This is a genomic window from Rhodanobacter ginsengisoli, assembly GCF_042657065.1.
Taxonomy (GTDB): domain Bacteria; phylum Pseudomonadota; class Gammaproteobacteria; order Xanthomonadales; family Rhodanobacteraceae; genus Rhodanobacter; species Rhodanobacter ginsengisoli.
Window position 1 is genome coordinate 168,074 of the sequence record NZ_JBHSNF010000005.1, and the last position, 57,671, is coordinate 225,744.

The 57,671-nt window shown below is 67.6% G+C and carries 44 protein-coding genes (2 of these 44 running past the window's edge); 15 read left to right on the forward strand and 29 right to left on the reverse strand.

What is annotated here, in order from left to right; genetic code table 11:
• Positions 1 to 66, forward strand: partial view of a DUF481 domain-containing protein gene (locus ACFPPA_RS18270; protein ID WP_377322540.1) — the final stretch only. It extends 762 nt beyond the left edge of the window; only the last 66 of its 828 coding nucleotides appear in the window; the start codon falls outside the window, past its left edge; it ends in the stop codon at positions 64 to 66.
• Between the two features lie 104 nt (positions 67 to 170).
• On the opposite strand, the gene hemC is transcribed toward ACFPPA_RS18270, so the two are convergent.
• Positions 171 to 1,088, reverse strand: coding sequence for a hydroxymethylbilane synthase (gene hemC / locus ACFPPA_RS18275; RefSeq protein WP_377322542.1), 918 nt, complete (start codon positions 1,086 to 1,088; stop codon positions 171 to 173).
• Between the two features lie 135 nt (positions 1,089 to 1,223).
• Here hemC and ACFPPA_RS18280 point away from each other — a divergent pair, with 135 nt between their 5' ends.
• Positions 1,224 to 1,979, forward strand: a complete 756-nt coding sequence (locus ACFPPA_RS18280) for a Bax inhibitor-1/YccA family protein (protein ID WP_377322544.1) — start codon at positions 1,224 to 1,226, stop codon at positions 1,977 to 1,979.
• 108 nt (positions 1,980 to 2,087) lie between these two features.
• On the opposite strand, the gene ACFPPA_RS18285 is transcribed toward ACFPPA_RS18280, so the two are convergent.
• From ACFPPA_RS18285 to zwf, 11 genes are all read right to left on the reverse strand, one after another.
• A complete protein-coding gene (locus ACFPPA_RS18285) occupies positions 2,088 to 5,162 on the reverse strand; it encodes an efflux RND transporter permease subunit (protein ID WP_377322546.1) in 3,075 nt (1,024 codons plus the stop codon).
• 5 nt (positions 5,163 to 5,167) lie between these two features.
• Positions 5,168 to 6,328, reverse strand: a complete 1,161-nt coding sequence (locus tag ACFPPA_RS18290) for an efflux RND transporter periplasmic adaptor subunit (protein WP_377322547.1) — start codon at positions 6,326 to 6,328, stop codon at positions 5,168 to 5,170.
• A gap of 82 nt (positions 6,329 to 6,410) precedes the next feature.
• Positions 6,411 to 7,886, reverse strand: a complete 1,476-nt coding sequence (locus ACFPPA_RS18295) for an efflux transporter outer membrane subunit (RefSeq protein WP_377322549.1) — start codon at positions 7,884 to 7,886, stop codon at positions 6,411 to 6,413.
• A gap of 221 nt (positions 7,887 to 8,107) precedes the next feature.
• A complete protein-coding gene (gene tkt, locus ACFPPA_RS18300) occupies positions 8,108 to 10,159 on the reverse strand; it encodes a transketolase (protein WP_377322551.1) in 2,052 nt (683 codons plus the stop codon).
• A gap of 116 nt (positions 10,160 to 10,275) precedes the next feature.
• A complete protein-coding gene (locus ACFPPA_RS18305) occupies positions 10,276 to 10,932 on the reverse strand; it encodes a VIT1/CCC1 transporter family protein (protein WP_377322635.1) in 657 nt (218 codons plus the stop codon).
• Between the two features lie 101 nt (positions 10,933 to 11,033).
• Positions 11,034 to 11,576: a cytochrome b gene (locus tag ACFPPA_RS18310; protein WP_377322553.1), complete on the reverse strand. Its 543-nt coding sequence runs from the start codon at positions 11,574 to 11,576 to the stop codon at positions 11,034 to 11,036.
• A 69-nt stretch (positions 11,577 to 11,645) separates the two neighbouring features.
• On the reverse strand, positions 11,646 to 13,298 hold the full coding sequence (gene pgm, locus ACFPPA_RS18315; RefSeq protein WP_377322555.1) for a phosphoglucomutase (alpha-D-glucose-1,6-bisphosphate-dependent): 1,653 nt from the start codon (positions 13,296 to 13,298) through the stop codon (positions 11,646 to 11,648).
• Positions 13,295 to 14,959: a glucose-6-phosphate isomerase gene (gene pgi, locus ACFPPA_RS18320; protein ID WP_377322557.1), complete on the reverse strand. Its 1,665-nt coding sequence runs from the start codon at positions 14,957 to 14,959 to the stop codon at positions 13,295 to 13,297. The genes pgm and pgi overlap by 4 nt, the downstream gene beginning before the upstream one ends.
• Positions 14,956 to 16,059 (reverse strand): transaldolase, encoded by a 1,104-nt coding sequence (tal, locus tag ACFPPA_RS18325; RefSeq protein WP_377322559.1) that lies wholly within the window; start codon positions 16,057 to 16,059, stop codon positions 14,956 to 14,958. The genes pgi and tal overlap by 4 nt, the downstream gene beginning before the upstream one ends.
• Positions 16,060 to 16,107: 48 nt before the next feature.
• A complete protein-coding gene (locus ACFPPA_RS18330; RefSeq protein WP_377322561.1) occupies positions 16,108 to 16,809 on the reverse strand; it encodes an HAD family hydrolase in 702 nt (233 codons plus the stop codon).
• Positions 16,806 to 18,215, reverse strand: coding sequence for a glucose-6-phosphate dehydrogenase (gene zwf, locus ACFPPA_RS18335; protein WP_377322563.1), 1,410 nt, complete (start codon positions 18,213 to 18,215; stop codon positions 16,806 to 16,808). Before zwf ends, ACFPPA_RS18330 begins: the two co-directional genes overlap by 4 nt.
• 156 nt (positions 18,216 to 18,371) lie before the next feature.
• On the opposite strand from zwf, the gene ACFPPA_RS18340 reads away from it, so the two are divergent.
• Positions 18,372 to 19,934 (forward strand): HD-GYP domain-containing protein, encoded by a 1,563-nt coding sequence (locus ACFPPA_RS18340; RefSeq protein WP_377322565.1) that lies wholly within the window; start codon positions 18,372 to 18,374, stop codon positions 19,932 to 19,934.
• Between the two features lie 61 nt (positions 19,935 to 19,995).
• Here the strand turns inward: ACFPPA_RS18340 and ACFPPA_RS18345 are convergent, their stop codons facing one another.
• Positions 19,996 to 28,632, reverse strand: a complete 8,637-nt coding sequence (locus ACFPPA_RS18345; RefSeq protein WP_377322567.1) for a glycoside hydrolase family 94 protein — start codon at positions 28,630 to 28,632, stop codon at positions 19,996 to 19,998.
• 172 nt (positions 28,633 to 28,804) lie between these two features.
• Between ACFPPA_RS18345 and ACFPPA_RS18350 the strand changes: the two genes are divergently transcribed.
• A complete protein-coding gene (locus tag ACFPPA_RS18350) occupies positions 28,805 to 29,278 on the forward strand; it encodes a GNAT family N-acetyltransferase (RefSeq protein WP_377322569.1) in 474 nt (157 codons plus the stop codon).
• Between the two features lie 6 nt (positions 29,279 to 29,284).
• Here ACFPPA_RS18350 and ACFPPA_RS18355 read toward each other — a convergent pair whose 3' ends face one another.
• Together ACFPPA_RS18355 and ACFPPA_RS18360 are read right to left on the reverse strand one after the other, a co-directional pair.
• Positions 29,285 to 31,759, reverse strand: a complete 2,475-nt coding sequence (locus ACFPPA_RS18355) for a sensor domain-containing protein (protein ID WP_377322571.1) — start codon at positions 31,757 to 31,759, stop codon at positions 29,285 to 29,287.
• Between the two features lie 99 nt (positions 31,760 to 31,858).
• On the reverse strand, positions 31,859 to 33,001 hold the full coding sequence (locus tag ACFPPA_RS18360; RefSeq protein ID WP_377322573.1) for a hypothetical protein: 1,143 nt from the start codon (positions 32,999 to 33,001) through the stop codon (positions 31,859 to 31,861).
• A gap of 163 nt (positions 33,002 to 33,164) precedes the next feature.
• On the opposite strand from ACFPPA_RS18360, the gene ACFPPA_RS18365 reads away from it, so the two are divergent.
• A complete protein-coding gene (locus ACFPPA_RS18365) occupies positions 33,165 to 34,451 on the forward strand; it encodes an acetyl-CoA C-acetyltransferase (RefSeq protein WP_377322575.1) in 1,287 nt (428 codons plus the stop codon).
• A 19-nt stretch (positions 34,452 to 34,470) separates the two neighbouring features.
• On the forward strand, positions 34,471 to 35,019 hold the full coding sequence (locus ACFPPA_RS18370) for an energy transducer TonB (protein WP_377322577.1): 549 nt from the start codon (positions 34,471 to 34,473) through the stop codon (positions 35,017 to 35,019).
• A gap of 38 nt (positions 35,020 to 35,057) precedes the next feature.
• On the opposite strand, the gene ACFPPA_RS18375 is transcribed toward ACFPPA_RS18370, so the two are convergent.
• The 4 genes from ACFPPA_RS18375 to ACFPPA_RS18390 all read right to left on the reverse strand — a co-directional run bounded on the left by ACFPPA_RS18375 (position 35,058) and on the right by ACFPPA_RS18390 (position 39,362).
• Complete coding sequence (locus tag ACFPPA_RS18375) at positions 35,058 to 36,932, reverse strand: phospholipase D-like domain-containing protein (RefSeq protein ID WP_377322579.1); 1,875 nt, start codon at positions 36,930 to 36,932, stop codon at positions 35,058 to 35,060.
• Between the two features lie 126 nt (positions 36,933 to 37,058).
• Positions 37,059 to 37,532: a SixA phosphatase family protein gene (locus ACFPPA_RS18380; protein ID WP_377322581.1), complete on the reverse strand. Its 474-nt coding sequence runs from the start codon at positions 37,530 to 37,532 to the stop codon at positions 37,059 to 37,061.
• A gap of 64 nt (positions 37,533 to 37,596) precedes the next feature.
• Positions 37,597 to 38,232: a nucleotide-binding protein gene (locus ACFPPA_RS18385; protein WP_377322583.1), complete on the reverse strand. Its 636-nt coding sequence runs from the start codon at positions 38,230 to 38,232 to the stop codon at positions 37,597 to 37,599.
• Positions 38,233 to 38,330: 98 nt separating this feature from the next.
• Positions 38,331 to 39,362, reverse strand: a complete 1,032-nt coding sequence (locus ACFPPA_RS18390) for a hypothetical protein (RefSeq protein WP_377322585.1) — start codon at positions 39,360 to 39,362, stop codon at positions 38,331 to 38,333.
• Positions 39,363 to 39,510: 148 nt separating this feature from the next.
• On the opposite strand from ACFPPA_RS18390, the gene ACFPPA_RS18395 reads away from it, so the two are divergent.
• A complete protein-coding gene (locus ACFPPA_RS18395; RefSeq protein ID WP_377322587.1) occupies positions 39,511 to 39,705 on the forward strand; it encodes an antitermination protein NusB in 195 nt (64 codons plus the stop codon).
• Positions 39,706 to 39,732: 27 nt separating this feature from the next.
• Here ACFPPA_RS18395 and speE read toward each other — a convergent pair whose 3' ends face one another.
• Positions 39,733 to 40,587 carry a polyamine aminopropyltransferase gene (gene speE, locus ACFPPA_RS18400; protein WP_377322589.1) on the reverse strand — a complete coding sequence of 285 codons (855 nt, stop codon included), beginning with the start codon at positions 40,585 to 40,587 and terminating at the stop codon, positions 39,733 to 39,735.
• A gap of 270 nt (positions 40,588 to 40,857) precedes the next feature.
• Between speE and speA the strand changes: the two genes are divergently transcribed.
• Together speA and ACFPPA_RS18410 are read left to right on the forward strand one after the other, a co-directional pair.
• Positions 40,858 to 42,747, forward strand: a complete 1,890-nt coding sequence (speA, locus tag ACFPPA_RS18405; protein ID WP_377322591.1) for an arginine decarboxylase — start codon at positions 40,858 to 40,860, stop codon at positions 42,745 to 42,747.
• 62 nt (positions 42,748 to 42,809) lie between these two features.
• On the forward strand, positions 42,810 to 43,595 hold the full coding sequence (locus tag ACFPPA_RS18410) for a 3-hydroxybutyrate dehydrogenase (RefSeq protein ID WP_377322593.1): 786 nt from the start codon (positions 42,810 to 42,812) through the stop codon (positions 43,593 to 43,595).
• Between the two features lie 15 nt (positions 43,596 to 43,610).
• Here the strand turns inward: ACFPPA_RS18410 and ACFPPA_RS18415 are convergent, their stop codons facing one another.
• From ACFPPA_RS18415 to radC, 4 genes are all read right to left on the reverse strand, one after another.
• Positions 43,611 to 44,363, reverse strand: a complete 753-nt coding sequence (locus ACFPPA_RS18415) for an SDR family NAD(P)-dependent oxidoreductase (RefSeq protein WP_377322595.1) — start codon at positions 44,361 to 44,363, stop codon at positions 43,611 to 43,613.
• 28 nt (positions 44,364 to 44,391) lie between these two features.
• A complete protein-coding gene (locus ACFPPA_RS18420) occupies positions 44,392 to 45,075 on the reverse strand; it encodes an SPOR domain-containing protein (RefSeq protein WP_377322597.1) in 684 nt (227 codons plus the stop codon).
• Positions 45,075 to 46,763, reverse strand: a complete 1,689-nt coding sequence (gene argS / locus ACFPPA_RS18425; RefSeq protein WP_377322599.1) for an arginine--tRNA ligase — start codon at positions 46,761 to 46,763, stop codon at positions 45,075 to 45,077. The genes ACFPPA_RS18420 and argS overlap by 1 nt, the downstream gene beginning before the upstream one ends.
• 508 nt (positions 46,764 to 47,271) lie before the next feature.
• A complete protein-coding gene (gene radC / locus ACFPPA_RS18430) occupies positions 47,272 to 47,943 on the reverse strand; it encodes a RadC family protein (RefSeq protein WP_377322601.1) in 672 nt (223 codons plus the stop codon).
• 98 nt (positions 47,944 to 48,041) lie between these two features.
• Between radC and coaBC the strand changes: the two genes are divergently transcribed.
• Genes coaBC through ACFPPA_RS18445 form a run of 3 tightly spaced genes read left to right on the forward strand, consistent with a single transcriptional unit; the run spans position 48,042 to position 52,102 of the window.
• On the forward strand, positions 48,042 to 49,247 hold the full coding sequence (gene coaBC, locus ACFPPA_RS18435) for a bifunctional phosphopantothenoylcysteine decarboxylase/phosphopantothenate--cysteine ligase CoaBC (RefSeq protein ID WP_377322603.1): 1,206 nt from the start codon (positions 48,042 to 48,044) through the stop codon (positions 49,245 to 49,247).
• Positions 49,248 to 49,258: 11 nt separating this feature from the next.
• Positions 49,259 to 49,714 carry a dUTP diphosphatase gene (gene dut / locus ACFPPA_RS18440; RefSeq protein WP_377322637.1) on the forward strand — a complete coding sequence of 152 codons (456 nt, stop codon included), beginning with the start codon at positions 49,259 to 49,261 and terminating at the stop codon, positions 49,712 to 49,714.
• Between the two features lie 57 nt (positions 49,715 to 49,771).
• Positions 49,772 to 52,102, forward strand: a complete 2,331-nt coding sequence (locus tag ACFPPA_RS18445; RefSeq protein ID WP_377322605.1) for a phosphomannomutase/phosphoglucomutase — start codon at positions 49,772 to 49,774, stop codon at positions 52,100 to 52,102.
• A gap of 250 nt (positions 52,103 to 52,352) precedes the next feature.
• On the opposite strand, the gene ACFPPA_RS18450 is transcribed toward ACFPPA_RS18445, so the two are convergent.
• The 3 genes from ACFPPA_RS18450 to ACFPPA_RS18460 all read right to left on the reverse strand — a co-directional run bounded on the left by ACFPPA_RS18450 (position 52,353) and on the right by ACFPPA_RS18460 (position 54,297).
• Positions 52,353 to 53,009 (reverse strand): DUF4124 domain-containing protein, encoded by a 657-nt coding sequence (locus tag ACFPPA_RS18450; RefSeq protein WP_377322607.1) that lies wholly within the window; start codon positions 53,007 to 53,009, stop codon positions 52,353 to 52,355.
• A 120-nt stretch (positions 53,010 to 53,129) separates the two neighbouring features.
• Positions 53,130 to 53,777 carry an orotate phosphoribosyltransferase gene (gene pyrE / locus ACFPPA_RS18455; RefSeq protein WP_377322609.1) on the reverse strand — a complete coding sequence of 216 codons (648 nt, stop codon included), beginning with the start codon at positions 53,775 to 53,777 and terminating at the stop codon, positions 53,130 to 53,132.
• Between the two features lie 25 nt (positions 53,778 to 53,802).
• A complete protein-coding gene (locus ACFPPA_RS18460) occupies positions 53,803 to 54,297 on the reverse strand; it encodes a GNAT family N-acetyltransferase (protein WP_377322611.1) in 495 nt (164 codons plus the stop codon).
• Positions 54,298 to 54,366: 69 nt separating this feature from the next.
• On the opposite strand from ACFPPA_RS18460, the gene ACFPPA_RS18465 reads away from it, so the two are divergent.
• Both ACFPPA_RS18465 and ACFPPA_RS18470 read left to right on the forward strand, forming a co-directional pair.
• Positions 54,367 to 55,134, forward strand: coding sequence for an exodeoxyribonuclease III (locus ACFPPA_RS18465; RefSeq protein WP_377322613.1), 768 nt, complete (start codon positions 54,367 to 54,369; stop codon positions 55,132 to 55,134).
• 37 nt (positions 55,135 to 55,171) lie between these two features.
• On the forward strand, positions 55,172 to 56,377 hold the full coding sequence (locus ACFPPA_RS18470; RefSeq protein ID WP_377322615.1) for an AmpG family muropeptide MFS transporter: 1,206 nt from the start codon (positions 55,172 to 55,174) through the stop codon (positions 56,375 to 56,377).
• A gap of 155 nt (positions 56,378 to 56,532) precedes the next feature.
• Here the strand turns inward: ACFPPA_RS18470 and ACFPPA_RS18475 are convergent, their stop codons facing one another.
• Positions 56,533 to 56,754, reverse strand: a complete 222-nt coding sequence (locus ACFPPA_RS18475) for a hypothetical protein (RefSeq protein WP_377322617.1) — start codon at positions 56,752 to 56,754, stop codon at positions 56,533 to 56,535.
• Between ACFPPA_RS18475 and ACFPPA_RS18480 the strand changes: the two genes are divergently transcribed.
• On the forward strand, positions 56,747 to 57,241 hold the full coding sequence (locus ACFPPA_RS18480; RefSeq protein WP_377322618.1) for a hypothetical protein: 495 nt from the start codon (positions 56,747 to 56,749) through the stop codon (positions 57,239 to 57,241). The two genes, ACFPPA_RS18475 and ACFPPA_RS18480, sit on opposite strands and share 8 nt — an antisense overlap.
• Here ACFPPA_RS18480 and ACFPPA_RS18485 read toward each other — a convergent pair.
• A protein-coding gene (locus tag ACFPPA_RS18485) for an anhydro-N-acetylmuramic acid kinase (protein WP_377322620.1) crosses the window boundary here: on the reverse strand, positions 57,187 to 57,671 show its end. It continues 670 nt past the right edge of the window; the window shows 485 of its 1,155 coding nt (coding positions 671-1,155); the start codon falls outside the window, past its right edge; the stop codon is at positions 57,187 to 57,189. The genes ACFPPA_RS18480 and ACFPPA_RS18485 overlap by 55 nt on opposite strands.

Here is a 57,671-nt window from a genome sequence, read left to right on the forward strand (position 1 = left end):
GACGTGCTGGCGGGCACCCGGAAGACCGACACGCTGACCACGACCAATCTGGTCTACAGCTTCTGAGCCGGGCGCTCATGCCCGAGCGAAACGGCCCCGTCGCGTCAGCGGCGGGGCCGTTTTTCAGATGGCACTCGAGGCTCGAGCCCGCAGACGGCCGCCGGTTTCCGTCAAAATCCGAGTAATTCGCCCGCACCCTGCGCCAGCAGCGCCGCCGCGACCTGCCGGCCCAGTGCCAGGGCCTGGTCGGTATCGCTGCTGGCGTGTGCATGCAGCAACCGGCCGTTGGCCACGTCGCCGACCATGCCGCGCAGGTGCAGGCCGTGCTCGCCCAGCACGCACCAGGCGCCGACCGGCACCGTGCAGCTGCCGCCGAGCGCCTGGTTCATGGCGCGCTCGGCGCTGACCATGAGCCGCGTATCGGCATCGTCCAGCGCGGCCAGCAGGGCCGCGACGCCCGGCTGGTCGTCGCGCGCCTCGATCGCGATCGCCGCCTGGCCCGGTGCGGGCAGCCAGTCCGGGGCGGCCAGCCGGGCGCGGATGCGCGAGGCCAGGCCCAGCCGTTCCAGTCCCGCACAGGCCAGCACGATCGCGTCATAGCCGCCGGCATCGAGTTTGCCCAGGCGGGTGCCGACGTTGCCGCGCAGGTCGAGCAGTTGCAGATCCGGTCGCCAGGCGCGCAATTGCGCCTGCCGCCGCAGCGAGGAGGTGCCGACCCGCGCACCCAGCGGCAGCGCCGCCAGATCGGCATGGTCGTTGCTCACGAAGGCATCGGCCGCGTCGGCCCGCGGCAGGATCGCCGGCAGCGTGAAACCGGGCTCGAGTTGCACCGGCACGTCCTTCAGCGAATGCACGGCCAGATCGGCACGGCCTTCCAGCATCGCCACCTCGAGTTCCTTCAGGAACAGGCCCTTGCCGCCGATCGAGGCCAGCGGCTGGTCGAGAATCTCGTCGCCGCGGGTGCTCATCGGCACCAGTTCCACCGTCAATCCCGGATGCGCCGCACGCAGCAGGGCCGCCACATGCTCAGCCTGCCATAACGCGAGCGCGCTCTTGCGGGTGGCGATACGCAGGGTGGAAGGGTTCATCGGAACTCCGCGACATTCGGCAAGGTCGTATTGTCGCGTAGTTTGCGCACGTCAGCGCAGCGGCGTATCGGCGCAGGCCGGCGGCCACCTCGCCGCCGGCAAGGTACGATGACCGGCATCTCACGGGAGTACATCATGCAAAGCGGCAACCCGGCACTCAACAAGAACACCTTCCTCGACGCCGCCAGCGGTGCGCTCGCATCGCACGGCGACGAGGTGATGACCCTCAACGGCACGGTCAACAAGACCGGCCTGCTGCTGGTCCTGGTCCTGATCGGCGCGACATACAGCTGGAGCCAGTTCGCCGGTCCGGCGAGCCTGCCGGCAATGTTGCCGCTGATGCTCGGCGGCGCCATCGGCGGGCTGATCCTCGCCCTCATCACCGTCTTCAAGAAAACCTGGGCCCCGGTCACCGCACCGCTGTACGCGCTGGTGGAGGGCGTCTTCATCGGTGCGATCTCGGCGATGTTCGAGATGCGCTACCCCGGCATCGTGATGCAGGCGGTCGGCCTCACATTCGGCGTGGCGGCCGCCCTGCTGCTGGCCTATCGCAGCGGGCTGATCCGCGCCACCGAGAAATTCAAGCTGGGCGTGGTCGCCGCTACCGGCGGCGTGTTCCTGCTGTACATGGCCAACATGGTGATGGGTTTCTTCGGCCACTCGATGGGCTTCATCAACGGCAGCAGCGGCCTGGGCATCGCCTTCAGCGCGGTGGTGGTGGTGATCGCCGCGCTCAACCTGATCCTCGATTTCGACATGATCGAATCCGGCGTCAACGTCCGCGCGCCGAAGTACATGGAGTGGTACGGCGCGTTCGCGCTGGTGGTCACCCTGGTCTGGCTGTACCTGGAACTGCTGCGCCTGCTGTCGAAGCTGCAGTCGCGCAACTAGGCTGCCGCGCCCCTGCGGGCGCTCCTGGCACAGATACACAAAAGGCGCGGTCACCCGCGCCTTTTGTGTGTCTTGCGGACCCTCGATGCCGCCTGGGCGGCAGGGCCATCAGGCCTCCGGGAGCGGGTCCTCGTGCAGCAGCTTCTGCTCGTCCGAGCGCGCCTCGCCGTGATGATCGGTGGACAGCAACAGGTAGAACGCGGGCACCACGAACAGGGTGAAGATGGTGCCGATCGCCAGGCCGGTGGAAATCACCAGGCCCATGTTGAAGCGGCCCGCCGCGCCGGCGCCGGAGGCGATCACCAGCGGCAGCACGCCCAGCACCATCGCCGCCGTGGTCATCAGGATCGGCCGCAGGCGCACCGCCGCGGCGTGTTCGATCGCCTCGCGCTTGCTCATGCCGGCCAGTTGCGACTGGTTGGCGAATTGCACGATCAGGATGCCGTGCTTGCTGATCAGGCCCATCAGGGTCACCAGGCCCACCTCGGTGTAGATGTTGAGGCTGGTGAACAGGTTGACGAAGATCAGCGCGCCGAACAGCGCCAGCGGCACCGAGACCAGGATCACGATCGGATCGCGCAGGCTGTTGAACTGCGCGGCCAGCGCCAGGAACACGATGATCACGGCGAACAGCAAGGTGGCGGCGAAACCGCCGGACTCCTGCGTGAACTGGCGCGACTGGCCGGCGTAGTCGACGTTGTAGCCGGTCGGCGCGACCTGATGCACCAGATCGCGCAGGTAGGCGAGCGCCTCACCCTGCGACAGGCCGGATACGCCGGAGATCGTCGCCGAGTTGAGCTGCTGGAAGCGGTTCAGCGAGCGCGGCACGACCTGGTTGGTGATCTTCGCCACCGTCGCGGCCGGGATCACCGAGCCGTCGGGCACGCGGATGTAGTAGTCCAGCACCTGCTTCGGGTTGAGCCGGTCGACCTGCAGCACCTGCGGGATCACCCGGTAGGAGCGGCCGGAGATCGAGAAGTAGTTGACGTAGCCGCCGCCCAGCGCCGAACCGAGTGCGGACCCGACATCCTGCTGGGTCAGTCCCAGCGTGGTGATCATGTCGCGATCGAGGCTGACCGTGCTCTGCGGCTTGTCCACCTTGAGGTCGGAGTCGATGAAGTAGAACTTGCCGCTGGCCTGCGCCTTCTGCAGCACCTGCGACGCCACCTCGTTGAGGTTCTGGAACGGCTCGGTGGTGGTGATCACCACCTGGATCGGCAGGCCCGAGGCACCCGGCAGCGGCGGGAACTGGAACGCCGCCACTCGTCCGCCGGCGATGCCGTTCCACTTCTGCTGCAGCACCTGCTGCAGTTCGTGGGCGCTGCGGTGGCGCTGATCCCACGGCTTGAACAGCACGCCGCCGATGCCCTGGTTGACGGTGGGTACGCCGGTCAGCTGGAACATCTGCTGGTATTCCGGCAAGTCCCTGGAGAGGTCGAACATCTCCGTCGCGTAGACGTTCATCTGCTGCGCGGTCGCGTTCGGTGCTCCCACGATCTGGCCGACCACGATGCCCTGGTCCTCTTCCGGGGCCAGTTCGGATTTCGAGGTCATGCCCAGCGCGAAGGTCGCCAGCAGCAGCAGCCCGGCCATCACGATGACCACCGACGAGGTCGACAGCGTGTTGTGCAGCATCCGCTGGTAGCCGCGGTGCAGGCGATCGAACTGGCGGTCGATGAACTGCACGAAGCGGCCGCTTTCCTGCTCGCTGCGGAAGAACTTCGCGGCCATCATCGGCGACAGGGTCAGGGCGATCACCGCCGACACGGTCACCGCGCCGGCCAGGGTGAACGCGAACTCGGTGAACAACGCACCGGTGAGGCCCTTCTGGAAACCGATCGGCACGTAGACCGCGATCAGCACCACGGTCATCGCCAGGATCGGCCCGCCCAACTCGCGCGCGGCCAGCAGGGCGGCCTGCAGCGGGGTCTTGCCCTCCTCCTTCATGTGCCGGTCGACGTTCTCGACCACGATGATCGCGTCGTCCACCACCAGGCCGATCGCCAGCACCAGCGCCAGCAGGGTCAGCAGGTTGATCGAATAGCCCAGCGCCAGCATCACGAAGAAGGTGCCGATCAGCGACAGCGGCATCGCGATCACCGGGATGATCACCGCACGCAGGCTGCCCAGGAACAGGAAGATCACCAGCGTGACGATCAGCAACGCCTCGGCCAGGGTCTTGACCACCTCGGTGATCGAGCTGTTCACGAACTCGGTGCCGTCGTAGACGATTTTCCCGGTCAGCCCGCTGGGCAGCTGGGCCTGGATGTCGGGGAACGCTGCGCGCACACGCTTGGCCACGTCGAGCACGTTCGCGTCGGGCGCGACCTTGATGCCGATGAACACCGAGCGCTTGCCGCTGAAGGCCACGTTGAAGTCATAGTTCTCCGAGCCCAGCGACACGGTGGCCACGTCCTGCAGGCGCACGATCGCCCCGTTGACCTGCTTGATCGCCAGCTGCTTGAACTCCTCCACCGAGTGCAGGTTGCTGTCGGCGGTCAGGTCGACGGTCACCGCCTGGCCCTTGCTGGAGCCGACCGCGGCCAGGTAGTTGTTCGAGGCCAGCGCCGCGTTCACGTCACTGGCGGTGATGCCGTGCGCCGCCATCCTGGCCGGGTCGAGCCAGGCGCGCAGGGCGAACTGGCGTGCACCCAGCAGCTCGGCGGTCTGCACGCCGTCGATCGAATCGAGCTTGGGCTTGACCACCCGCGCGAGGTAGTCGGTGATGTTGTTGCTGGGCAGCACATCGCTGTAGAAGCCCATGTACATCGCGTCGATCGTCTCGCCGGTCTGCACGTTCAGCACCGGCTGCTGCGCCTGCGGCGGCAGCTGGTTCTTCACCGAATTCACCTGGGTGGTGATCTCGGTGAGCGCGCGGTTGGCGTCGTAGTTCAGGCGCAGGGTGGCAGTGATGGTGGACTCGCCCTGCACGCTGCTGGAAGACAGGTAGTCGATGCCCTGCGCCTGCGAGATCGCCTGCTCCAGCGGCTGGGTGATGAAGCCGGCCATGGTCTGCGCATCGGCGCCGTAGTAGGCGGTGCTGACGGTGACCGTGGCGTTCTCGGTCTTCGGGTACTGGCGCACCGTCAGGCTGCTGACCGCACGCACACCGAGCACCAGGATCAGCAGACTGACGACGATCGCCAGCACCGGCTTTTTGATGAACAGGTCGGTGAAATTCATGGCGATCAGTGTTCCTGCGGCGCGGGGTTCGCGCTGTCGGCCGGCTGCACGCGGTTGTCGATCACGATCGGCGCGTCGTTCTTCAGCTTGATCTGGCCGCTGGTGACGACCACGGTACCGGCCTTGATGCCCTTCACGATCTCCACCTGGTCACCGCGGGTCTCACCCAGGGTGACAAAGGTCTGCTTCACCGTGGCGGGCAGCGGCCGGCCCTTGTCGTCCTTGCCCTTGGACGGCTGCACCACGTACACGGTGTCGCCGTAGGGGTTGTAGACGATCGCCGCCTGCGGCAGGGTCAGCTGGCGCTGCTCGTGGCCGACGTCGACGCTGACCTTGGCGAACATGCCCGGGGTCAGCGCCTTGTCGTGGTTCGGCACGGTGGCTTCCACCTGCACGTTGCGGGTGCCCAGATCGACCTTGGGGTTGATGGCGCTGAGCTTGCCGCTGAAGCGGCGGCCCGCATACGCGTCCAGCTTCAGATTCACCGTCTGGCCCACCTGCAACCGGCCCAGTTCGCTCTGCGGCACGTAGAAATCGACCAGCAGGGGATCGAGCTGCTGCACCGTCACGACCATCGCGCCGGCGCTGAGGTAGTCGCCGGGACTGGTGGTGATGATGCCGGCGCGGCCGGTAAACGGTGCGCGCAGCTGCTTCTTCGCGACCACCACTTTCTGCTGCGCCACCGCGGCCTGCTTGCCCTTGAGGTCGGCGGCGGCGGTGTCGTAGTCGGCCTTGCTGATCGCCTGCGCGGCGAGCTGCTTGCGCGCCCGCTCGAAGGTGAGCTGCGACAGCTGCGCCGCGGCCTCGAGCTGGTGCAGCTGGGCCACGTCGTCGCCATCGCGCATCTGCAGCAACACCTGGCCCTGCTTCACGTCCTGGCCGGATTTCAGGTTGACCGCGGTGACCAAGCCGGCGACATCCATCGCCAGGTCGGCGCCGTTCGCCGCACGCAGCGTGCCGACGGCACTCAGTGCCGGCTGCCAGGGCCGTTCGCGGGCGGTGGTGGTGCTGACCGTGGACGGCGCCGGCTGGGGCATGCTGTGGATCATGCGCATCACCAGCAGTACCTTGATGCCGACGATCAGGGCGATCAGCAGCAGTACCCCGCCGATCATCCAGAGCATGCGCTTGGTGGTGCCGGGCTTCTTGTCGACGCGCGTGGTCATGCGCGATCTCCTTGGGTTATGGCGATCATCCACGATCGCGAAAGTCAAAAAGCGGACATCCCGTCCGCACTCATGGATGGAGCTAAGGCTTCTGGCTGGCCACCGAGGTGTCACTGCGCCAGCCGCCACCGAGGGCGGCATACAGCGCAGCGGTATCGGCCAGCCGGGCGGCGCGTGCCTGGATCAGGCTGATGCGCGCCTGCTGGTAGCTGCGCTGGGCGTCGAGCAGGTTGAGATAGCCGGTGGCGCCCAGCCGGTATTGCTGGCGGGTCAGGTCCAGTTGCTGCGACGCCGCGCTTTCGGCGATGGCCTGCGCGGCCAGCCCCTGCGCATCGTATTGCAGCGCCTGCAGCGCATCGGCGACGTTCTGGAACGCGACCAGCACGGTCTGCTGCCAGTCCGCCACGGCCTTGTCCAGGCCAGCCTGGGCGGCGCGCTTGCGGTGCAACAGCTCGCCGCCGTGGAACAGCGGCTGGGTCAGGCCCAAGCCCAGTGACCAGGCGCCGGTGCCGGCGGAAAACAGGTCGCCCGCGCGCAGCGCCTGCGAGCCGGCGCTGCCGGAAAGGGTGATCTGCGGCAGCATCGCCGCGGTGGCCACGCCGACCCCGGCCGACGCTGCATGCAGTTGCGCCGAGGCCGCGCGGATATCCGGGCGCTGATCGACCAGGGTCGAGGGCAGGCTCACCGGGATGTCCTGCGGCAGGCTGATCGCATCCAGGGTCAGCGGCGACAATTCCAGTTGCGCCGGTGTGGTGCCCAGATAGGTCGCCAGCTGATTGCGAGTGGCGGCGAGCTGGGCGCGCAGCGGCGGCAGGGTGGCCTCGGTGATCGCCAGCTGGGTGCGCACGGCCAATGTGTCGGACAGCGATTTCGAGCCGATCTGCTGCTGCTGCCGGGCGATCCGCAGACTCTCGCGCTGGAAGCCGAGGATCTCCTCGGTCGCGCGCAGCTGCTCGCGCAACGAGGCCTCCTGCAGCGAGGCGGTTACCACGTTGGCGGCCAGGGTCAGATAGGTGGTGTCGAGTTGGGCGCGCTGATAGTCGGCCTGCGCCAGTTGCGCCTCGATGCCGCGGCGCACGCCGCCGAACAGATCCAGCGTATAGCCCACGCTGACCGAGGCGTTGTAGATGGTGAACGGGCCGAGTCCGCCGGGAGCGCCGGATTGCGCTGCCGACTGCTTCTCGCGGGTGGCGCCGGCGGCGGCGTCCAGTGACGGGAACAGGCCGCCGCGAGTCGCATTGGCGTTTTCCTGCGCCTGGCGCAGCGCGGCCTGGGCCGAGGCAATCGTGGGGCTGTGGCTCAGCGCGGTGTTCACCCGGCGGGTCAGCTCGGGATTGTCGAACGTGGTCCACCAGCGTGCGGGCACGTCGCGGCCCTGCATGAAGCGCTGCGCATCGCCATCGGCGGCGTGGGCCGACGTCGTGGCGGCAGGCAGCGCCTGGGCCGTGTAGCGATCGACCGGCGGCGCATCCGGGCGCCGGTAATCGGGGCCGACGGCGCAGCCGGCGAGGGACAGCCCGATCAGCACCGCCAGCGCGTGGGCGCGGCCGGTCCGCACGATGGGCTTCAGGTCAGACAGATGACTGGACAAGGGAATGGCCTGGGCAGGGTGGGAGCCGGCCCGGACAATAACATACCGACAAGTACACATATACATGACGATGAGCACAGGCGCGGCCGCGCCGACCTGTGAACAAAGTCGGCCCCGTCGGCCGTTCGCGCGGGCCATGGCGAACGCCCCAGGCCAGCTGCCGGGGGCGTTCGTCACCCGCCGCCGCCTCAGCTCCCGAGCAAGGCGCGGGCCCGGCGGACCACGTTGTCGACGGTAAAGCCGTATTCGCGCAGCAACACCCCGGCCGGTGCGGAGGCACCGAAGCGGTCGATGCCCAGCATGTCGCCCTGCTCGCCGGTGTAGCGGCGCCAGCCCTGCGCCACGCCCAGCTCCACCGCCAGTCGCGCGGTCACCGCCGGCGGCAGGACCTGGTCGCGATAGCCCGGCGATTGCGCGTCGAACAGTTCCCAGCTCGGCATCGACACGCAACGCACTGCGATGCCACGGCCCTGCAGCTGTTCCGCCGCGGCCAGGATCAGAGCGACCTCGGAGCCGCTGGCGATCAGGATCAGCGCCGGCTTGCCGTCGGCCGGATCGCTCAACACGTAGGCGCCCCGGCGCAGGCCTTCGGCGCTGGCGTAGCGCCCGCGGTCGAGCGTGGGCAGGTTCTGCCGGGTCAGCGCCAGCAGCACCGGGTGCGCGGTCGACTCCACCGCCACTTTCCACGCCACCGCGGTTTCGTTGGCGTCGGCCGGACGGATCACGGTGAGGTTGGGGATCGCGCGCAGGCTGGCCAGCTGCTCAATCGGCTGATGGGTGGGGCCATCCTCGCCCAGCGCGATGCTGTCGTGGGTGAACACGTGCACCACGTGCACGCCCATCAGCGCGGCGAGGCGGATCGCCGGCCGCATGTAGTCGGAGAAGATCAGGAAGGTCGAGCCGTACGGCAGGAAACCGCCGTGCACGGCCAGGCCGTTGGCGATCGCACCCATCGCGTGCTCGCGTACGCCGAAGTGCAGGTTGCGCCCGGCGTAACTCCAGCCGCCGCCATCGGAACCCTGGGTGTCCTGCTCCGCGGTCGCCGCCGGATTGAAATCGCCCAGGCCTTTCAGGTTGGTGTGGGTGGAGGAATCGAGGTCCGCCGAGCCACCGAACAGGGCAGGCAGTTTCGGCGCGATCGCGTTCATCACCTGGCCGCTGGCGACGCGGGTGGCGATGCCCCTGGCGTCGGCGGGAAACACCGGGATGTCCGCATCCCAACCCGGTGGCAGCTCGCCACGCAGGCGACCCTGCAGTTCCTGCGCCAGTTCCGGGAAAGCGTTCGCATAGCCGTCCAGACGTCCATTCCACTCACGCTGGGCCCGCGCTCCGCGCTCCAGCGCCTCATGGAAGTGGTCGAGTGCGGGTTTCGGCAGCAGGAAGTCGGGCTCCACCGGCCAGCCCAGCTTCTGCTTGGTCTTCTTCACGTCCTCGACGCCCAGCGGCGAGCCGTGCGCCTTGAACGAATCCTGTTCGGGCGAGCCGTAGCCGATATGCGTGCGCACCAGGATCAGCGATGGCCGCGCGGTGTCGGCGCGCGCGGCCTCCACCGCGGCATCGATCGCGGCCAGGTCGTTGCCATCGTCCACCTTGATGGTCTGCCAGCCATACGCCTCGAAGCGCCGTGCGCGGTCCTCGGAGAACGTGATGTCGGTGCCGGCGGCGAGGGTGACGTAGTTGTCGTCGTACAGGCAGATCAGCTTGCCCAGTTTCAGGTGCCCGGCCAGCGAGGCCGCCTCGCTGGCCACGCCCTCCATCAGGTCGCCGTCGCTGACGATCGCCCAGGTGCGATGGTCGATCACCCGGTGGCCGTCGCGGTTGTAGCGGGCAGCCAGATGCGCCTCGCCGATCGCCATGCCGACCGCGTTGGCCAGGCCCTGCCCCAGCGGCCCGGTGGTGATCTCCACGCCGGGCGTGTGACCGTATTCGGGATGCCCGGGCGCCTTGCTGCCCCACTGGCGAAAGTGTTTGAGGTCATCCAGCGAGAGGTCGTAGCCGGTCACGTGCAGCAGGCTGTAGAGCAGCGCCGAACCGTGTCCGGCCGACAGCACGAAGCGGTCGCGGTCGACCCAGTGCGGATCGGCCGGGTGGTATTTCATGTGCTTCGTCCACAGCACGTAGGCCATCGGCGCTGCACCGAGCGGCAGGCCGGGATGGCCGCTGTTGGCGTTCTGCACCATGTCCACCGAGAGGAAGCGGAGCGTGTCGATGCATTGCTGGTCGAGTGTGGCGTCGGTCATGGAACTAGCCTCGGGCGGACGGGACGGGAATGAGCTCCCGTCAGGATGCCCGGGCGCAGGTCAAGCGCACGTCATGCCGCCGCACATGGCGCGGGGGCCGTCCGTCCGCCGTCGGGTCAGCCCGTCACACCGAACAGCATGCCGACGCCGGTGGTGATCGCCATGGCCAGCGCACCCCAGAACGTGATGCGGATGACGCCGGTGCGGATCCTGGCGCCGCCGGTGCGGGCAGCCAGCCCGCCGAGGACGGCCAGGAAGATCAGCGAGGTGATGAAGACCGACCACAACAGCACCGAGGCGGGACTCAGCAGCACCACCAGCAGCGGCAGCGCCGCGCCGATCGCAAAGCTCAGCGCCGAGGCACCGGCGGCCTGCAGCGGCTTGGCCCGCAGGATCTCGGTGATGCCCAGCTCGTCGCGGGCATGCGCATCCAGCGCGTCGTGCGCCATCAGCTGCTCGGCGACCTGATTGGCCAGCGCCTTGTCCAGCCCGCGGCCGACGTAGATCGCCGCCAACTCCTTGTGCTCGCCGGCCTCGTCGGTCAGCAGTTCGTGCCGTTCCTTCTCCAGCTCGGCGTGTTCGCTGTCGGCCTGCGAGTGCACCGACACGTATTCGCCGGCCGCCATCGACATCGCGCCGGCGACCAGCCCCGCACTGCCGGCGATCAGGATCGCCTGGCCGGAAGCGTGCGCCGCCGCCACACCCAGTACCAGGCTGGCGGTGGAGACGATGCCGTCGTTGGCGCCGAGCACGGCCGCGCGCAGCCAGCCCATGCGACCGGTGAGATGCCTTTCGTTGTGGTGGCGTCGAGACACGCATGTGCTCCGTGGTCAGGGGGTTTGCATGCTCCGTGCCCGGTGCGGGGACGGCATGTTCAGAGCATCCGGGTCAGGGTGTTGTCGCGGCGGCGATAGTGATGCCACAGCGCGGCCAGGATATGCAGCGCGATCACGTAATAGAAGATCGTGCCGATGGTGCCATGGATATGCTCGAACTGGTGCCCCAGCGCGCGGTCGGGCTGGCCCACGAACGACGGCAGCAGGGTCACGCCGAACAGGGCGACCGGCTTGCCCTCGATCTGCAGGGTGATCAGGCCCAGGATCGGCTGGATCAGCAGGAACGCATACAGGGCCACATGGGTGAGCTTGCCCAGCAGTTCGCTCCAGTGCGGCGGTGGCGGGGAAATCGGCGGCTGGCCGTTGCGCCGGCGCAGCCACAGGCGGGGCAGCACCAGCAGCAGCACGGCGAGCCCGGCGACGAAGTGCGAGCCGAGTATGTTGGCGCGTGCGGCACTGCCCCTGGCGAACAGCTCGAACAGGTTGATGCACAGGTAGGCCAGCAGCACCAGCGCGAACATGAGCCAGTGCATCCGCCGACTGGATGCCGCGTAGCGAGATTTCAGGTCCGTCGATGACATGGGTGATCCCGATGAGGTGGAGAGAGGCGGCACAGCCCGCGCCCGGCGACGATCCCGCGACGCCCGCGGTCAGTCGCCCGCGATGGCGGCGTCGACGATCTTCTGCGCCTCGGCGAGAATGCCGTGCAAATCTTCGCGATTGCTGAAGCTCTCCGCATAAATCTTGTAGATCGCCTCGGTGCCGGACGGGCGCGCGGCGAACCAGCCACTGGCGGCAACCACCTTGATCCCGCCGATCGGCGCGCCGTTGCCGGGGGCATGGCTCAGCACCTGCTCGATCTTTTCGCCGGCCAGCCGCTCGATCTTCAGCTGATCGGGCGACAGTTTCGCGAGCCGGGCCTTCTGCGCCGGGGTGGCCGCGGCCTCGACCCGGTCGGCGAACGGCTCCCCCAGTTCGCTGGTCAGCCGGGCGTACAGCTGGCCCGGGTCCTTGCCCTCGCGGGCGGTGATCTCGGCCGACAGCAGCGCCGGCACGAGGCCGTCCTTGTCGGTGGTCCACACCGAACCGTCGCGGCGCAGCAGCGAGGCGCCCGCGCTTTCCTCGCAGCCGAAGCCCAGCGAGCCATCGAACAGGCCCTCGGAGAACCACTTGAAGCCGACCGGCACCTCGTACAGCTTGCGCCCCAGCCGCTTCGCCACGCGGTCGATCAGGGTCGTGCTGACCACGGTCTTGCCTACCGCCGCGTTCGCGCTCCACTGCGGGCGGTGGGTGAACAGGTAGTCGATCAGCACGGACAGGTAGTGGTTCGGCTCCATCAGCCCGCCGCTGCGGGTGACCACGCCGTGGCGATCGTGGTCGGTGTCGCAGGCGAACGCGACGTCGTACTGCTCCTTCAGTCCGATCAGCCGCTGCATCGCGTACTTCGACGACGGATCCATGCGGATTTTGCCGTCCCAGTCCACCGTCATGAACGCGAACTGCGGGTCGACCGTGTCGCTGACCACGGTGAGGTCGAGCTTGTAGCGCTCGGCGATCGGTGCCCAGTAGTGCACGCCGGCGCCGCCCAGCGGATCGACGCCCATGTGCACGCCGGCGCTGCGGATCAGGTCGAAGTCGATGACGTTGGCGAGGTCGGTGACGTAATGGTTGAGGTAGTCGTGCGGATGCGTGCTGGCGGCCTGGCGCGCCTGCGCGAACGGTATCCGGCGGACCCCGTTCAGGCCGTTCTCGAGCAGCGCGTTCGCGCGCTGCTGCACCCAGCCGGTGATCTCGGTATCGGCCGGGCCGCCGTTGCTCGGGTTGTACTTGAAGCCGCCGTTGTCCGGCGGATTGTGCGATGGCGTGATCACGATGCCGTCGGCCAGGCCGGTGGTGCGGCCCTTGTTGTAGACCAGGATCGCGTGCGAGATCGCCGGCGTCGGGGTGAACTCGCCGCCGGCCGAGATCATCGTCTCGACGCCATGGGCGGCCAGCACTTCCAGCGCGTCCTCGAACGCCGGCTGCGACAGCGCATGGGTATCAAAGCCGACGAACAGCGGGCCGTCGATGCCCTTGCCCTGGCGGTACTCGCAGATCGCCTGGGTGATCGCCAGGATATGCGCGCGGTTGAAGCTGCGTTCGAGCGAGCTGCCGCGATGGCCGGAGGTGCCGAACGCGACCCGCTGGGCCGCTACCGACGGATCCGGTTTCAGGTCGGCATACGCCGCCAGCAGCCTGGGCATATCGACCAGGATCGACGTCGGTGCCGGCTTGCCGGCAAGCGGGCTGATCTTCTGGGTCATTTCGTTTCCGGGGTCGTGCCGTCACGCAGCTGGCGATAGCGACGGATCAGGCGGTTGGTCGAGCTGTCGTGGGCGAGCGTCGGTTCGTCGGTCGCGGTCAGTTCGGCGATGGTCGTCTTCGCCAGCTGCTTGCCCAGCTCCACGCCCCACTGGTCGAACGAATCGATGCCCCAGATCACGCCCTGCACGAACACGCTGTGCTCGTACAGCGCGATCAGCGTACCCAGCGCATGCGGGGTCAGCCGCTCTGCGAGGATCGTGCTGCTGGGCCGGTTGCCGCTGAACGTGCGATGGGGCACCAGCGCCTCGGGCGTGCCTTCGGCACGCACCTGCTCCGCGCTCTTGCCGAACGCCAGCGCCTCGCCCTGGGCGATCAGGTTCGCCATCAGCAGGTCGTGCTGGTCGCCGCCGCCGCGGACCGGCAGCGGATTCAGGCTCTGGCCGAAGCCGATGAAGTCGCACGGCACGATGCGTGTGCCCTGGTGGATCAGCTGGTAGAACGAATGCTGGCCGTTGGTGCCCGGTTCGCCCCAGTAGATCGGGCCGGTGGCGTAGTCCACGGCGGTGCCGTCGAGGGTCACGCTCTTGCCGTTGCTCTCCATCGTCAGCTGCTGCAGGTAGGCCGGGAAGCGCTTCAGGTATTGCTCGTACGGCAGCACCGCCACGCTGGCGGCATCGAGGAAGTTGTTGTTCCAGATCGCCAGCAGGCCCATCAGCACCGGCAGGTTGCGTTCGTACGGGGCGTGCCGGAAGTGTTCGTCCATCGCGTGGAAGCCGGCCAGCATCTCGCGGAACCGCTCCGGCCCGATCGCCAGCATGGTCGACAGCCCGATCGCCGATTCCATCGAATAGCGCCCGCCGACCCAGTCCCAGAAACCGAACATGTGCGCGGTGTCGATGCCGAACTTCGCCACTTCGTCGGCGTTGGTGGAGACCGCCACGAAATGCTTCGCGATCGCCTTCTCGTCGCCCAGCGCGTCCAGGCACCAGGCGCGCGCGGCCTGGGCATTGCTCAGCGTCTCCAGCGTGGTGAAGGTCTTCGAGCAGACGATGAACAGGGTCTCGGCGGCGTCGAGGTCGCGGGTCGCCTCGACAAAGTCGGTGCCGTCCACGTTCGACACGAAACGGAAGGTCATCTCGCGCGCGCTGTAGTCGCGCAACGCCTCGTAGGCCATCACCGGGCCGAGGTCGGAGCCGCCGATGCCGATGCTGACCACGTTGCGGATGCGCTTGCCGCTGTGGCCCAGCCAGCTGCCGCTGCGCACCCGGTCGGCAAACGCCGCCATGCGGTCCAGCACGGCATGCACGTCCGCCACCACGTCGTGGCCGTCGACCAGGATCTGCTCGCCGGCGGGCGCGCGCAGCGCCACGTGCAGCACGGCGCGGTTCTCGGTGGTGTTGATCCGCTCGCCGCCGAACATCGCCTCGGTATGCCCCGGCAGATCGCAGGCCGCGGCCAGTTCGCGCAACAGGCGCAGGGTGTCGCTGTCGACGCGCTGCTTGGAGTAATCCAGGTACAGGCCGACCTCCTCGAGCGCGAACGCCTCGCCGCGCTGCGGATCGTCGGCAAACAGCTCGCGCAGGTGTTTCTCGCCGATCACGGCGGCGTGTTGCTGCAGTGCCTGCCAGGACGGCAGTCTCCTCAGTCTCGAATGGCTCATCGCAGTGCCGGCCCCCCGGCCTTGTCGTCCAGCGCGCTGGCCTTGTCGGCGATCCGCTGCAGCAGTTGCTGCCAGGATTTGACGAACGCCTGGGCACCTTCCTGTTGCAGTTTCAGCGCCAGCGCGTCGACATCCACGCCGGCCTTGCCGATCCGTGCCAGCACGGCGTCCGCATCGCCGCCGTCGATCGCCATCACGCCCTCCAGCCGGCCGTGATCGGCGAATGCCTGCAGGGTCTTCTCCGGCAGCGTGTTGACCGTGTTGGGGGCGGCCAGCGCGCTGACGTAGAGGGTGTCCGGGGCGGCCGGATCCTTGGTCCCGGTGCTGGCCCACAGCAGGCGCTGTGGCCGTGCGCCGGCGGCCGCCAGCTTCTGCCAGCGCGGCGAGTCGAGCAGTTCGCGATAGGCGCGGTAGGTCTGCTGGCCCACCGCGATGCCGAGCTTGTTGTGCAACTCGTCCGGCAACTGCTTGTTGCTGGCCACGTCCCAGCGGCTGATGAACAGCGAGGCGACCGAGCCCACGCGTGGGTCGAGCTTGGCGTCGATGCGCCGTTCGATGCCGCGCATGTACGCCTCGGCCGCGGCAAGGTAATGCGCGCAGGAGAACAGCAGGGTCACGTTGATCGGGATGCCCAGGAAGATCGCTTCCTCGATCGCCGGGATGCCTTCCGGCGTGCCGGGAATCTTCACGAACAGGTTGTCGCGCCGGGCGGCGGCGTGAATCTGCCGGGCCGCCGCGATCGAGCCGGCGCTGTCCTGCGCCAGCAGCGGGGAGACCTCCATCGAGACCCAGCCATCGACGCCGGCGGTGCGCTGGAACACCGGCTCGAACAGGTCGGCGGCGCGGCGCAGGTCCTCCAGCGCCAGCTCGATGAAGAGCTTCTCGCCGGAAAGGCCGGCCAGTGCCTTGGCATGGATGCAGGCGTCGTAGGCATCGCCGTCGCCGATCGCCGCATCGAAGATGCTCGGGTTGGAGGTCAGCCCGGTGACCGAATCCTCGCTGATGTAGCGCGCCAGGGTGCCGTCGTCCAGCAGGGTGCGGGTGATGTTGTCCAGCCACAGGCTCTGGCCGAGGTCATGCAATTGTCGGGTCGCTTTCATGCTTGCTCCAGGACGTCAGTTCGATGCAACGGGTTCGATTCGGGACCTTCAGTCTGCCGGAAGATGGATGACCGGCGCGCTCGGCAGGAAATCGGCAAGCTTACGCTCGCGCAGTTCGCCGATGCACGCGATCGTGATGTCCGGCGCCGGCTCGATCGCCCTCTCGGCGGCGACCGTGGCGTAATGGCCCTGGCGCACGAACACCGTGGTCAGCTTGTGGCCGAGGCGCTTCTTCATCTCGCCCAGGATCTGCGGCTTGTCGTCGACCATCACGTAATGCGCAGCCGGATAGCGCTGCTGCATCGCCACCAGCATGCGTTGCTTGTGCAGGTAGACCAGCACCTCGCCGCGCAGCGCGTCCCACAGGCCGGCGCGCTGGATCTTGCGCGGCTGGAACACCACGTCGCCGTCGGACAGGATCGCGGTCGGCCCCAGCGTGCGCAGGTGGGCGATGGTGGCCAGCGCGTGCGGATACAGCCGCTCGGCGAACGGGTACTCCAGCAGGTATCTGGACATCTGCAGCAGCGACGGTTCGTTGTCCAGGCCGCTGCGGAAGCGCTGCAGCGCGCCCAGGTAATCGGCAAAGCCGAGTTCGTCGCGCAGCTGCGCATAGATCGCCCAGTAGCGCTCGCGTTCGGCCGGGCCGAACGCCTGCTCCAGGGTGTCGCCCAGGTCGGCGGCGAAGCGGTCGTTGTCGAGCAGGGTGTTGTCGACATCGAGCAGGAACGTCACCGTGGCCGCCGTCGTCATGGCCTGCCCTCCTCGACCACCGGGTTGTGCCAGCCGCCATCGGCCGCGATCAGCGCGGCGGCCTGGGTCGGACCCCAGCTGCCGCGGCGGTAGGGGATCGCCGGATGATGGTTTCGCAGTACCGGCTCGACCACCACCCAGGCGGCCTCGACCGCCTCCTCGCGGGTGAACAGCGCGCCGTCGCCGGCCATCGCGTCGCCGAGCAGGCGTTGATAGGGCGACTCCTGCCCGGTCTGCTCCTCCACCAGGGTGAGCTCGCGCTGGTCGCCGACGAATTCCTTGCCCGCGCGTTTGACTCGTGCGGCCAGCGCCACCGCGGTATTCGGCGACAGCCGGAAGCGAAGGTAATTGGCGCGCCCCGCCTTCTGCGCCGCATCGTCGAACAGCTTCTGCGGCGGCGGCTTCAGCTCCACCACGATCTCGGCCACCGTCTCGGGCAGGCATTTGCCCGAGCGCAGGTACCACGGCACGCCGCCCCAGCGCCACGAATCGATGAACAGCCGCAGTGCGCAGAACGTCTCCACGTCGGAGCCCTTCGCCACGCCCGGCTCGCTGCGGTAGCCGCGGTACTGGCCGCGCACCAGATCGTCCGGCTGCAGCGGGCGCATCGCCTGGAACACCTTGGCCTTCTCCGCATGCACCGCACCGAAGCCCTGGTAGGCCGGCGGCTCCATCGCCAGCAGCGCCACGATCTGCAGCAGGTGATTCTGGATCACGTCGCGCAGGCAACCGGCGCCGTCGTAGAACGAGCCGCGGCCCTCGACGCCGAATTTCTCCGACAGGGTCACCTCCACGCTGGCCACGTTGTTGCGGTTCCAGATCGGCTCGAGGAACGAATTGGCGAAGCGGAAGTACAGGATGTTCATGATCGCTTCCTTGCCCAGGAAGTGATCGATGCGGAAGATCGCGTCGTCCGGGAATACCGACCTGAGCGTCTGGTTGAGCTGCCGCGCCGAGGCCAGGTCGTGCCCGAACGGCTTCTCCACCACCACCCGCGCGTGCTCGGCGCAGCCGGCCTGCTCGAGCCCCTGCACCACGGTGCCGAACAGGCTGGGCGGGATCGCCAGGTAATGCAGCGGTCGCTTCGCGTTCCCCAGCGCCTGCTTCAGCCGGGCGAACGTGGCCGGATCCTTGTAGTCGCCATCGACGTACTGCAGCCGCGCGGAGAGCCTGTCGAACGCGGCCTTGTCGAATTTCTCGCCGCTGTCCTTCGCCGCCTGCATCACGCTGTTGCGGGCGCGCTGGCGAAACTGCCTCAGGTTCCAGTCCGAGTGCGCCACCCCGATGATCGGCAGTTCCAGCTGGCCGTCCCGGGTCATCGCCAGCAGGGCCGGGAAGATCTTCTTGTAGGCCAGGTCGCCGGTGGCGCCGAAAAAAACCAGGGCATCCGAGCGTGGTATCGCCATGATTGCGGTGTACTCCATACAAGGGGGTCGGGCATTGCCAGTATCGCGGCAAACGGCGGCGGTCGGACGCGCACGCAGCCGGGGTGGTTCCCGGCGCCGAGGGTCCGTTTCATCGTCAAAGCGTGCATGGCGGCAGGTTAAGTCCATGCATACGGGGTGTCAGGCGCCGACAGGCCGCGACCCGTTCCCGCGGGATCCGCGGCACTGCGACAACACGCCACACTTTTCTCGAACCGCGGGACCGCTGCGGGGGAAGCCCGGCCTTCGGCGCTCCATTCCGTCGCCCCGAAGGCAACGCGAAGGCGACGTGCGAAGGTCGGACTCAAGTACCGCCGCCAGCGGCCGATAGGCAGGGAAGCCGATTTCGCCGGGGGTCAACGCGATGTTGAAACTCGCCGGGCCATGCGGTCGAAGGGAACGAGGGCAGCGATCATCCGCTCCCGCGGGCATTGTGGGTTTTCGGCCGGCATGTGCGACAAATGGATCCATCGAGCGATGCAATCGTCACTCAAGAAAGTCGACATCGCCCGTCTCCGCAAGGGGATGTTCATCCACAAGATCTGCGGGAAGTGGCTGGATCACCCGTTCTGGCGCGGCTCATTCCTGATAGCCGACGAAAAGACCCTGGAAAAGCTTCGGAGCTTCGGTTGCAGGGAAGTCTGGATCGATACCGGCAAGGGCCTGGATGTCGAATCGGCACCGCCGGGTCCGGCCTCGCGCGTGGACTCGCAAGATGGCGGTGTCGTAAGGAAACGGAAAGCGCCCGCCGGGTTGCCGGCGGAAGCGCGCACGGATTTCGCCAGCGAGGTGGTGCGGGCCGAACTCATCCGCGACCGGGCCAAGGCCGCGGTGATTTCCCTGTTCGGCGAGGCGCGCATGGGAAAGGCGCTGAACATGGACGGGGCAGTCGATGTCGTCGATGAGATCAGCAGGTCCATCACCCGCAACGTGGCCGCCATCCTGAGCGTGCTGCGACTGAAGGAAAAGGACGACTACACCTATCTGCATTCGGTCGCCGTCTGTGCGCTGATGATGGCGCTGGGTCGCCAACTGGGCATCGAGGGGGAGGCCCTGCAGGACCTGGGTCTGGCGGGGCTGTTTCACGATATCGGCAAGATCGGTGTACCGGACGCCGTGCTGAACAAGCCCGGCCGACTGGATGAAGAGGAATTTGCTGCCGTGCGCAAGCACCCCCAGCTGGGCTGGGACATCCTGCGGAACCAGCTGGAGGTGAGCCCGACGGTGCTGGATGTCTGCCTGCATCACCACGAGCGGTGCGATGCCACCGGATACCCGCACAAGCTGTCGGGAGACGCGCTGACCCGGGCGGCGCGCATGGGCGCCATATGCGATGTGTACGATGCGGTGACGTCCGAGCGCTGCTACAAGAAGGGCTGGGAGCCCGCGGACGCGATACGCCGAATGGCGGAATGGCAGGATGGCCACTTCGACCGGGACATATTCCACGCCTTCGTCAAGATGATCGGGATTTACCCGGTGGGGACCCTGGTCCGGCTGAACTCCGGGCGACTGGCCATCGTGCTCAACCAGAGCGAAAAGAGTTCACTGAAGCCGACGGTCAAGGTCTTCTACTCGACCCGGTTCGATACCCACGTGCCGGCGGGGCTGCTGGATCTGGCGGATGCCTCCGATGCCATCGTAGGCGTCGAGGATCATGCGAAGTGGAATTTCAACATTCCCATGCTGATGCGGAACTGACCGCCCCGACGGGGTCGCCACGGCGCGCCCCCGGGCATCGGGCGGGCGCGCCGGTCCGGGCTCAACCGCTTCGCGGATGCTCGATCACCACCTGATGCTCCACCTTGTCGTCCACCAGCGGAATGCGACCATCGCCCAGGGTCGCGCCGTCCAGCGTCACCCGCGCGACGGTGCCGGCGGCCACTTGCCTGAGTTCGATCCGGTACCAGGTCTCGCCGTGGCGATAGCTCATCGAGAAGCCCTCCCATTCGCCCGGCAGCACCGGCGCGAAGTGCAGCCGACCGGCCTCCAGGCGCAGGCCGAGCAGCGACTCCACGATCAGCCGGTACATCCAGCCGGCGGAACCGGTGTACCAGCTCCAGCCGCCGCGGCCGACATGCGGCTCGACCGCGTAGACGTCGGCGCTGACCACGTACGGCTCGACCTTGTAGACGTCCATTCTTTCGGCATCGCTGCCGTGGCTGACCGGGTTGATCATGCGCAGCAGTTCCCACGCGCGGGCACTGTCGCCCAGTTCGGCGAACGCCATCGTGGCCCAGATCGCCGCGTGCGTGTACTGGCCGCCGTTCTCGCGCACGCCCGGCACGTAGCCCTTGATGTAACCGGGGTCGAGCGCGGACTTGTCGAACGGTGGATCGAGCAGCTGGATCAGCCCGGCCTGGCGCCGGACCAGGTGCTGGTCAAGCGACGCCATCGCCTGCTGCCGGCGCTCGGGCGGGGCCATGCCGGACAGCACCGACCAGCTCTGCGCGATCGAATCGATCCGGCACTCCTCGTTGTCGGCCGAACCCAGCGGCGTGCCGTCGTCGAACCAGGCGCGGCGATACCAGGCACCATCCCAGGCGTGCTGTTCCAGTGCACTGCGCAGCCTAGCGACTTCCTCGTCGCAGCGCTGCGCGAACGCCGCGTCGTCGTGCAGCCGGGCCACCTCGGCAAAGCGCTGCAGCACTTCGCAGGAGAAGAACCCCAGCCACACGCTCTCGCCGCGGCCTGCCTCGCCGACCCGGTTCATGCCGTCGTTCCAGTCGCCGCTGCCGATCAGCGGCAGGCCGTGCACGCCGCGCGTCAGGCTGTGCTCGATCGCGCGCACGCAATGCTGGTACAGGCTCTCGTGCAGACCCGACGGTTGCGCCAGGTCGTAATACGATTCCTCGCCGGGATGCAGCGCGCGGCCCTCGATGTAGCCGACCCGCACATCCAGCACCGCGCGGTCGGCGGTGGCCAGCACGTAGCGGCTGGTCGCCAGCGGCAACCACAGGTAGTCGTCGGAACAGCCGGTGCGCACGCCACGATCCAGCGGCGGATGCCACCAGTGCTGCACGTCGCCTTCGGGGAACTGGTGCGCCGCGCACAGCAGCAGCTGGTTGCGCGCCAGTTCCGGCGCGGCGTGCAGCGTGGCCATCGAGTCCTGCAACTGATCGCGGAAGCCGAACGCACCGCCGGACTGGTAATAGCCGCTGCGCGCCCACATCCGGCAGGCGATCGTCTGATACAGCAGCCAGCCGTTGGCCAGCATGTCCAGCGCCGGCTCCGGCGTATGCACCCGGACCGTGCCGAGCGTGCGCTCCCAGTGCGCGCGCACCTTGCCCAGCGCATCGGCGGCGGAGCCGGTGCCGCGGAACCGCTGCACCAGCGCGCCGGCGTCCACCGCGTCGCGACCCAGTCCCAGGCGAAAGATCAACTGGCGCTGCTCGCCGTCTTCCAGCGCCAGCTTGACCTGCAGCACGGCGCAGGGATCGAGGCCGGCGCCGAGGCGGCCGGACAGGTTTGCCCGGCCCAGTCCGGCCGGTGCGCGGGTGCTGCCGTTGCGGCCCAGGAATTCGCTGCGGTCGCCATCGATGCTGCGACTGGCGTCGTCCACGTCGAAGAACGCCACCCGGTTCGGGAACTCGGTGTTCCAGGCATTGCGGGCGAACAGCGCGCCGCTGGCCGGGTCCGATTCGGTGACCACGTGCATCGCGGTCTTCTCGCGCAGGTCGCCGAGCAGCCATTCGACGTAGCCGGTGGCACTGAGCCGGCGCGGCCGGCCGGAATCGTTGCGCACTTTCAGCACCGAGAACTTCACCGAGGCGTCCAGCGCCACATACACCCACAGCTCGGAATGGATGCCGTCCTCGACGTGCTCGAACACGCTGTAGCCGAAGCCGTGGCGGGTGATGTAGCTGCCGACGCCGCGGCAGGGCAGCGGCGTGGGCGACCACAGCTGGCCGGTTTCCTCGTCGCGCAGGTAGATCGCCTCGCCACTGCCGTCGCTGACCGGGTCGTTGTCCCACGGCGTGAGCCGGAACTCGTGCGCGTTCTCGCCCCAGCTGTAGGCGCTGCCGCTCTCGGAGATCACCGTGCCGAAATGCGGATTGGCCAGCACGTTGGCCCACGGTGCCGGGGTGGCGTCGCCGGCGCCGAGCACGATCACGTACTCGCGGCCGTCCACGCTGAAGCCGCCGTGCGGATTCGCCAGCCGCAGCATGACGGACGGCGCGGCGGCCGAGGGGGCGGCCAAGGCCGTCCGCTCGGGCCGGCTCGGTTCGAACGGCGGCGCGTGGGTTTCCACCTGGCGCCGGCCGATCTGATCGGCCAGGCTGCCGCGGTTGTCGGCCAGCACCATCCGCGCGCCGGCCAGCATCACCATGCGATCTTCGCTGGACAGCTGCTGGGCCGGCCGCACGAAGATGCCGCCGGGGCGATCGAGCAGGTTCGCCTCGCTGCCGGACGCGATCAGGCCCATGATCTGGTCCTGCAGCTCCTGCCGGTAGCCGGCGCGATCCTCGTTCCAGATCACCAGGTCCACTGCCAGGCCCTTCTGCCGCCAGTACGCATGCGCCTGCACCAGCTGGCGCACCAGCTCGATCCGCCTCAGGTCGGCGATCTGCAGCAGCACGATCGGCAGGTCACCGGAGATCGACTGGCCCCACAGGCCGGACTGGCCGCGCCGGTTGCCGCGCAGGATGCCCGCCTCGGCGCGCAGGCTGGCGTTGGGGAACAGGATCGCAGTGGCCATGTGCTCGTACAGGTGAGCGTCGGCCAAGCTGGCGTTGAGCTGGCGCAGCAACACCTGGCTGTGCGTCCAGGCCAGGTCGAACACGCGGTCGGCCAGGTGGCGGTCGCGGTACTTGCCGATCAGCGCCAGGCAGGCGGCGCGATGGTCGGCGATGCCGGTGACCAGATCGACCGTGGCCGACTGCTCCGGCTCCAGCGTGATGCGGCAACGGATCGCCACGATCGGATCGAGCACCGAGCCGGCGCTGTTGGACAGCTGCGTCTGCTCGCGATCGAGCACCTGCGGTTGCGCGGTGCTGCGGCCGCGACCGATGAAGCGGGCACGATCGGTCTCGTAGGAGATCGCGTCGATGTCGGCGTTGTGTACTGCCAGCAGATGGCACATCCACGGCACCGCTTCATCGTGCGCACGCGGCCGGCGGGTGCACACGATCGCCTGCAGTTCCGGCAGCAGCTCGGTCTGCACGAACAGCTTGCTGAAGGCCGGATGCAGCGAGTCGGCGATCGCCGGTGCCAGTACCACTTCGGCGTAACTGGTCAGCTCGATCGTGCGCCGGTGGCGGCTGCGGTTGGTGATGTGGGTACGGCGCAGCTCGATGTCGTCTTCCGGCGACACCACGATCTCGGTGTGCGTGTCGAATTCGGCTTCGCGCACGCGGAACTCGGCGCGCGCATCGGAGAAGATCGCCTCGAACAGCTCGGTCTTCTTCAGCGTCGGCTGGTAGGTGGTCGACCAGTACTGGCCCGTGGCCACGTCGCGCAGGTAGCAGAACATGCCCCAGTGATCGCGCGTGATGTCCTCGCGCCAGCGCGTCAGCGCCAGCTCGCCGCGCCGGCTGTAGCCGCCGCCGCCGCTGCTCAGCATCACGTGGTAGCGGCCGTTGGAGAGCAGCTGCACCGCCGGGCGCGGGCGGTCCGGATCGGTGAATATGCGCAGCCGCGCCTCGGCGGCGGGCGGGTTGCCGTCGCTGTCGGGGAAGCCGGCGGCATGCAGGTATTCCGCGGCGGTCTTGGGAATGCGCTCCTGCAGCAGCAGGCTGGTGGCCTGGAACTGCGGATCGGATTCGAAGCGGCGTTGCATCGGCCGATCCAGCAAGGCGTAGTCCAGCGCCAGCAGGCTCATGCCCTGGTGATGTGCCATGAACGATCGCACCAGCGCCGAGGACTGGCCCACCCGCAACCGCGCCGGGGTGTAGTCGATCGCCTCGTACAGGCCGAAGCGTCCCCGCGCACCGGCCTCGGCCAGCCGCTGCAGGTTCCGGGTGGCCGCCGCCGGCGCCACCATCATCGCCAGTGCGGTGGCATACGGCGCGATCACCACGTCGTCGCCGAGTCCGCGCTTGAGGCCCAGTCCGGGTACACCGAACGCGCGGTACTGGTAGGTGAAGTGCGCATCCAGCATGTGATAGCCGGATTCGGAAACACCCCACGGCAGGTTCAGCTGGTTGCCGTATTCGATCTGGCGCGCCACCGCGGCGCGGCAGGTCTGGTCGAGCAGGGTGCCTTCGTGGCTGGGCATCACCAGCATCGGCATCAGGTACTCGAACATCGAGCCGGTCCACGACAGCAGCACCGGTTCGCCGCCGCTGGTGGTCAGCAGGCGGCCCAGCGAGAACCAGTTGTCCTGCGGCAGCTGGCCCTGCGCGATTGCCACGAAACTGGCCAGTCGGGCCTCCGACGCGAGCAGGTCGTAGTAGCCGGTGTCGAGCCGCCGCTGGTCGACGTTGTAGCCGATCGCCAGCAGGTCGCGGGCGGGGTCGTACAGGAAGCGGTAGTCCATCACGGCCAGTTCGCCGGCCCACCGCGCCAGTTGCTCGATCTCGCCGATCCGTTCCTGTGCATGCGCGCGCACGGCCTCGGCGTCGAAGCTGACCGGCCAGCACAGCGGCTCGGCCCGCGCCAGCTGGCGCAGCGTGGGGATGCCATTGAAGCCGGGGTCGTCGTCGGCCGGCGGGTCGAGGTTGAACAGGTGGGTTTCGTCGTACAACTCGGCGGATTGCTGCAGCAGCGCATCGAGCCAGAACGCGGCGTCGCTGCCCGGCTCCGGCGCCAGCGTTCTTGCCAGCGTGCGGGCCCGGTCGAGATGCTCATGCAGCAGCGACAGCGCCGCGCTGGTGACGGTCGGCGGCTTGTCCAGCGCGTCCTGCAGGAAGCGGGACAGCGGTTCCAGCGTGTCGCCGGCGTTGCCGTCGAGCGCGTCATGCAGGGTGTTCAGCGTGTCGAGCAGTCCTTGCAACACACGCGGCTGGAACACCGGTGCATCGATCAGCGCAAGCAGACCGGGCCGCAGGGTCAGCAGGTGACCGGCAAGATTGCCGCTGTCCACCGCCGAGACATACAGCGGCGACAGCGGCTTCAGGCTCAGGGTGTCGTACCAGTTGTAGAAGTGTCCGCGATAGCGCGGCAGCCGTTGCATCGTGGCGAGGGTCTGGCGGCTGCGCTGAAGCAGGCGGCCGGCGCTGAGAAAACCGAAGTCGTAGCCGGCCAGATTGGCCAGCAACGCGATGCCGATATTCGTCGGCGAGGTGCGGTGCGCGATGACCGGTCCCGGCTGCTCCTGCAGGTTGTCCGGTGGCAGCCAGTGGTCGGTCGGGCCGACGTGGGTGTCGAAGAACGCCCAGGTCTGACGCGCCAGCACGCGCAGGAAGTACAGCTGTGCCGCACTGGGTGCGAACGCGCCGGGCCGCCGCGGCTGACTGATCCACCAGGCAATCGTGGGCGACAGCAGCCACAGCAGCAGCAGCGGCGAGGCCAGCAGCAGCACGCTCGGGCGCTCCAGTGCCAGCACCACGCCCAGCAGCACGGCCAGTGCCGGGCCGATCCACATCATTCGCCACAGCGCCGATGGGGCGTTGCTGCTCTGCCGCTCGACTTCGCTGGAGGTCTGCCATTGCAGCAGGTGACGATGGCTGATCGTGATCCGCCACAGCGTGCGCACGATCGCGTCGAGGTGGTACAGCGCCTCGTGCGGCAGCCAGGCCAGACCCAGCGCCATCCGCGCGAAATGCTGCATGCCGGCCATGAAGCCCGAGCGCACGTGCTGGTCGAGTTGCACCTCGGGCGGTTTCTGCACCAGGTCGAGCAGCGCCGACAGCAGCGGCGGCACCAGCACCATCGACAGGACTGCCAGCGTCCACGAAAACACCGGTGAAAGCACCAGCCAGCCGAAGATCAGCAGGCTCAGCAAGGCCACCGGCAGCAGGCTGCGGCGCAGGTTGTCGAGGATCTTCCAGCGCGACAACGCGGTCAGCGCGTTGCGGCGCCAGCCGTCGTGCGCGGTCGGCGCCCAGGGCAGCAGCCACGGCATCAGCTGCCAGTCGCCGCGGATCCAGCGATGCCGGCGCTTCACGTCGGCGCCGTAGCGGGTCGGGTATTCCTCGAACAGCTGCACGTCGCTGAGCAGGCCCGCCCGGGCATGGCAGCCCTCGACCAGATCGTGGCTGAGGATGCGGTTCTCCGGGAAGCGGCCGTCGAGGGTGCGCTCGAACGCATCGATCGCATAGATGCCCTTGCCGATGAACGAGCCTTCGTGGAACACGTCCTGATAGACGTCCGACACCATCTGCGTATACGGGTCGATGCCGGCATCACTGCCATACAGCTGCGCGTAGCGCGAGCGCGAGGTGCTGGGCAGGCTGATCCCAACGCGCGGCTGCAGGATCGCGTAGCCGCTGACCACGCGTCGACGTTCGGGGTCGTACACCGCCCGGTTGAGCGGATGGTCGATGCTGCCGACGAAGGCCTGCGCCGCGTCGCGCGGCAGCTCGGTGTCGGTATCCAGGGTGATCACGTACTGCACCGGTGGCAGTGCCGCGATGTCGCCGACGATCAGCATGAAGCGGTCGTGCCCGTTGCCGCGCAACAGCGCATTGAGATCGGCCAGCTTGCCGCGTTTGCGTTCGTGGCCCATCCAGACCTGTTCGGTGACGTTCCAGCGGCGCGGCCGGTGGAACAGGAAGAAGCGGTCGGTCCCGCTGCCGCGATAACGTTCGTTGAGCGCCTCGATGCGTCGCTGCGCCAGTCGCAGCAGGGGCTCGTCGCCGGGCAGGGTCTGCTCGGCGGCGTCGGCGAAATCGGTCAGCAGGGCGAAGTGCAGGTGCTCGTTGCGATTGCCCAGGAAGCGCACTTCCAGCGCCTCGACCAGCTCCTCGACATCCTGCGCGCTGGAGAACAGGCTGGGGATCGCCACCAGGGTGCGCGCATCGGGTGGTATGCCGTCGGAGTAATCCATCCGCGGCAGCTGCTGTGGCGACACCATCAAGGTGGCCATCCAGTTCAGCAGGCTCAGGCCCAGCTGACTGGCCAGGATGGTCGCCGGGATCGCGACCGCGATCAGCACCCACAACGGCAGTCCGTCGTGCGCGGCTTCGAGCACCAGCGGTTGGGCGAACGCAAACGTCAGCGCGATCAGCAGGCCCAGATAGATCGGCAGCGGGGCCCGGTCGAAGCTGCGACGCAGGCGTTCGGCCAGCCTGGGCCGGATGCGCAGGTGCTGCTCCAGCAGGCGGCGACCCCGGTCGATCAGGTAGAAGCCCACATGCTGTGGCAGCGACGGTCCGCCGTCCGGCGACGGCGCGGCGTGGCACAGCTCCAGCGTCGCCTCGGCGACCCGGATTTCGCTCAACCGGTGCTGGCGGGCCAGCCTCTCCACCACGTGGCGATAGCGGTCACGGGTGGCGAAATCCATTGCCGCATAGACTTCGGCCGGATCTCCGCGCAGGAGCTGTTCGACCACGCTGGCGTGCTCGACGAAATCGCGCCAGTCGATCGCGGCCAGGGTGCGCAGACTGCCGATGCTGTTGCTGATCGAGACCTGGTTGGCCGCCTGTTGCTGTGCTTCGAGCTGGATCAGGTGCTCGACGCTCTGGCCCGACTCGGACAGGCGCTGTTCGATCCAGTTCAGCGGCAGCGCCAGCGCCGGACTCTGACCCTGCAGGCGACGGGCCATTTCGGCCACGAACGGACCGTTCATCGGCGGGTCCGAGCGCACCATGTCGGCGACCACCAGCACCACGCTGTTCGGTTCGCGCCCGGCCGTGGCGATCATGCTGTCGGCCCAGCGCATGGCCTTGCCGCGATAGCGCCAGTCGGCCATCACCCGGGCAGCCACTCGGCGCAGGTTCTCGATCAACGCCAGCCGCAACATGATCGGGATCGCCCACAGCTCGCCCAGCCCCAGCGGTGCCACCTCCTGGTAGGCGCCGACGAAGCGGCGCAGGCTGGCGTTGTCGACCCGGCCGTCACCGTGCGAAATGATTTCCAGCGCGATGTCGTAGACCCGCGGCAACCCCGCCGAGGGCCCGTTGTCGAGCCGCGGCAACGTGCGGCTGTAGCCCTTGGGCAGATGCCGGCGGGCGATCCGGATCTGCTCCTCGATCAGGTAGAAGTTGTCCAGCAGCCATTCGCCGGCCGGGGTGATCCGCCGTTTGCGCCGGGTGGCATTGGTCAGCCGGTCGCAGGTGTGGGTGATCACCGCCTCGTTGTCGGCCAGCCGTTCCAGCAGCAGGTCGGTACTCGCCCGCTCGCGCAGCCGGTGCTGGCCGGCCAGCGCCCGGCCATGCCGCTCCATCTGCTCGGCGCTGAACAGCTCCGAGCGCAGCGCCGGCTCCTCCTCCGGTCGGGTCCGCGCGGCGGCCCGACGGCGACGGTAGGCGCGCAGACGGCGCAGTTTGAGCTGGTCGAGGATGCTGCCGATGTTCAAATCCGGTGGTCCTTGGGATGGATGGCGGATCAGCCGCCGGAGCAATGCTGCGGCGGGGCGCCGGACAGTCGATACGGGCCGCGGCCATCGGCGGTGCCACGACGCTACACGCCGGCATGTGAAAATCTCGCACGCTACGATGTGTCGTCCCGTTCCCTCCAGGAGTTCCGCCGTGCCCTTGCTGATTCGCGCAGCCACCCCCGCCGACCTTCCCGAACTCGTGGCATGGAATGCGGCGATGGCATGGGAAACCGAGCACAAGCGGCTCGATCCGGAAACCCTGCAGCGCGGCATCAGCGGCGTCTTCGAGCAGGACCGACGCGGCTTCTATCTGATCGCCGAACACGACGGCGTGGCGGTCGGCAGCCTGCTGGTGACCTATGAGTGGAGCGACTGGCGCTGCGGGGATTTCTGGTGGATACAGAGCGTCTACGTGATTCCCGCTGCCCGCCGAGGCGGGGTATTCCGCGCGCTGTATGCCGCGGTGGCGCAGCGTGCCGTGGAGGCCGGTGCGGTCGGGCTGCGGCTGTACGTGGAAACCGAAAACCGGCGTGCGCAGGCGACCTATGCCGGACTGGGCATGCAGCGCTGCCATTACTGGATGTACGAAGCGACCCTGCCGCCGCCTGGCGGTCGCGTCGACTGAGCCGGCTCAGTCGACGGCGGCCAGCCGTTGCTCGAACCGGGCCGCCGGCATCGGCGCGCCGAACAGGAAACCCTGCAACTGGGTGCAGCCGGCGTGGCGCAGGAACGCGCTCTGCTCGTGTGTCTCCACGCCTTCGGCAATCACCACCTTGCCCAGGCTGCGGGCCATCGCGATGATCGCGCTGGTGATCGTGGCGGTATCGCGATCGCTGGTCAGGTCGTGCACGAAGACGCGATCGATCTTCAGCGCATCGATCGGGAAATGCTTCAGGTAGGACAGGCTGCAGTAGCCGGTGCCGAAATCGTCCAGCGACAGAAGCACCCCGCGCTGCTTGATCCGCCGCAGCAGGCTGGTGGTGGCATCGCCACCGGACATCACCGTGCGTTCGGTCAGTTCCAGTTCGAGCAGTTCGGCATCGAGCCCGCTTTCATTCAGCACGTCGTCGAGCCAGCTGTAGAAGTCGGCGTGCTGGAACTGCAGCGGCGAGACGTTGACCGAGATCGGAATGGCGTAGCCGAGCTGCTGCCACGCTCTTGCCTGCCTGCAGGCCCGGCGCAATACCCACGCACCGATCGGCAGGATCAGGCCGCTGTCCTCGGCGACCGGGATGAACTGGTCCGGCTGGTACAACTCGTGCCCGTTGGCATGCCAGCGCAGCAAGGCCTCCGCACCCATGACGCGCCCGCTATGCGCGTCGACCTTGGGCTGGTAGTGCAGGCTCAGCTCGTGCCGCGGGAGGGCCTGGCGCAACGCGATCTCGATGCCCCGGCGCGCGCGGGCCCGCTCATGCATCGAGGCGGTGAAGAAACGGTAGCCGTGCTGGCCCTGCGCCTTGACCGCCACCGAGGCGGCTTCCGCATGCTGCAGCAGGTTTTCCGGATCGGTGGCGTCGTCGGGATACACGCTGACGCCGATGGTGATGCGCAGCGCCAGTTCGGCGATCCCGTCCAGGCCGGTCTGCTCGCCATGATTGATCAGGGTCTGGCTCAGGCTGGCCGCCGCGCCCACGCTTTCCAGGTGCGGCAGCACCACCACGAACTCGTCGCCGCCATGGCGCACCAGCACGGCATCGGCGGGCAGGCAGCGCTGCAACTGCATGGCGAACGCGCGCAGTACCCGGTCACCGATCGCATGGCCATGCAGTTCGTTGACCTGCTTGAAATGGTTGATGTCGATGTAGAGCAGCGCGGCGCGCTGCTGGCGCCGGTTCGCCGTCGCCAGCGCCTGCTTGACGTGCTCGTGCAGCTGGCTGCGGTTGGGCAGTCCGGTGAGCGTGTCGTGCTGGGTCAGGTGGATCATCTTCAACGCCAGCGAGCGGGTCTCGCTGACGTCGTGAAAGACCAGCACGCCGCCGATCACGTTGCCGGCATGATCGTGGATCGGTGCCGAGGAATCCTCCACCGGCGTATCGAAGCCGTGGCGATGACGCAGCAGGGTCTTGCCCGCGAGGTCGACGATGGTGTTGTGCCCGATCGCGGCGCGCAGCGGGTTGGCGACGGGCTGTCCGTGGCGGGCGTCGAACAGCTGGAAGATCTCCTCGATCGGCCGACCGTGCGCCTCATGGCTGTTCCAGCCGGTCATCGCCTCGGCGATGGGATTGAGCGAGGTGACCTGGAATTGCGGATCGGTGGTGATCACCGCGTCGCCGATCGAGCGCAGGGTCACTTCGGCCAGCTCGCGCTCGCGGTGCAGCGCGTCCTCGAACGCCTTGCGCTGGCTGATGTCCTGCGCCTGCGAGACGAAGTAGAGCGGCATCCCGTGGTCATCGCGCACCAGCGACACGCTGAGCAGGATGTGCACGACATGGCCCAGCTTGTGGAAATTGCGCTTTTCCAGCTGGTAGGACTCGCGCTGGCCGGCCAGCAGCTGCTCCAGCAGGTCCTGGTCCGCCGCCATGTCATCCGGATGCGTGATGGCCGCGATATCCAGCGCCAGCAACTCCTGCTCGGTATAGCCCAGCATCTGGCAGACCGCCGCGTTGACGCGCAGGAAGTGGCCGTCCGGATGGGTCAGGGCCATGCCGATGGCGGCGTGCTGGAACGCACTGAAGAAGCGCTTCTCGCTCTCGTGCAGTTGCAGCTCCAGGGTGTGCCGCTCGGTGATGTCGACCAGCGCGGTGAACACGCCGCAGACCTTGCCGGCCGCATCGAAGTCCGGCTGGAAGTTGCCGTGGGCGTAACGCCGCTCGCGACCGTTGTAGAGCTCGCCTTCGTAGCTGGCCATGTGGCCGGCGTAGGCGCGCTCCAGCGCCGCGCTGGCGAGTTGATGGTTGCGCCGGCCGATCACGTCGATCAGGCGCAGGCCGATCAGTCCCTGCGGATCAATGCCGAGCCAGCGCCGGTGGGTTTCGTTGGCGTAGCGAAAACGCTGCTCGCCGTCGAGATAGGCCAGCAGCGCGGGGGCGTCGCGCAACACCTTGTCGGGCCAGTGCGACGCCGGGAAAAGCGATGGCAACACCTCGGCAGGCTTTTGCGGCCGCATGGTCATACCGCCAGCTGGAGCGCGCCCCCTGCGGCGCACCACCATCATGCGCCCAGTTTTTGCCGGCGCACAACTGCCCCGCCCCGTAAGCCCGCCGATTCAGTGCAGCGGCACCGCGGGCGCGGCGAGGCGGCGGTCCTCATCCAGCACGATCCGGCCCAGCGCGTGCAGCTCGCCGGCAATGCCATAGCGCCCGGCCAGGCGCTCCAGCAGCGGCCCCAGTGCCTGTGGCTGCAGCGGATAGCCATGCGCCAGCGCACGGGCGCGGCCGCCCTCACCGCGTTGCACCACGCTGATCGCGACGATGCCCAGGCCGGCTGCCTCGTGCGCGAACAGCGCCGGCGGGTCATAGCCGGGCTCGACCGCCGCCAGGGTTTCCAGCAGATAGCCCGTTTCGGCCTCGTTCTCCCCGCCCGCCGCCGGTTGCAGCAGCAGCGGCAGCTGGTGCGCATCGAGCAGTGCGGCGTACTGGCGCAGCTCGAACACGATGCCGGCAAGATCGTGCGCCAGCTGCGCGTTGTCACCGGTCTGCGCCGCCAGCCACTGCGTCGGTGACTGCGCCAGCACCTTGCCGTCGGCATAGTGCAGCGTCAGTCCACGCGCACTCATGCCCGACTCGGCGCGCTCGGGGGTCAACAGCGCCGCCTCGAGCAGGGTCCACAGCGGCGCCAGGTTGACGTGCTCGTACTGCACGCAGGTCAGGGCCATCAGGTCGTTGCGGCTCAGGTAACGCACATGTTCCAGCCGGATGCCGAGGGTGCGCATCAGCCAGTCGGCAGTCAGCGCGCCGGCTTCGCCGCGACCGACCAGCTGGATCTCCAGTTGCTCGGCCAGCTCCCCGGCCAGCGCCTCGGGCGCCAGCAGGCTCAGCGGCAACAGGCGCATCGGACCGTCGGCGAACAGCGGCGACGGTTGCAGCGGCAGCGCCGGCATCTGGCCCTCGTGGCTGCCGAAAGCCACCACGTTGTCGAGCTGGCCGCGTGGCACGCGCCGGGCCAGTTCGTCCAGCGTCGCCCAGACCGGAAAGCCCGGCCGCAGCAGTTCGACCGGGTCGAACAGTGCGCCGGCCAATGCCAACCGGGCGGCATCGACCGCAGGCACCAGCAGATGCAGATCGGTGGCAACCAGCTCCGCCAGCTCGGCGGCCTCGTCGCGACTGAGCGTCATGCGTGCCGGTGTTTCGCCGGCGACCGGTTCGAGCGCCAGCAGCACGGGCAGGGCAAGCAGCGTTTGTACTTCCACGAGGCAGCGGTTCCCAGGGGTCAAAGAAGGCCGATTCTACCAGTGGCGGGTGTTCGCCCCGGTGCGTGCTGAACGAATGCGCCTATTCACCGGCGTCTTGGGCTTTCGCCGCGCGGCATGGCGGGTTAGCCTTGACAGACTCGAGTGGTGGACTGTTTTGAGCATGGAAAACACGCAAAGGCGCGTTGGGGTGATCGGCGGTACGCGCATCCCGTTCTGTCGCAACAACACCGCGTATGCCGACGTCGGCAACTTCGGCATGTCGGTGAAGGTGCTCGGTGCGCTGGTCGAACGCTTCGGTCTGCACGGCGTGGAGCTCGGTGAGGTCGCGATGGGTGCGGTGATCAAGCACTCGTCCGACTGGAACCTGGCGCGCGAGGCGCTGCTCAGTTCCGGACTGGCCCCGACCACGCCGGGCATCACCACTGCGCGCGCCTGCGGCACCTCGCTGGACAACGCGATCATCATCGCCAACAAGATCGCGGCCGGACAGATCGAAGCGGGTATTGCCGGAGGTTCGGACACCACCTCGGACGTGCCGATTGTCTATGGCACGCGGCTGCGCAAGCGGCTGCTGGCGATGAACCGGGCGAAGACACCGCTGGACAAGTTGAAAGCGGCGTTGCGCGGGTTCTCCTTCAGCGAGCTGAAGCCCTCATTCCCCGGCGTGGCCGAGCCGCGCACGGGCAAGTCGATGGGCGATCACTGCGAGCAGATGGCGAAGGAGTGGAAGATCGGCCGGGAGGCGCAGGATCGGCTGGCGCTGGACAGCCACCACAAGCTTGCCGCCGCCTATGACGCCGGTTTCTTCGAGGACCTGCTGGTGCCGTTCCGCGGTCTGCGGCGCGACGGCTTCCTGCGCCCGGATACCACGCTGGAGAAGCTGGCGGCGCTGAAACCCGCGTTCGACCGCAGCTCCGGCCACGGCACGCTCACCGCCGGCAATTCCACCGGCCTGTCCGATGGCGCCGCCGCGGTGCTGCTGGCCAGCGAGGACTGGGCCGCCCGACGCGGCCTGAAGGTGCAGGCGTATCTGCGCGATGCCGAGGTCGCCGCGGTCGACTTTGTCCATGGCGAGGGCCTGCTGATGGCGCCGACCATCGCGGTGCCGCGGATGCTGGCGCGCCAGGGCCTGACCCTGCAGGATTTCGACTACTACGAGATCCACGAGGCGTTCGCGGCGCAGGTGCTGTGCACCTTGCGCGCGTGGGAGTCGGTCGACTACTGCAAGCAGCGGCTCGGCCTCGACGCAGCCTTCGGTTCGATCGATCCGGCCAAACTCAATGTCCACGGCTCCAGCCTGGCGGTCGGCCATCCGTTTGCCGCCACCGGCGCGCGGATCATCGCCACGCTGGCAAAGATGCTGGAGCAGAAAGGCTCCGGCCGCGGCCTGATCTCGATCTGCACGGCCGGCGGGATGGGCGTCACCGCGATTCTCGAGCGGCCGTGAACGTGATGCCGCCAGCGCCATGCTGCGCCTGCGCACCAGCAGCGGCCTGAGCCTGCTGGCGCTGGCGGTCGGCATCGCCGGCACCGCCTGGCTCAGCACGTTGACCGCCGGCTGGCACGGACCGGCGCCGCGTGTCGCCACCCTGTCGGCGCGGTCGGCGTCGCGCCATGCCTGGCCCTTGCCGCATCGCCGGCATGGCGCGATCAGCGTGGTGCCGGCGCGCCGCAGCGCACCCGACCGCCCTGGCCGCGGCGAAAGCCTGGCCGCGGCCCCCCCGCCGGCGGCACTGCTGCCACTGGCGATGCCCAGCGACACCTCGCAACGTTGGGACGAGTTGCGCGGTCATCTGGACGGACGCGTGGTGCTGCATGTCGACATCGACGACCGTGGTCGCGTCGCTGCCGCCGGCATCAGCGAATCCAGCGGCGATCCGGTCCTCGACGAACACGCCCTGCGCAGTGTGCGCGGCTGGCGCTTCGCGGTGCCGGCCGATCATCCCGAAGGGATCAGCGGCGAGCTGCCGATGCGCTTCTCTTCACGCGGAGACGGGATTGCGCGGGTGCCGTGACGGCTTGCACACGGGACGCCGGTAGGTCTCACGGCGTATCAGAGGATGCCCTTGGCGCCCACGCCGAACGCGGTGACCAGTCGCGTGATGATCAGCTTCGGTGACAATGCCACGTCGGGAAAATCGCCGACCGGCTGGTAGCAGGCGAAGAAATCGGGGTTGCTGGCGCGCATCGGCTGGCAGCCGGGCTTGAGGTCGTAGCTGGTGGCGTAGCGAAACGGCCACAGGTCGAACAGCGGCAACTGCTCGGAGACGCTGCCGATGGCCTGGTTGATGTCGGTGAGCACCGGCACCACCGATCGTCGGGGCGCAATCACCCAGGAGTTTTCCGGCTGGGTGTCGCGCAGGATGCTGCGTCGCAGCTGGTCGGCGAACACGTGGTCGTAGACGATCGCGCCGGCCTCGGTGTTGTAGTGATCCGAGCGCGGATCGAAGTTGTGCGAGCCGACCATCGCGAAGCTGTCGTCGATCACGATCGACTTCGCATGCAGGCCGAAGCGGCGGCCCTCGCTGAGCAGCGGCGCAGGCCGGTTGTTGCCGCGGCTGCCGAGCAGGTGGAACCGCGTCCGCGACGCGCTGGCCGGGCTGGCGGTTTCCGTCGGCGGGGTCGCCGCGTCCATGCCGAGGTTGGCCAGTTCGTATTCGACCGCGGGGCCGGGCGCATGCGGCTTCATCTCGTGGATCTCGAAGCCGAACGTCTTCAGGTAGCGCTTGCGGTGCTTGTACGACATCGCGTAGACAGCGAACGCGTCGGTCGAGGCCAGCGAATTGGTGGAAACGATCACCCGCGGCGGCGCGGCATGCCGGTGCAGCCGCTTGAAGATGCGCTGGGCGCGCTTGCTCATCACCAGGTACGGTGTCTGCAGCAGCACCTCGCTCCTGGCGTCGCCGATCATGCGCATGATGTGGCGGGTGAACTCCAGCGCTCGCTGTTTGTCCGGTTTGTCGGTTTTCGCTGGCAGGTCGCTGAAGTAGTCGACCTTGCCCACCCGCAGGGAGGGTTCGACCAGCCAGGCCTGCAGCCATTGCGGATCTTCGGCGGCGCGCTGCACCTGGGCGACCCGTTGTGGTCGGCGATAGACCGGAGCCGGCCACACCGGCGGCGTGCGGTCGGACAGGATGCGCTGGTTGATGTCGCGCAGATGGGTCAGCGGCACCGCGCGCTTGTGATGCCAGAACAGCGCGAAGCTGGCAGCCATTTCCCGTGCGGCGGGTCCTCCGATCATCACGTCGCGGTCGACGTAGTCGAAGTTGTCGTCCCAGTTGAAGTAGCGATCCTGATAGTTGCGTCCGCCGGTGATGCCGATACTGTCGTCCACCAGCAGCAACTTGTTGTGCATGCGCTGGTTGAATTGCATGAAGCAGCACAGCAGGCCGGCGGCGAAATCCAGCGGTGGCGTGTGGGCCTTGTGGAAGGTCGGGTTGTACAGGCGCACCTGCAGGTGCGAGCTGACCCGCGACAGGCGGTCGAGCAGATCCTGGTCGTCGAAGGAAAACAGCTGGTCGGCCAGGATGCGCACCTGCACCCCGCGTCGCGCGGCCTGAACCAGCTCGTTCAGCACGAGCTGGCCGGTATCGTCCTGATCCCAGATGTAGGTCTGCACGTCGATCGAGTGTCGCGCCGCGCGGATCAGGTTGATCCGTGCGGCCAGCGCCGGTTCGCTGTCACCCAGCAGGGTCACCACGTGCACCGGCTGCTCCGGGGTGGATTCGGCCAGCGCCCGGGTGGCGGCCTCGAGCAGCGGGGAAGCCACCGCGCAATGGTCGGCTTGCGTGCAGGACAGATCGCGGTCGGTGGTGGCCGCGACCACCGCATCGGCGCGCCGGATCTGCTGGCGTGACAAGGTGCAGCCTTGCAGGAGCAGGGTAGCCAGCAGCAATGGGAGGGCGAATCGGTACAGGAAACGGGGCATGCGCGAATGATACGGGGAATGGGTCGAGTGCCCGTGACGGGTTTCCGTGCGGGCGCCGCTCCATCGCGCTGAAGAGGCAGCGCGATCGACAGGTGTGATCGGGAACGTGGGGCCTTGCGCGTCGCGTCAGGGCGACCAGAAGGCGTCCAGCCGGGCGTTGCCCGGCTCCAGGGCTCCGTCCAGGTGCAACACCGCCAGCGCGCCCGGCGGCATGCCGCGGAAATCGTCCGAGCGGCCTTCGACCAGCAGGGCCACCAGCCGTTCAAAGCCGGGGTTGTGACCCACCAGCATCACCGTGCCCGCGTCGCCGTGCTGATCGAGCAGCGCCAGCAGTTCGCCGGGCGAGGCGTCATAAATCTCGGAGGCCATCTGCGGTACCGGGGCATCCGCGATCGCGGCCAGCGCCAGCCGGGTGGTCTCGTCGGTGCGCCGGGTGGGCGAGCACAGCACGCGCTCGGGCCGGATGCCGTGCGCGGCCAGCCAGAGTCCGGCCGCCTGCGCTTCCTGCTCGCCGCGCGGGCTCAGCGGGCGTTGCTGGTCGTCGCCAGCGGTGTCTATCGGTACGGCTTCGGCGTGCCGCAACAGGATCAGTTCGTGCATGGGGAACTCCAGCGGGTGGTGGTCGCGCACGGCGCGCGATGAAGGCATCGGGAGAGGGGCTGCTTCAGCGCTGCTGACGCTTGATCCAGCGCAGCAGCGCCTTCCAGTCCTGCTGGTGGTTGCGCACCTGCTCGGACTGATAGTCGAAAATACCCTTGCCCAGCGCGCTCAGCAGCACGTAGGCCTGGCTGTCGCGCAGCTGCGCGACGATCGGAAACGGCGATTGTTCGGCCAGCTGGGCGACCGCATCCTGGCTGGCGTGAGTCCACGGCTTGAGCCGGTTGGCCACCAGCGCCACCGGCAGCTTGCCGCGGCGGATGCGATTGATCGACTGCAGTTCGCCGATGAAACGCAGCGTCGCATCCAGGTCGAACGAGGAGGGCAGCACCGGCACCAGCAGCACGTCGGCCTGCTCCAGATACGGCTCGAGGTCGCGCACACCGGAACCGGCAGCGCTGTCGATCAGCAACTGCTGGGTATCCGCGGGAATCCGGCTCAGGGATTTTCGGCCGCCCTCGTACGCCAGCACGCCGGGGACATTGTCCGGTCGCAGCGTGGCCCAGCGAAAGCTGGAGCATTGCCGGTCGGCGTCGATGATGGCGGTGTGCTGCCCGGCCTGTGCCCAGTGCGAAGCCAGCTGGGTGACCAGCGTGCTCTTGCCGCAACCACCCTTGCTGCTTGCCACCAGCGTCGTAAGCATCGGATCACCCTTGCCGCGGAAGGTGTTCCAAGCCTACACGGCTGAGGATGCGGCGCAAAGCGGCTGGCCGCAGCCTGTCGGGCTTCGGCCAGCCGGGCTTATTCCGCCCGGTGCGGCTGCCAGTCGGTCGGCGCATCGACAGCGATGTGGTTGTCGCGCAGGGCTGCCAGCTGCAGGCTCATCTCGGTGCCGCCGTTGCGCGCCAGCGCCAGCAGATGCTGGGCCACGGCCGGCTCGTCCAGTGCCCGGTTCAGCAGCAGGCCGAAGTTCTGCACCTGCCAGATCAGGTTGCGCCGGGCCTCCCGGGCTTCCTGCTGCTGGGTCGGATCGTCCGACAGCACTTCGCGCAGGTGCAGCCCGAGCGAGCGTGCCAGCGGGCTCGAGCCCCATTCGAGAACCTTGCCCAGGCTCAGGCAATCGGCCTTGATCGAGGCATCTTCGCGGGCGTTCTCGCACAGCTTGGCGACGAGCTGCAGACCCGGCTGCGGTTGCGTACCGGCGATGCCGAAGACCAGCACGGTCTGCATGCCCGCCGCACCGGCCTTCGCGGCCGGATCGAACGAGCCGGCCGGCGGCGGCAATGTGCCTACCGTGCTGGCCAGCGCTTTCAGGCTGTTGCCGGTGTAGTCGTCGTACAGTTTGGCCGCCGCGGTCTTGCGCAGGTCCTCCCGGGAGGCGTCCTGCTTCATGTCGCGGGCGTCCGTCCCCAGCTTGATCATCCATACCGCGGCATTGTCCGGCGCCTGGCTGAGCAGTTGATCCAGTGCGGCGGTATTCGGGCAGGCCGCGGCCTTGGCGTCGCAGTCGACCAGGCGAACCCAGTTGACCGCTGCGCCGGCATCGTCGGCGTGCGCGGCGCGCTCGATCAGGGCATGGAAGCTGTTGTTCGGCGGCTGGTTGAACAGCGGCCGGGCCAGCAGGGCCGCGCCGAGCAGCGGCTGCGCATCGGCACGCGCGGCCAGTACGCTGACCAGATCCCGCTGGAACGCCAGCTGGGCCTTGTCGCGGGCCTGCGCGGCCTTGCCCGGATCGACCGGGGCCTTGGGGACGTCCTTGGTGGCGGCGAAGACCGGCGCGGCGAGCAGCGCCAGGGCAGCAGTGAGGATCAGGTCGCGCGTTCGACGCATCATGGGTCTGGATCCGCAAAGCGCCCAGCTTACCTTGCGTAGATTAAGCGCGGCTGATTTGATTGTCGGCAGATGCAGGCGGCCGCGGCGGGGCTTGCTAGGATGTCTGTTTGGGCGCACGGCCGCGCCCCCTCATGGTGGGAGAGGATAAGTGGATCATTTGTCGACATTTGCCGACGGCGCACCCTGGTTCGTCGGTTGGGGCACGCTGGCGTTGATCAATGCGGCGCTGGCGCAGGGCCGGAACCGCAGCGGCTTGCTGTGGTTCGTGCTGTCGTTGCTGTTCGGGCCGCTGGCCACGCTGCTGCTGGTGCTGTTGCCGAAGGTGCGCAACACGCTGTTTTGAGGCCGCCCTGTCGCGGGGCCGGTCGCGCTATTCGCCGAATGCCTCGCGCATGAATTCCGGCTGGGCCAGTGCACCCTTGTGGATGTCGGCATTGTAGTAACGGGTCGGGAAGCTCTTGCTGAGCGCGCCGCGCTCGCGAAAGCCCGACAGGTCGCCGCCCTTGCGTGCCATCGTGCAGCTCCACCAGCCGGTCGGGTAGCACGGCTGCGGGAATGGCAGCGTGCGCACGGCGCTGAAACCGGAAGTGCGCATGGCCGAGCGCATCGACTTGATCAGCTCTAGGTGCGCCAGCGGCGATTCACTCTGCTGCACCAGGATGCCGCCGTGGCGCAATGCCTTGTGGCAGCTGGCATAGAACGCGGCGTTGAACAGGCCCTCGGCCGGGCCGACCGGGTCGGTCGAGTCGACGATGATCAGGTCCAGCGACTCGGGTTCGCATTCGGCCATGTACTTGATGCCGTCGATGAACAGCAACTGCGCCCGCGGGTCGCCATTGGCCTCGCACAGCTCCGGGAAGTACTGCTCGGCCAGCCGGGTGACGCGCTCGTCGATCTCCACCTGCACCGCCGATTCCACTTCCTCGTGCTTGAGCACCTCGCGCAGCGTGCCGCAGTCGCCGCCGCCGATGATTACCACGCGTTTGGCCCGCGCATGGGTGAACAGCGCCGGGTGGGTCATCATCTCGTGGTAGAGGAAATTGTCGCGCGTGGTCAGCATCACGCAGCCGTCGATCACCATCAGCTTGCCCCAGTCGGTGGTCTGGTGGATCTCGATGGTCTGGAATGGGGTCTTCTCCGCATGCAGCAACTGCTCGGTGCGAAAGCCGATGGATGAGCCGGAAGCCTGGTGGGCTTCGGTGTACCAGCTGGATTGCTGCGACATGACGGTGTTCCCGGTCAAACGTGAGGGGCAAAGAGATGCAATTGTACCGGCAACGGGAGTGGACGTCCGCCGGTACGACGCGCCCATTGTCGCGGATGACCATTACAATGGCCGCCTGGCCGACCGCCGCGAGCGCGTGGCGGTGGCCGAGCAAGCCCATCCGGCCCCGCGGCGTGCGAGGCTTCCGGCCGGACGGCTTTCCGCTCTTCGAGCACCCCGTCAAGGCTCGCCGCTGCGACAACAGGATCCGTTGGTACAAGGAGAAACCCCGTGTCGAAGCCCTGGACAGTTGAAACTGCCCGTCATACCTACGCCGTGCCGCATTGGGGCGACGGTTACGTCGACGTCGATGCCGCCGGCCAGATCGTGATGCGCCCGCGCGGCGCCGACGGTCCCGCGCTGGCGTTGCCTGCCATCGTCGATCACGCCCGCGCCGAGGGCCTGCGGCTGCCGCTGCTGGTGCGCTTCCCCGACATCCTCGCCGACCGGCTGGCCCGACTGCAGGGTGCGTTCGCCCATGCGATCGACGAGTTCGGTTACGCCGGCGGCTACACCGCGATCTATCCGATCAAGGTCAACCAGCAGCGCGGCGTGGCCGGCGAGCTGGTCGCCGCCGGCACCCACGGCTTCGGTCTCGAGGCCGGCTCCAAGCCGGAGCTGATGGCGGTGCTGGGAATGGCGCGGCCCGGCTCGATCGTGATCTGCAATGGCTACAAGGATCGCGAATACATCCGGCTGGCGCTGATCGGGCTGAAGCTGGGCCTGCGCGTGCACATCGTGATCGAGAAGCTGTCCGAGCTCGATCACGTGTTCGCCGAGGCGAAGGCGCTCGCGGTAGAGCCATTGCTGGGCGTGCGCGTGCGGCTCGCCTCGATCGGCGCCGGCAAGTGGCAGAACACCGGTGGCGACAAGGGCAAGTTCGGCCTGTCGCCGAGCCAGGTGCTGACCCTGATCGAGCGGCTCGATGCGGCCGGGCTCAAGCACACGCTGAAGCTGCAGCACTTCCACATGGGCTCGCAGATCTCCAACGTGCGCGACATCGCCAACGGCATGCGCGAGGCCACCCGCTACTTCGTCGAACTGACCCGCATGGGCGTGCCGCTGGAGATCGTCGACGTCGGCGGCGGCCTCGGCGTCGACTACGAGGGCACGCGCTCGCGCAGCCACAACTCGATCAACTACTCGATCGAGCAGTACGCGGCGACCATCGTGCAGTCGCTGGCCGAGGCGGTCGCCGCCGAGGGCCTGACCGCACCGCACATCCTCACCGAAGCCGGCCGCGCGATGACCGCGCATCATGCGGTGCTGGTGGTCAACGTGACCGAGGTCGAGGAAGTGCCGCGGGGCAGTATGCCCTCGCCGCAAGCGCACGAGCCCAGCGTGCTGCGCCATCTGCGCGAGGTGCACGCGGCGCTGGACGAGCGCCCGCCGCTGGAACTGTTCCACGAGGCCCAGCACCACCTCGCCGAGGGCCAGTCGCTGTATGCGCTGGGCCAGCTGGCGCTGGCCGATCGCGCGCGGCTGGACGAGATGTTCTACGCGGTCGCCAACGCGGTGCGGGGCCGGCTGCTGCCGGCCGAGCGCGCGCACCGCCAGGCGCTGGACGAGCTGGACGAGAAGCTGGTCGACAAGTACTTCGTCAACTTCTCGGTGTTCGAGTCGGTGCCGGACATCTGGGCGATCGAGCAGATCTTCCCGATCACCCCGATCGCCCGGCTCGACGAGCAGCCGACCCGGCGCGGCGTGATCGTCGACCTGACCTGCGATTCGGACGGCCGCATCGACCACTACGTCGATGCCGAGGGCGTCGACGTGAGCCTGCCGTTGCATGCGCTGAAAGAGGGCGAAAGCTATTGCCTGGGCATCTTCATGGTCGGCGCCTACCAGGAGACGCTGGGCGACATCCACAACCTGTTCGGCGACACCGACGCGGTCAACGTGCGGGCGCAGGGCGACGGCTACAGCTTCGACCACGTCCGCCGTGGCGACACCACCGACCTGATGCTCGATTACGTCGGCTACGATCTCGACGTGCTGCGCCATAGCTACCGCGAACGCATCGCCGGCGCCGGCATCGACGGCGCCGAAGCGGGGCAGCTGTACGCCACGCTGGATGCCGGGCTGACCGCCTATACCTATCTGGCCGAGGACACCCGCTGAGCGAAGGCCCGCGTCGGCGGGCCGTCGTCGCAACTCCCATTTCCCTCGTTGAAGGAGCAGTCATGAGCAGTCTGAATGGCAAAGTCGCGCTGATCACCGGTGCCGCCAGTGGCCTCGGCAAGGCGATCGCCGAGCTGTATGCGAAAAACGGTGCCAGCGTGGCGATTGCCGACATCAACCAGGCGGCGGCGGACCGCACGGCGGCCGACATCAACGCTGCCGGCGGGCGCGCCATCGGCGTGGCGATGGACGTCACCGACGAGGCCGCGGTGAACGCGGGCACCGACAAGGCCGTGGCCGCGTTCGGCGCTCTGGATATCCTGATCTCCAACGCCGGCGTGCAGATCATCAACCCGATCGACCAGTTCGCCTTCGCCGACTGGAAGAAGATGCTGGCGATCCACCTGGACGGCGGCTTCCTCACCACCAAGGCCGCGCTGCAGCACATGTACAAGGACGACCGCGGCGGCATCGTGATCTACATGGGCTCGGTGCATTCGCACGAGGCATCCAGGCTCAAGTCGGCCTACGTCACCGCCAAGCACGGCCTGCTCGGCCTGGCCCGCACGCTGGCCAAGGAGGGCGCGCCGCACAACGTGCGCTCGCACGTGATCTGCCCCGGCTTCGTGCGCACGCCGCTGGTCGAGAAGCAGATTCCGGAGCAGGCCCGCGAGCTGGGCATCAGCGAGGACGAGGTGATCCGCAACGTGATGCTGAAGGACACCGTGGATGCCACGTTCACCACGGTCGAGGACATCGCGCAGACCGCGTTGTACCTGGCCACCTTCCCGTCCGCCGCACTGACCGGCCAGTCGATCGTGGTCAGCCACGGCTGGTTCATGCAGTAGGCGGCAGGCGCCGCGCTAGTCGCGGTGCACCTGCAAGCCGGCCGGCGACTGGCTGACCGGCATCACCTCGACGCGATTGATGTTGAGGTGCGCCGGCAGGTTGGCGATCCACCAGATCGTCTCGGCGATGTCGCCGGCGGTGATCGGGTGGGCGCCTTCGTAGAGCTTGTCCGAAGCCGCCTGGTCGCCACTGGTGCGGACCAGGGTGAACTCGGTCTCGGCCATGCCGGGTTCGATCGAACTGACCCGCACGCCGGTGCCGTGCAGGTCGGTGCGCAGGTTCTGCGAGAACTGGGTGACGAACGCCTTGCTGGCGCCATACACGTTGCCGCCGCGATAGGTGTAGCTGGCGGCGATCGAGCTGATGTTGACGATCGCCCCGCGACGCTCGATGAGAGCCGGCAGCAGCAGGTGGGTCAGCGACACCAGCGCGGTGACGTTGGTGTCGATCATCTGCTTCCATTGCGCCAGGTCAGCCTGTTGCGCCGGTGCGGTGCCCAGCGCCAGTCCGGCGTTGTTGACCAGCAGGTCGATGCCGGCGAAGGCGGGCGGCAGGTCGGCGTGCGCCTTGCGCATCGCCGCCTCGTCGCGCACGTCGAACGCGGCGGCATGCACGTGTTCGGCGCCGTGCCGATCCACCAGCCGCTGCAGTCGCTCGGCGCGGCGGCCACTGGCGATCACGCGCCAGCCGCCGGTCACGAAGCGTTCCACGGTGGCGGCGCCGAAGCCCGAGCTGGCGCCGGTGATCCATGCGGTTCGGGTTGTCATGCGCGGAACTTCATCGAGAGGGGGTGGGTTAACGGCCTTCTTTCAAGGCAATCGCATTGATGCCGGCGCCGGCCAGCCGCTGCTTGGTCGATTCCAGGTCGGTCGCCGAGCGGAACGGGCCCAGGCGGACGCGATGATAGAGCTGCCCGCCGACGTTGACCGACTGCACGTTCGCGACGAATCCCTGCAGCGCCAGTTTCGCCTTCAGCGTCTCCGCGTCGGCGGCGTTGGGGAAGGCACCGACCTGCAGCAGGTAGCCACTGCCGGCACCGGGCTGCGGTAATGCGGCGGCGGGCGCGGCGGTGATGTTCTGGCTGACCGCTTTCGGCACATTGGCCGGCACCGCCTGCTGCTGAGCCGCTTGCTGCTTCTGCTGCTGCTGCTCGGCCCGGGCCTGCGCGCTGATTTCGGCATCCGGGATGCGCACTTCCTTTTCCGACAGCACCGAATAGAAATCGTATTGCGGTTTCTTCGGCGCGTTGTCGCCCGCCGCCGGTTCGAGTACGCCGGGCTCGCTGCCGCGCTGCGCGGTGGCCTGCGGATTCGCCTGCGGGCCATCGGCCTTGCGCAGGCCGGTGAGCAGGCTGCCGCGCATCATCACCGCCATCAGGATCGCGCCGATCAGGATGCCGATCACCGCATAGCCCCAGCCCGGGAACCCGTTGCTGCCATTGCGCACGGCCTGCCGACCCTTGCCCTTGCGTGCTGCCATTACATCTTCTCCGGGGCGTCGAGGCCCAGCAAATTCAGACCATTCTTCAATACCTGCTGTGTCGCCACCACCAGCGCCAGGCGCGCATGGCGCAGCGGGGCGTCCTCGACCAGGAACTGGTACGAGTTGTAGTAGGTGTGGAACGCGTTGGCCAGTTCGCGCAGCCAGGTGGCGACCAGATGCGGCTCCAGGTTCGCGGCGGCGGCCTCGACCTGTTCCGGATACTTCGACAGCTCGGTCAGCAGGATCTGCTCGTGTTCGTTGTCCAGCCGCGCCAGGTTGGCGAGACCGTCGGCGAGGTCGATGCTGAAGCCCTTCTCCGGGGCCTGGCGCAGCACGCTGCAGACGCGGGCGTGCGCGTACTGGATGTAGTAGACCGGATTGTCGTTGCTCTGCGAGCGGGCCAGGTCGATGTCGAACACCAGCTGCGAGTCGGACTTGCGCGCGATCAGGAAGTAGCGGGTCGCGTCGCGGCCGGCCTCGTCGATCAGGTCGCGCAGGGTGACATAGCTGCCGGCACGCTTGGAGATCTTCACCTCCTCGCCGCCCCGCATCACCGTGACCATCTGATGCAGTACATATTCCGGCCAGCCCTGCGGAATGCCGCAGTCGAGCGCCTGCAGACCGGCCCTCACCCGGGCCAGCGAGCCGTGATGATCCGAACCCAGCTCGGTGATCGCACGCTGGTAGCCGCGCTGCCACTTGCTCAGGTGATAGGCGACGTCGGGCACGAAATAGGTGTAGCTGCCGTCGGACTTGCGCATCACCCGATCCTTGTCGTCGCCGTAGTCGGTGCTGCGCAACCACAGCGCACCGCCTTCCTCGTAGGTGTGGCCGTGGGCGACCAGTTCGCGCACGGTCTCCTCCACCTTGCCGTCGCTGTACAGCGACGACTCGAGGAAATAAGTGTCGAAACGGACTCCGAACGCCTGCAGATCCAGATCCTGCTCGCGGCGCAGGCTGGCGACGGCGAAGCGGCGGATCGCGTCGAGGTCGTCGACATCGCCCGCGCCGGTCACTGTTTCGCCATCGGCCACGACCGACTCGCGATCGAGGTAGGCGCGCGCCACGTCGGCGATGTAGTCGCCGCGGTAGCCATTGTCCGGCCAGTTGCTGTCGTCCGGGGTGATGCCGCGCGCGCGCGCCTGCACCGAGATCGCCAGGTTCGCGATCTGCACGCCGGCATCGTTGTAGTAGAACTCCCGCTTCACGTTCCAGCCGGTGGCATCGAGCAGCCGGCTGAGGCAGTCGCCGATCGCGGCGGCGCGTCCGTGGCCCACGTGCAGCGGCCCGGTCGGATTGGCCGAGACGAATTCCACGCCCACGGTCCTGCCTGCGCCGCTGTCGTTGCGGCCGTAGCTGTCGCCCTGGTCGAGGATGCAGCGCACTTCCGCGTGATAGGCGGTGGCGGCGAGATGGAAATTGATGAAGCCGGGACCGGCGATCTCGACCTTCGCCACCAGCGTATTGGCCGGCAGCGCGGCGACCAGCTTTTCGGCCAGATCGCGCGGCTTCGCACGGGCCGGCCTGGCCAGCAGCATGGCCACGTTGCAGGCGAAATCCCCGTGTTCGCGGCTGCGCGCTCGCTCGATCACGAACACGGGCAGGCTCAGCTCGGCAGGCAGGGTGGCAGCGTCTTGCAGGGCCTGGATCGCCTGCAGCACCAGTTCGCGCAACTGTTCTTTCACGGGTGGGGTCGGTTTCGTGATGGAACCGGCAATCCTAACAGACCGCCACGCCGGTCAAGCATGCCGGCCACCCCGTTCGGCGCGCAGACGGCGGCGGGCCGGGCCTGCCATCGATCGTGATGCACCGCGGCGAGCCGTCTTGTGGATAAGTCTGTGGGGAAAACCATGAGGGGGAGCCTGAACGGCTTCTGCCATCTGATGAAATCAGGCTGTCACAATAAGTTATCCATATATATCAATATATTGAATTGCCAACTTGTTGTTAAGTAAGCGATGGGCGCGGCAAGTGCCCATATCTTCGTTTTGTGCATAAGTTCCGGCGACTTGGCGGTACTTTGTACGCGCAGTGCAGGTCATCGGTTTGTCATGCGGCGCTGCGACACTAGCTGGGTGCCGACATGACTCCCCTCCATGACACGGTACCTGGAGACGCCGCTCTCTCCTCTCCCAAATCGGCCCCACGGCGTGGTTTCTACCGCGCCGTTTTTTTTTGCCCATGGGCGGCCAGTCAGAGCAGGCCGCGGGCCGCCATCGACACCGGTTCGCCACTGCCGATGACCAGATGATCGAGGACGCGCACGCCCACCAGTTGCAGTGCGTCGCGAAGCTCGTGGGTGATCGCGCGATCGGCGGCGCTCGGTTCGGCCACGCCGGACGGATGGTTGTGCGCAAAGATCACCGCGCAGGCATTGTGCTGAAGACAGGCACGCACTACTTCGCGCGGATGCACGCTGGCCCCATCGACGGTACCGCGAAACAGCTCCTCGAACGCCAGCACACGATGGCGGTTGTCCAGATACAGACAGCCGAATACCTCGTAGGGGAGATGGCGCAGGCGCGCGCGCAGGTAGTCACCGCTGTCGCGCGGATTGCCCAGGCTCTGCCGCTGCTGCAATTCCTCGCCCAGGCTGCGCCGTGCCAGTTCCAGCGCGGCGGCAATGCGGGCGCGCTTGGCCGGCCCGAGTCCGCTGACAGGCAGCGGTTGGTCGGGCCGCCCCAGCAAGGCACCCAGGCTGCCGGCGTGGGCGAGCAGTTCGCGGCCCAGCGCAATCGCATCCTTGCCGCGACTGCCGCTGCCCAGCAGCACGGCCAGCAGCTCGGCATCGGACAGCGTGGCGCTGCCCCGGGTCAGCAGTTTTTCGCGGGGACGTTCGCCCTCGGGCCAGTCGCGGATGCTCATGCACCGAACTTGCCGCAATCCACCGTGGCCAGGCAGCGGTTCGGGCGAATGAATCCGGTAAGCTAGGCCACTGCCCGACTGTCAGGCCCGCCTTACATATGAGTCTCGCCCAACGCCGCATCCTGCTGGGAGTGTCCGGCGGCATCGCCGCCTACAAGTCCTGCGAACTGGTTCGCCGCCTGCGCGACCTGGATGCCGAGGTACGCGTGGTGATGACCGAGGGTGCGACCCATTTCATCAGCCCGACCACCTTCCAGGCCCTGTCCGGCCAGGACGTGCGGGTCAGCCTGTGGGATGCACAGGCCGAGGCCGCCATGGGCCACATCGAACTGGCGCGCTGGGCCGAGCGCATCCTTGTCGCACCGGCGAGCGCCGATCTGCTGGCGCGGCTCGCGCATGGCATGGCCGACGACCTGCTGACCACGCTGTGTCTGGCCAGTGCCGCACCGTTGTATCTGGCGCCGGCCATGAACCAGCAGATGTGGGCGCATCCGGCGGTGCAGGCCAACATCGCCACGCTGCGGGGACAGGGCGCGCAACTGCTGGGGCCGGCGGCCGGCGAGCAGGCCTGCGGCGATGTCGGCAGCGGCCGGATGCTGGAACCGCTGGAATTGCGCGATGCGCTGCTGGCCTCGTTCGGCAGCCGTGAGCTGGCCGGACTGCATGTACTGGTGAGCGCGGGGCCGACCTACGAGGATATCGATCCGGTGCGTTTCATCGGCAACCGCAGTTCCGGCCGGATGGGTTTCGCCGTGGCGGCCGCTGCCGTCCAGGCCGGCGCCACGGTGACCTTGATCGCCGGGCCGGTGAGCCTGGACACGCCCGTGGGGGTGGCGCGCCGCATCGACGTGCGCAGCGCGGCGCAGATGCATGCGGCGGTGCTGGAAGCGGCTGCGGGGGCGGATATCTATATCGGCGCGGCGGCGGTGGGCGATTACCGCCCGTTGAACGTGTCCGCGCAAAAGCTCAAGAAACAGCATGGTGCGGACTGGTCGCTGCAACTGGGTGAGAATCCGGACATCCTGGCCAGCCTGTCGGCGCAAACCGCGCACCCGTTCCTGGTCGGATTTGCCGCGGAGACGCATGATGTGGCCAGCTACGCGCAGGACAAGCTGCGGCGCAAGGGGCTGGACATGATCGCGGCCAATCAGGTGGGAGAAGGTCTCGGTTTCGAGGCTTCCGACAACGCGCTGACACTTTACTGGGACGGGGGAGCGCTCGAGTTGCCCCGGGCCAGCAAGCCGGAGTTGGCACGCCAGCTGATCGCCCGGGTGGCTGAACGCTATCGGGCAGTGCGGTCATGAGCGGCAGGCAGATGCTCGAGCTGGAACTGAAGATCCTCGATCCGCGACTGGGCGACAGCATCCCGTTGCCGCAGGTGGCCACGACCGGCAGCGCGGGCATGGATTTGCGCGCCGCGCTGGAGCAGCCGCTGACCCTGGCGCCGGGCGAGAGTGCGCTGGTACCCAGCGGCATCGCGATCCATATCGGCGACCCGAACTGGTGCGCGCTGATCGTGCCGCGCTCCGGGCTGGGCCACAAGCACGGCCTGGTGATGGGCAACCTGGTCGGGGTGATCGATGCCGACTATCAGGGGCCGTTGATGATTTCGTGCTGGAATCGCACGGCGCAGTCGTACACCATCGCGGTGGGCGACCGGATTGCGCAGTTGCTGCTGGTGCCGGTGGCGCAGGCGCGACTGAATATCGTGACCGACTTCGCGCCCAGCGAACGTGGCGGCGGCGGCTTTGGTTCGACTGGCATCCAGTAGTCACAGGGGTCTGGCCCGAAGCGGATCGGGCCGATCCACAGATACAGCCGTGGGGGTATGCCGTTGAAAAATGCGAAGGAACGACTGCAGAAATCGCAGATTGACTGGTCGGCGCTCCTGCCCCTGGCGGGCGGCACCCTGCTGTTGCTGCTGGGGCTGTTCTGCGCGTGGCAAACCTGGCTGATTGCCGATGAGGGGCATGCGATCGAGCGGGTGCACGCCGCGCAGGATCAAGCGGTGCAGGCAATGTCCGACGAGATCGCCAGGCAGCGCGGTACGGTCGAGAAGGTGCTGGCGACGGTGGATCCGACGACCGCGATGAGCAACCCGGCTCAAACCGCCGCGGCCTTGCGCCTGAAATTGCCGCAGGCAAGGAAGCTGGAGTTGTACAGCGGCGACCTGAACGAGGTGCTGCGCGCCAATTACCGCGAGTTTGGCTATGCCAAGGCCGCCCAGCTGATGGCTGCGCAAAGCGCGGAAGGCCTGCCGCTGGTGCAGAGCGTTTCCTATGGCAACGGTGATCGCCGCCTGAGCATGGTGATTCCGCTGGGATTGCCGCAGCAGGCGCAGGCCTGGGTCTGGGTCGAGCTGCCGTTCGCGCCGTTGCGGCAACGTTTCGACGCCATCTCGCCGGCCGGTGGCCGGCTGGACCTGCGTCAGGGTGATGATCTCGGCAGCGTGCAGCTGTTCTCCCACGGCAGCGCCTCTTCCGAGACCGAGGCGACCGGCAAACCGGTTGCCGGCAGCGTGTTCAGCGTCGGCGCCGGTTTGCCGGGCGCGTTCATCGTGCTGCCCCGATCATGGCCGCTGAGCGGGCTGCTGGCCTTGCTGGGTCTGGCTGGCGGAGGTTATCTGCTGTGGTTGCGCATGCGTTTGCGCATGCTCTCGAGGGTCGAAGCCGAGCAGCCCGAGGCACCGATCGAACCCCGCAAGGCGCCAGCCGCGGTCAAGCCGACCGCGCCGCCCGTTGCGGCCGCGCCGGCGCCGCCCCCAGCCGCCCCCACCCTCGAAGTGGACCCGAGCATCTTCCGCGCGTACGACGTCCGTGGCGTGGTGGGCAAGACCCTGAACAAGCGTGTCGCGCATGCGCTGGGCCAGTCGATCGGCGCATTGATGGGTGAGAAGGGCTTGCGCGAGATCGTCATCGGTCGCGACGGGCGGCTGTCCGGGCCGGAGTTGTCCGACGCGCTGTCCGACGGGTTGCGCGCGGCCGGCGTCGACGTGATCGATGTCGGCGCGGCACCCACGCCGGTGGTCTATTACGCGGCGTATCGCTTCAACACCGGTTGCTGCGTGGCGGTGACCGGCAGCCACAATCCACCGGACTACAACGGCTTCAAGATCGTGGTCGGTGGCGAAACGCTGTCCGAGGGAGCGATCCAGGACTTGTATCAGCGGATCGCCAGCGGGGCGCTGAGCAGCGACGGCCAGGGTGCTCGACGCGAGGTCGACGTGGCTCCCGACTACATCGAGAAAATCGTCTCCGACGTGCTCGCCGAGCGTCGCCTGAAGATCGTCGTCGACGGCGGCAACGGCATCGCGGGCGCCATTGCGCCGCAGGTACTGGAGGGGGTCGGTTGCGAGGTGGTGCCGCTGTACTGCGATGTCGACGGCACCTTCCCGAATCATCACCCGGATCCGTCCGATCCGGCGAATCTCGAGGACCTGATCCTTGCCGTGCGGCAGACCGACGCCGATCTGGGCATCGCGTTCGACGGCGATGGGGATCGCCTGGGCGTGGTCAGCCAGTCCGGCGAGGTCATCTATCCCGATCGTCTGCTGATGCTGTTCGCCCGTGACGTGCTGTCACGCCAGCCGGGCGCCACGGTCATCTACGACGTCAAGTGCACCAGCCATCTGAAGGGTCAGGTTCTGGATGCCGGCGGCAGTCCGCTGATGTGGCGTACCGGGCACTCGCTGATCAAGGCGAAGATGCGCGAGACCGGCGCCGAACTGGCGGGTGAGATGAGCGGGCACTTCTTCTTCAAGGAGCGCTGGTATGGCTTCGATGACGGCATCTACGCCGCCGCCCGCTTGCTGGAGATACTCGCCGGCGACCTGCACGGACGCAGTCCAGAGGAGATCTTCGCGACCCTGCCGAAGAGCGTTTCCACACCCGAGTTGAAGATCGAACTGGCCGAAGGCGAGCACTACCGGTTCATGGACCAGCTGCGTCAGCGCGCGCATTTCGACGAGGCCACCCTGATCACCATCGATGGCCTGCGTGCCGACTGGTCGGACGGCTGGGGTCTGGTGCGTGCGTCGAACACCACGCCGGCCCTGGTGCTGCGCTTCGAGGCGGACAACGGTGCCGCACTCAAGCGGATCCAGCAGGTATTCCACCAGCAGCTGCTGGCGATTGATTTCAAGCTCAAGCTGCCGTTCTAGCCGCCTGTCGGATGGTGATCGGTCGAGCCGAGAATTCGGCTGTGAGAACAGACAAGGCCGACTCGCCGCTCCCGAGGTGCTTCCATGGGGCAGCAAGCGGCGGACAGTGGACCGCGCAGACAAATTCGCCGGTCGGCCGATCACCGTCCGACAGGCCGCCGGAGCGGCGCGAATCGTGACGGTTCCCGATCAGCTCGCGGAGAGTTTCCCGCCCGCGGTGCGGGCGAGGAAACCGCCTGGCACAGAGCGCTTATTCCGTCGGGTTGTCCTGCGCCGCCTTGTCCTGCGCCGCCTTCAGTTCCCGGTAACGCGCCAGCTGCCTGGCCTGCAGCTCGACCGTCTGCGCACGCAGGGCCTGCAGGCGCTTCAGCGTGTTGCGCTGGTCGTTGACGACGTTGCGTTGCGTGGCGATGCCGTCGATCACGAATTTCGGCACCGGCTCCTTGGCATTCTCGATGTCGGCGGCCCGACCGAGCAGGCCGGTCAGCGCCTTTTCCTGGCTGCGCAGGTTGATCTGGGTGGTATGGATCTGCTGGTCGATGTTATCCAGCGCTTGTTGCTGCGAGATCCGGTACGACTCCTCGTCCGGATAGGCCGTCAGCATCTGCGCCTCGGCGTTGGCGATTTCCTGCGCGGCGCGCTGCTTGGCGGCCTGTTCGGCGGCCAGTTTGTTCGCGGCGGCGCGTTCCTCGGCATTCAGCTGGCGCGGCACGTGGCGCACCACCATGCCGTGGTCGTTGACCAGGTCGTAACCGTATTTCATCGCCTCGGCGGTGAGGCTGTCGCTGAAATGCATCAGGCCCTGCCCGTCATACCATTTGTAGCGGATGTTGCCGGTGTTCTGGGCGCACACCGACAGACTGGCAACCAGTACCACAGCAGCAAAAACGAGCAGTGATTTACGCATGCAATCCCCCTTGGGCCTCCGCAAAGTATAGCCGTCGCCACGGCGCTGGGTATTTCCGTGCCGATGCTCGGATGAGTCACCATCAGGGATGTGCCCGAGTCTATCGGCCGGATCATGAACTCAGTGCTGAACCCCGTAGCGCGCACGGTACGCCAGCAGGTTGGCGTGCTCGGCGGCCAGCTGGGGTTGTTCGCCGGCATAGGCCAGTACGTCGTCCAGACTGGTGATCGCGATCACCGGGATGCCGTAGTCGGCGGCCACTTCCTGCGCAGCGGAGCGCTCGCCATTGCCGCGCTCCTGACGGTCGAGTGCGATCAGCACGCCCGCCGGTTCGGCGCCGTGTGCGCGGATCAGCGCCAGCGACTCGCGCACCGCGGTGCCGGCGGTCATCACGTCGTCGACAATCAGTACCCTGCCCTGCAGCGGCGCCCCGACCAGCGCCCCGCCCTCGCCGTGGTCTTTCGCCTCCTTGCGGTTGTAGGCCCAGGGCAGATCGCGCTGATGCTGCTCGGCCAGCGCGATCGCGGTGGCCGCAGCCAGCGCGATGCCCTTGTAGGCGGGTCCGAACAGCATGTCGACCCGGATGCCTGAGTCCATCACGGCGGCCGCATAGGCGCGACCGAGCTGGGCCAGCGCGGCGCCCGAGTCGATTCGGCCCATGTTGAAGAAGTACGGGCTCTGGCGACCGGATTTGAGCGTGAACTGGCCGAAGCGAAGCACCTCGCGTTGCAGGGTCAGTTTGATGAAATCGCGTTGGTAATCGTGCACGGGTGGTCTCGCAGAAGGTCGGGTTTTACGGCAGGGCCCGCAACAGCAGCTGTTCCGGACCGGGACGGCGGTCATGGTACAGCCCGATGCGGGCGCGGAAACCGGCCCGCCGGTACAGCTGCGAGGCCGCATGATTGTTGTTGTTTACCGTGAGCACCAGCAGGCGCGCGAGCGGGTGACGCGCGGCGAGGTCGGCGATGAGCGCATTCAGCGCCAGTGCGCCGAACCCGCGACCCTGCCAGTCGGCATCGATGAAGAACGTGCGCAGACCCAGCGCGGGTACGGCGAAATCATGGCCGGCCACGCTGCGTGGATGGGGATCGATCCGGTAATAGCCCACCGGCGTGTCGCCATGGCAGATCGCCATGGGTTCCGCCCCGGGACAGGCCACCGCATCGGCCAGCAGGTCGGCGATGTCGCCCATGTATTCCCGTTGCGTCGGCAATACGCCCAGGTTCAACAGGGCCGGGCATAGCGAATCGTTGACCGGGTCGACGCGGATGATGGGATGTTCGTCCATGTTCGCCTCCGCTGGCGATGGAGAGGGCTGCGGTTGTTATGATCGCTCATCACGAGATCGGGAGGATTCATGCGCATCATCAGTCTGAACGCCAACGGCATCCGCTCGGCCGCGAACAAGGGCGTGTTTGACTGGCTGCGCGAACAGGATCCCGACGTCGTATGCCTGCAGGAGACCAAGGCGCAGGAGGATCAGCTGGCCGATCCGATGTTCCGCCCCGACGGACATCACTGTTTCTATCGCGATGCCGAGAAGAAGGGCTACAGCGGCGTGGCGATCTACGCCAAGCGCGAGCCGGATCAGGTGTTGACCGAGCTGGGTTGGGACGAGTTCGACAACGAGGGGCGCTACATCGAGGCCCGCTTCGGCAACCTCTCGGTGGTTTCGCTGTATTTCCCCTCCGGCTCGTCCGGTGACGAACGCCAGCAGTTCAAGTTCAAGGCCATGGAGTGGATCACGCCGATCTTCGATGCGTGGCTGACCAGCGGCCGCGACTATGTGATCTGCGGTGACTGGAACATCGTGCACACGAAGAACGATATCAAGAACTGGAGCTCGAACCAGAAGAACTCCGGCTGCCTGCCCGAAGAGCGCGCGTGGCTGGATCTGCTGTTCCAGCAGCGTGGCTGGGTCGACAGCTTCCGCGCGTTGAAGCCGGACGCGGTCGAATACACCTGGTGGTCGAACCGCGGCCAGGCCCGCGCGAACAATGTGGGTTGGCGGATCGACTACCAGGTGTGCACGCCGTCGATGCGCGCGCGTCTGCTCGATTGCTCGATCTACCGCGAGCAGCGCTTCTCCGACCACGCGCCGTATACGGTCGACTATGCCGACTGAACCGACCGTCGCTGCGACGGGGCGCAACTGGCGCATAGTGAGCATCGGCCTGCTGGGCTTCGCTTCAGGCCTGCCGCTGGCGTTGTCTGGCAGCGCGCTGCAGGCGTGGTTCACCACCGCGGGCATGAGCTTGCGCGATATCGGCTGGATCACTCTGATCGGCCAGGCCTACGTGTTCAAGTTCCTGTGGGCGCCGTTGCTGGACCGCCTGCCGCTGCCATTCCTCGGTCGTCGACGCGGCTGGATCTTGGTCATGCAGTTGCTGTGCGGCGCGGCGTTGATCAGCATGAGCTTCTACGCGCCGCAGGGCGCGGCCAGCACGCTCGCCTTCCTCGGTGTGCTTCTGGCGTTCGCTTCGGCGACGCAGGACATTGCCTATGACGCGCACCGCACCGATCTGCTGCGTCCCGAGGAGCGCGGCTGGGGTACTGCGTTCATGCAGGGCGGCTATCGCGCGGCGATGCTGGTGTCTGGCGCGTTGGCGCTGATCCTCGCGGATCATGTGGGATGGGCCTGGGTGTACCGGTTGATGGGCGCGCTGATGCTGGCGGCGATGGTGGTCACGGCCACCTCGCCGGAGGCGCCCGATGAACAGCCCACGCGCAGCTTCGCCGAGGCGGTGGTGCAGCCGTTCATGGATTTCTTCGACCGCTACGGCAAGCTGGCACTGGGCTGGCTTGCCCTGATGGTGTTGTACAAGCTGTGCGACGCATTTGCGTTGTCGCTGTCCACCACCTTCCTGTTGCGGGTGCCGCAGTTCACGCTCACCCAGTTGGGTGCGATCAACAAGACCTTCGGCCTGCTCGCCGGCCTGCTCGGCGCGCTGGCCGGGGGCTGGGTGGTAACGCGCATGCGGCTGTTTCCGGCGTTGCTGGTGCTGGGCGTAGCGCAGGCGCTGGTGAACCTGGGTTACATCTGGCTGGTACACAGCGGGCCGAATCTCTACGCGCTGGCCACCGTGGTAGGCATGGAAAATTTCTTCAGCGGGCTGGGCAGCACCGCCTTCGTGGTCCTGGTGACGGCGCTGTGCAATGTGCGTTTCTCCGCCACCCAGTACGCGCTGCTGTCATCGTTGGCGGCAGTGGGCCGGGTGTTCCTCGGCCCGCTGGCTGCGTGGCTGGTACCGCAGGTGGGCTGGTCGAACTTCTTCGCGATCACCGCGCTGTCGGCGCTGCCGGGATTGCTGCTGGTGATCGGCCTGCGTCATGCGATCCATCGCGCCGAGTTGGCAAGACCGCACTGAGCGTGAGTGGTTCAGCCCGGTCTGTCAGGCCAGACCGACGCAGCATGAAACGTCCCGGGTACGTGTGAGCCACACACCGGGAAGGGTTCCCGTGTCGTGCACGCGTTTTTTCAAGATCCCCGGACAGGTGTCGATCGGCGGCATCATGCGTTCGTTCAACTCGGCAGGGACCTCTCGAAAACCGGGATTGGCACCATCGCCAAGATCGACGGCATCTGGATCGGCATCGTCAGGACCTGTGGCTGATCGCCCATCCGGGCAAACTGCCCGGGTTCTTTGCCGGTGGCTATTCCCTCATTACCGTGCCGGCGGTGCTGCCGGCGATGCGGTTGTTCGCGTGCCTGTGGCCGCGCTTCCTCGGTTTCGAGCGTGAACATGCGGTGGCGAAGGCCACGAGCTGACCTCTCGCGTCCGTCGGGTGCCATCCCGGCACGGCTGCGTTCACAGTACAACTGCCAAATCATCCACGAAATCGCCGTCACGCTGCCCGGCCGGGTCGCGGCTGTGCAAAAATCCGTCCTACAGGGGCACACGCAACGCGGAGTCACGCCTGTGCCGGACATGATCTTGCATCACGTGGACAGCTTGCTGGCCGAGCGCATCAGGGTGCTGGCCAGGGAGCGGCAGTGCTCGGTCAATGACATTCTGCTGCAGGCCTTGCGCAACGGCCTGGGCATGTCGGCGGCCCAGCAATTCAGTGAATCCCGGCGCGATCCGCAGGTGCTGTCGGCGCTCGACGGGGACTGGGAAGCCTCGGAAGTGGGCGTGTTCCAGGAAGCCTTGCAAGCGCTGGCACAGACCCATCCGACTCAATTCGCGCCGGAAAACATCCGGTTCGACAAGTTTGCGGGGGGCGCGGAATAGATCGCTCCCAGCACGCGTTCCCCGCGCGCGCCGGTTACTCCCGGCAGATTGCCGGGCAGGCCGAGCAGACGCTGGCGTGCCAGCCAGGCGAACGCGGTGGCTTCGAGAAAGTCCGGATCGATGCCGTGATCAGCCGTCGTGCACAGGGTTCGGGGGGCCAATAATTCGCCCAGGCGCCCCATCAGCGCCGCGTTGTGCACGCCGCCGCCGCAAGCGAGCACCTCCTGCGCGGTGGGTGCGTATTGCACGATGGCCGTGGCGACACTGCGTGCGGTCAGTTCCAGCAGGGTGGCCTGTACGTCGGCCGGGTTCAACGATGCCAGCTGCGGATGGGTGGCCAGCCAGTCCAGATGGAAGTGCTCGCGGCCGGTGCTCTTGGGTGGCGGCAGCGCGAAATAGCGATCGGCCAGCATCGCTTCGAGCAGTCCCG

Excerpts from the sequence above, each read along its gene's own strand:
- ACFPPA_RS18415 (WP_377322595.1), bottom strand. The coding sequence starts at position 44,363 with ATGACAACCCGAACCGCATGGATCACCGGCGCCAGCTCGGGCTTCGGC.
- ACFPPA_RS18460 (WP_377322611.1), bottom strand. The coding sequence starts at position 54,297 with ATGGACGAACATCCCATCATCCGCGTCGACCCGGTCAACGATTCGCTA.
- pgm (WP_377322555.1), bottom strand. The coding sequence starts at position 13,298 with ATGACCCAGAAGATCAGCCCGCTTGCCGGCAAGCCGGCACCGACGTCG.
- tkt (WP_377322551.1), bottom strand. The coding sequence starts at position 10,159 with ATGACCGACGCCACACTCGACCAGCAATGCATCGACACGCTCCGCTTC.
- ACFPPA_RS18375 (WP_377322579.1), bottom strand. The coding sequence starts at position 36,932 with ATGCCCCGTTTCCTGTACCGATTCGCCCTCCCATTGCTGCTGGCTACC.
- ACFPPA_RS18280 (WP_377322544.1), top strand. The coding sequence starts at position 1,224 with ATGCAAAGCGGCAACCCGGCACTCAACAAGAACACCTTCCTCGACGCC.
- ACFPPA_RS18475 (WP_377322617.1), bottom strand. The coding sequence starts at position 56,754 with ATGTTCACGCTCGAAACCGAGGAAGCGCGGCCACAGGCACGCGAACAA.
- zwf (WP_377322563.1), bottom strand. The coding sequence starts at position 18,215 with ATGGCGATACCACGCTCGGATGCCCTGGTTTTTTTCGGCGCCACCGGC.
- ACFPPA_RS18370 (WP_377322577.1), top strand. The coding sequence starts at position 34,471 with ATGCTGCGCCTGCGCACCAGCAGCGGCCTGAGCCTGCTGGCGCTGGCG.
- ACFPPA_RS18305 (WP_377322635.1), bottom strand. The coding sequence starts at position 10,932 with ATGGGCTGGCTGCGCGCGGCCGTGCTCGGCGCCAACGACGGCATCGTC.
- ACFPPA_RS18290 (WP_377322547.1), bottom strand. The coding sequence starts at position 6,328 with ATGACCACGCGCGTCGACAAGAAGCCCGGCACCACCAAGCGCATGCTC.
- ACFPPA_RS18355 (WP_377322571.1), bottom strand. The coding sequence starts at position 31,759 with ATGCGGCCGCAAAAGCCTGCCGAGGTGTTGCCATCGCTTTTCCCGGCG.
- ACFPPA_RS18410 (WP_377322593.1), top strand. The coding sequence starts at position 42,810 with ATGAGCAGTCTGAATGGCAAAGTCGCGCTGATCACCGGTGCCGCCAGT.
- ACFPPA_RS18380 (WP_377322581.1), bottom strand. The coding sequence starts at position 37,532 with ATGCACGAACTGATCCTGTTGCGGCACGCCGAAGCCGTACCGATAGAC.
- ACFPPA_RS18285 (WP_377322546.1), bottom strand. The coding sequence starts at position 5,162 with ATGAATTTCACCGACCTGTTCATCAAAAAGCCGGTGCTGGCGATCGTC.
- ACFPPA_RS18450 (WP_377322607.1), bottom strand. The coding sequence starts at position 53,009 with ATGCGTAAATCACTGCTCGTTTTTGCTGCTGTGGTACTGGTTGCCAGT.
- ACFPPA_RS18310 (WP_377322553.1), bottom strand. The coding sequence starts at position 11,576 with ATGTCATCGACGGACCTGAAATCTCGCTACGCGGCATCCAGTCGGCGG.
- ACFPPA_RS18420 (WP_377322597.1), bottom strand. The coding sequence starts at position 45,075 with ATGGCAGCACGCAAGGGCAAGGGTCGGCAGGCCGTGCGCAATGGCAGC.
- ACFPPA_RS18365 (WP_377322575.1), top strand. The coding sequence starts at position 33,165 with ATGGAAAACACGCAAAGGCGCGTTGGGGTGATCGGCGGTACGCGCATC.
- ACFPPA_RS18465 (WP_377322613.1), top strand. The coding sequence starts at position 54,367 with ATGCGCATCATCAGTCTGAACGCCAACGGCATCCGCTCGGCCGCGAAC.
- dut (WP_377322637.1), top strand. The coding sequence starts at position 49,259 with ATGCTCGAGCTGGAACTGAAGATCCTCGATCCGCGACTGGGCGACAGC.
- ACFPPA_RS18330 (WP_377322561.1), bottom strand. The coding sequence starts at position 16,809 with ATGACGACGGCGGCCACGGTGACGTTCCTGCTCGATGTCGACAACACC.
- tal (WP_377322559.1), bottom strand. The coding sequence starts at position 16,059 with ATGAAAGCGACCCGACAATTGCATGACCTCGGCCAGAGCCTGTGGCTG.
- coaBC (WP_377322603.1), top strand. The coding sequence starts at position 48,042 with ATGAGTCTCGCCCAACGCCGCATCCTGCTGGGAGTGTCCGGCGGCATC.
- ACFPPA_RS18390 (WP_377322585.1), bottom strand. The coding sequence starts at position 39,362 with ATGATGCGTCGAACGCGCGACCTGATCCTCACTGCTGCCCTGGCGCTG.
- radC (WP_377322601.1), bottom strand. The coding sequence starts at position 47,943 with ATGAGCATCCGCGACTGGCCCGAGGGCGAACGTCCCCGCGAAAAACTG.
- ACFPPA_RS18445 (WP_377322605.1), top strand. The coding sequence starts at position 49,772 with ATGCCGTTGAAAAATGCGAAGGAACGACTGCAGAAATCGCAGATTGAC.
- speE (WP_377322589.1), bottom strand. The coding sequence starts at position 40,587 with ATGTCGCAGCAATCCAGCTGGTACACCGAAGCCCACCAGGCTTCCGGC.
- pgi (WP_377322557.1), bottom strand. The coding sequence starts at position 14,959 with ATGAGCCATTCGAGACTGAGGAGACTGCCGTCCTGGCAGGCACTGCAG.
- ACFPPA_RS18385 (WP_377322583.1), bottom strand. The coding sequence starts at position 38,232 with ATGCTTACGACGCTGGTGGCAAGCAGCAAGGGTGGTTGCGGCAAGAGC.
- hemC (WP_377322542.1), bottom strand. The coding sequence starts at position 1,088 with ATGAACCCTTCCACCCTGCGTATCGCCACCCGCAAGAGCGCGCTCGCG.